A 57,671-nucleotide genomic window follows, 5' to 3' on the forward strand; every position below is an offset into this window, starting at 1 on the left:
CAACGTGTACGGCGGCCTGGCCGTCGCGATGCCGTTCATCCACACCCGCCCACGGTATTTCGCGCAGGTCATCGGCGAACTCCTGTACTGGCTCGACGAGAACCGGCTGACCTTCGCCAGTGACTACGCGATCTGGAAGCCCGCCTGGCTGATCGAGAAGTTCGTCGACTTCCAGATCCCCGAGGACCTCCAGCCGGAGTACGGCACGATCAGCACGGAGGCGAAGAAGAAGATCCTCGGCCTGAATCTGGCCCGGCTGTACGGATTCGAGGTGCCAGGCGAGGTGCAGCCGTCGCACGACGGTCAGCCCGCCGATCGGGTGCCGGCATGACCACCGTCGCGCAGACGAAGACCGTTGCCGAGCGGGTGTGGGCCGCACTCGACACGGTGCGGGACCCGGAGCTGGACGAACCGGTCACCACCTTGCGGTTCGTCACCGAGGTGCGGGTGCTGGACGGGCGGGAAGTCGTGATCCGGCTGCGGTTGCCCGCCTACTTCTGCGCGCCGAACTTCGCGTATCTGATGGTCGCGGACGCCCATGACGCGGTCGCGGCGCTGCCGGAGGTCGATGCCGTCACGGTGCTGCTGGAGGACCATTTCGCCGCAGAGCAGATCAACGCCGGTGTGGCGGACGGCGCCGGGTTCACCGGCAGCTTCCCCGGCGAGGCGACGCGTGAACTCGACGAGCTGCGAAAGACGTTCCAGCGCAAGGCCTATATCGCCGCGCTGGAACGCGTCGTGCGCAAGCTGTCGGCGGCGGACCGAATGACCGACGCGCCATTGGAACTGACGCTCGGCGATGTGCCCGACGGGCGCGAGCGGACCTCGCTGTTACGTCGGCGCGCGGCCATCGGACTCGGAAACGATCCCGGCGCAATGCTTCTCGTAGACGAGCACGGCGCCGCGTTGCAGTCCGGCGACCTGGCGATCCGGCTGCGCTATGCCCGTGCGGTGCGGGTCAGCATCGAGGGCAACGCGCACTTCTGCCGTGGCCTGCTCGCCACCCGTTACGGCGAAACCTCCAGCACCACAACGTATGAGAACGGAGCAGGGCGATGAAGGCCGTGCAACTGGCCGCCTACGACTCGAAGCCGGAACTGGTCGAGGTCGCGGACCCGGTGATCGAGTCGCCCCTGGACGTGATCGTGAAGATCGGCGGGGCCGGCGTCTGCCGCACCGATCTGCACATCATCGAGGGGCAGTGGGAGCAGAAGAGCGGCGTCACGCTCCCGTACACGATCGGGCACGAGAACGCGGGCTGGATCGAAGCGGTCGGGCCCGCGGTGACCGGGTTGCGACCCGGCGATCCGGTGATCCTGCACCCGCTGATGACCTGCGGTCTCTGCCGCGCCTGCCGGGCCGGCGACGATGTCCATTGCGCCAGTTCGCAATTCCCGGGCATCGACACCAACGGTGGTTACGCCGAGTACCTGCGCACGAACGCCCGCGCGGTCGTGAAACTGGATTCGGCACTGGTGCCCGCCGATGTCGCGGCGCTCGCCGACGCCGGACTCACGGCCTACCACGCGGTTGCCAAGGCCGCTCGGGCATTGCGTCCCGGCGACAAGGCGGTGTTGATCGGTGCGGGCGGCTTGGGGCACATCGGCATTCAGGTGTTCGCGGCGTTGTCGTCCGCGGAAATGATCGTGGTGGACCGGTCCCCGGCTGCCCTGGCCTTGGCGCAGGAGATCGGCGCACACCACACGGTGCAGGCCGACGGAAACGAGGCCGCTGCCGTGCTCGAGCTCACCGGCGGCAACGGCGCCGAAGCGGTGATCGATTTCGTCGGCGAGGGTGGGGCGATCGAGGCCGGCGTCGCGATGCTGCGCCGGGCGGGCAACTACTACGTCATCGGCTACGGCGGCGTGCTCTCGGTCCCGACCATCGACATCATCTCGACCGAGATCAACTTCATCGGCAACCTCGTCGGCTCTTACAACGACCTGGTCGAGCTGATGGTGCTCGCCGCGCAGAACCGGGTGCGGCTGCACACGACGCGGTACGCGCTGGACGACTTCGCTGCCGCGCTGCGCGATCTGGACGCGGGCCGGGTCCGCGGCCGGGCGATTCTCGTTCCGTGACACGGCATTTCGACAACTGAACTTCGACCAAAGGTGTGTGCGATATGGCCAAGGAACTGCGCTTCGGCGCGAACGCCCGCGGGCTGCTCGAACAAGGTGTGAACGCCGTCGCGGACGCGGTGAAGGTGACGCTCGGGCCGAAGGGCCGCAACGCGGTGCTGGAGAAGCTCACCGGCGCGCCGACCATCACCAACGACGGCGTGACCATCGCCAAGGAGATCCAGCTGCGCGATCCATTCGCCAATATGGGCGCGCAGCTGGTCAAAGAGGTGGCGACCAAGACCAACGGGGTGGCCGGCGACGGCACCACCACCGCGACCGTGCTGGCCCAGGCGATGGTGCGCGAAGGCCTGCGCGCCGTGGCCGAGGGCGCGAATCCGATCCAGCTCAAGCGGGGTATCGAGCACGCGACGGCAGCGGTCGTCGAGCTGCTGCGCGAGCGCAGTCGCAGCATCACCGAGGAGGCGGAGCTGCGGCACGTGGCGATGCTCTCGGCGAACAACGACAGCGAGATCGGCGACGTCATCGCGGCGGCGCTGGCCCGGGTCGGTGTGAATGGTGTTGTGAGCGTGGAGGAGTCGCCGCGGCTCGGTCTCGGGCTCGGGTACATCGACGGACTCGAATTCGACCACGGTTACCTCTCGCCGTACTTCGTGACCGACAAGGACCGGATGGAGGCGGTCCTGGACAACGCGTACGTGCTGCTGACGAACCAGAAGATCTCCACGGTTCAGACGCTGATGCCGGTGCTCGAGCAGGTGCAACGCGCCGGGCGGCCGCTGGTGATCCTCTGCGAGAACATGGACGGCCCGGCATTGAGCATGCTGGTGACCAACAATGTGCACGACACGTTCCGCTCGGTGGTCGTGCGCGCACCCGGCTTCGGACATCGGCGGGTCGCCGAATTGGAGGATCTCGCAACGGTTCTCGGCGGCACCGTGGTGAGTGCCGACTCCGGTGTCGCGCTGGAGAACATCCGGGTCGAGCACCTCGGCCAGGCGCGGAAGGTGACCGTCACCGAACGCTCGACCACGCTGGTCGACGGGGCGGGCGCGCCCGACGACGCCAAGGCGCGCATCGCTCAGCTCGAGCGTGAACTCGAACGGGCCGAGAACGAGCACGATCAGGACAACCTGAAGCTGCGCATCGCCCGGCTGTCCGGGTCGGTCGCCGTCGTGCACGTCGGCGCGGCCACCGATGTCGAGCTGAAGGAGAAGCTGCACCGGGTGGAGGACTCGCTGTCGGCGACGCGGGCGGCGATGGAGGAGGGGGTGGTCGCCGGCGGCGGCACCGCGCTGCTCCAGGCCCAACCGGCGCTGGACCTGCTCGAACTCACCGGCGATGCCGCCGAAGGGCGGGAGATCGTGCGGCGTGCGGTCGAGGAACCGTTGCGCTGGATCGCGATCAATGCCGGTTACGACGGGGACGAGGCCGTGGCGACCGTGTCGAAGCTGCCCGTCGGGCACGGATTCAACGCGATGACCGACGCCTACGTCGACATGTTCGACGCGGGGGTGATCGATCCGCTCAAGGTCACGCATTCGGCCCTGCGCAGTGCCGCGTCGATTGCCGCGCTGCTGCTGACCACCGAGACGCTGATCGTCGAGGAGATCATGGTCAACCCAGGCGCGATCATCGCGCCCGGATTCGGTGACCTGGCCGAGGGGCTCGTTCGGCCCTCCAACATCTACTGATCGTCCGACAATGGGGTGTTCGTCACGATCGCCGCCCGGCCGACCGCAGTGGGTCGGGCTGTGTCGCGGCAGCCCGACTACCGCAGGAGCGTCATGATCTTCATCGTCGTCAAGTTCAAGACCAAGCCGGAGTGGACGGACCGGTGGCTCGAGCTCGTCGGGCCGTTCACGGCGCTGACTCGTGCCGAGGCGGGGAATCTGTGGTTCGAGTGGTCCCGCAGCGTCGATGACCCGGCCGAATTCGTTCTGGTGGAGGCGTTTTTCGATCAGGCGGCCGGCGAGGCGCACGTGAACAGCGCCCATTTCAAGGCCGCGGTAGCCGAATTGCCGCAGGCGCTCGCGTCGACGCCGAAGATCATCAGCCGGACCATCGACGGGACCGATTGGTCGGCGATGGGGGAAATGACCGTGGAGTGACCGCTATTCGGGCGACTTCGCGCGCCGGGTGAGGGTGAGTGCTTGCCGTCGGTGCTCGTCGGCTTGCGGCTTGCCGAGTGCGGTGGCGAGTTCGGCGAGGTAGTGGGCGACCGGTTCCAAGGTGATCAGGCCGCTGCCTGCTCCGGCGAGTTCGGTTGCGGCGGGGAGTAATCGGTCGTAGCAGTGGCGCATGGCCGGTTCGTCGCCGAGGGTGAGGGCGGCGCGGGCGTGCAGGCACGTGCGTAGTTCGAGCAGGAGGTCGCGGGGGGAGTCGGGGACGGCTTTCAGTGCTGCGGCTGCTTCGTCGCGAAGTCCGTTGGCGGAGAGGATGATCGGGCGGACCCACGGTTCGTAAGGGCCCCATGCAGCGGTTGGGTCGTCGGGCGGCATGCCGTGCTGGAGTCGCAGGCAGAGCAGGGCGAGAGGGAGGAGACCCTGCTCGACGCCGGGCATTCCGCTGCCGGTGAGCAGCTTGGCGGCGGCGCGGTAGGCCGTCTCGGCTTTGGACTGATTGCCGGTGAGCGCGATGCGTAGGGCGGCATACCAGTGGGTGAAGACGCCGACCATCGGTAGTTCGTAGTCGGCCGCGAGGTGGTCCGCGGCCCCTGCATGGGCGTCGGCTGATTTGAGATTTGCTGTTGCGCATGCTGTTTGAATGCCGATGAGGTGGCCGAGGACCTCGAAGGTGGGCAGTCGATGCTGTCGGCCGAGTGCGATGAGTTCGTCGCCGATGCGGGCGCGTTCCGGGCTCAGGCCGGTGCGGTGGAAGGTGTGAATGAAGCGGCCGTTGAGGGCGAAGGCCAGGAGGGCGGGATCGTCGAGTTCGCGGGCGATCGTTTCCGCTTCCGCGGCGGCATGGAGTCCGCGATCGTCTGCGGCGCCGCGCAGTTCGAGGGCGATTGTTGTGCATAACCTGGCGCGCAGCTCGCGGTGTTCGGCGGGGAGGGCGGCGAGGGTGCGTTCGGCGGCGGTGACGATGTGGGCCGCAAGGTCGGGATCGTCGTTGGTGGTCCAGATGGCGGGGATGTCGAAGGAGCTGATCACGCGTGCGGCGCGGACCGGATCGGCCCATTGTTCGGCCTGCGTGACGGCCAGTTCGCGGTAGGTGCGGGCCTCGGCGAGATCGCCGGTGACCGCCGATGTTCGGGCGAGGCCGGTGATCGCGTCGAGTCGTGCGGACGGGTCCGGTTCGGGCATTCGGTCGAAGGCGTCGAGTGCTGCGCGCCATTGCCTGGCAGCCTCGCCGAGTGCGAATCCGTGTTCGGCCTCGAGTGCCGCGGCGCTGGCGTATCGGGCGGCGCTCGGTGCGGTCGCGCGGCTTTGTGCACGGATGAAGTGGTGGGCCAAGACGGAAACATCTGTGGTGCTGATCTTTTCGAGCAGACGGCCGATCTCGCCATGCCACTGTGCTCGGCGTGGTCCGCTGATGTCGCGGTAGACAGTGTCGCGAACCAAGGCGTGGGTGAAGCGCAGCGAACCATCGGACTGTTCGGTGAACAGACCTGCTGCCAAGGCGATTTCGAGGCTGTCGAGCGCGCCGGTGTTGCCCGCCAGGTCGATGAGGATCTCGCGGTCGACGTCTTCGCCGAGTACGGAAGCCTGCTGGACCAGGGTTTGCGCGGACTGCGGCAGGATGGTCAGGCGATGCCGGATGACCTCGCGGACGCCCGGCGGGACGGCGTCGAATGCGTCGGGTCCTTCGTCGCGGAGCAGACGGGCCAGCTCGCGAACGAAGAAGGGATTTCCATTGCTGCGCCGGTGAATTCGGGAGCCGTCACGTTCGGCGATATCCGGTCCGGCGATCTCGCGTACCAAGGTGGTGGTGTCGTCCTCGGACAGGCCGCTCAGATACACGCGAACGGGTTCGAAGGGTGCCATCTTGCCCAGAGTGGTGGTGAGTTCGGTGCTGATCTCGGTGCTGCGGTACGTCGCCAATACGAGTACCGGGCCTGGTATACCCCCGGTGACCAGGGCGGAGAGCAGGTCGAGGGTTTCCGCACCGGCATTGTGGATGTCGTCGAAGACCAGCAGAATCGGCGTGCGTCGCGATACCGACGCCAGGTAGTCGGCCGCTGCGCGATGAAACAGAAAGCGCGCCTCGGCCGGATCTGTGGTCGCGACCTGGTCCGGCCAGGTGCTCGCCGCATGATCCGCTGCGGTCAGGGTGGCGAGAATCCTCGTCCACGCCCAGCCGGGCGGGACACCTAGATCCGCTGGGCTCTCGCCGCGCGCGGTGAGCCACCCATTGCCGGTCAATGCAGACGAAACCTGTTCGGTGAGTGTGCTTTTGCCAGCACCGGCCTCACCGGCGAGTAATGCCAATCGCACGCGTCCGTGTCGGGCGGCATCGTCGGCGGCGTGTTGGATCGCCGTGAACTCCAGCCGACGCCCGACGAAACCCCTTCCAGGCGAGGAAGTTCGGGCGTTCGGCAGCAGACGTGGTGCTTGGGCCAGGATGTCGGCCTCGGCCCGCTGGAGTTCCGGTCCAGGGTCTGCGCCTAGTTCGGTGCGCAAGAGGTGACGGATACGGCGCAGCGCGGCCAGGGCGTCGCTCTGCCTGCCGGATCGGTAGAGCGCGACCGCGAGCAACTCCCACGCGTGTTCGCGCAAAGAATGCTCGGCGAGCAGGGAATTCAACGCGGGCACAGCTTCCGCGGGTCGTGCCAGTTCGATCAGTGCGGCAGCGCGGTGTTCGGCGGCGAGCAAGCGCAGCCCGTCGAGCCGGTCGACTTCGGCACGCGCCCAACCTTGTTCGGCGAATTCCGCGTATGGCGGACCTTGCCACAGCGCCATTGCCGCGTCGGCGGTCGACAGTGCCCGGTCGAAGTTTTCCATCGTGAGCAGTTCGGCGGCCCGGACGACGGCGGCTTCGAACTGGTCCGCGTCCACCGCGTCCGGCTCGGTGCGCAGCGCGTATCCGGGTGTGACCGTCACCAGCACCTCGGCCGGCGTGCGCGGCGCGCGGTCGGGTTCGAGCGCCCGCCGCAGATCCGCGACGAACGTTTGAATCGCCCCCACCGCACCCTGCGGCGGCCGTTCCCACAGGTCATCGATCAGCTGATCCACCGAGACCATCCGCCCCCGCGCGACCAGCAATCGCGCCAGCACCGCGCGATGCTTCGGCCCTTTCAACGGCAGTGGCCGGCCGCCGCGTTCGGCGCCGATCGGCCCGAGCACGCCGAAACGAAGATGCGTCACGACGCCGTACTCAGTCGCTGCTGACCAGTTGCTGAGTGCGGGCGAAAAGACTGTCTGGCGTCACCAGCGAACACCGGAAGGACACCTCATGACACCGAAGATTACCGGATTCGACTACCAGCGGATCGCGGTCGCCGACCAGGTCGAACTCAATGTCGCGGTGGGCGGCGCGGGCAGTCCCGTCGTGCTGCTGCACGGCTTCCCGCAGACCCATCTGATGTGGCGGCACGTCGCCGCAGACCTGGCCGCCGACCACACCGTCATCTGCCCTGACCTGCGCGGTTACGGCGACAGCGACAAGCCCGCCGAGACCGGGAGCACCTACTCGAAGCGCACCATGGCCGCCGACGTCGTCGCGGTCGCCAAGGCTCTCGGCCACGAGCGATTCGCGCTGGCCGGCCACGACCGCGGTGCCCTCGTCGCCATCCGCGCCGGCCTCGACCACCCAGACACCGTCACCCACCTGGCCTCCCTCGACGTCCTGCCCACCCTCGACATGTGGGACGTCATGCACGGCGTCACCGCCGCCGTCGGCTTCCACCTCTACCTGATGGCCCAACCCCCCGGCCTGCCCGAACAAATGATCGCCGCCACCCCCGACGCCTTCTTCGGCCACTTCCTCGACATCTGGACCCGCGACCCCGCCGCCATCCCACCCGAATTCCGCGCCGCCTACCTGCGCGCCAGCGCCGCCGCCGTCCCCAGCATCGTCGCCGACTACCGCGCCTCCGCCGGCCTCGACCTCGACCACGACCGAACCGACCGCGCCGCAGGCAACCACCTCCGCATGCCCGTCTCGGTCCTCCAACAGGATTGGGGCGCAGCGCTCGGCTTCGACGCCGAATCTCTTTGGCGCGCTTGGGCTCCCGACCTGAAGCACACCACGGTCAGCTGCGGCCATTTCATGGCCGAGGAATCCCCGGCCACCGTCACCGAGGCGCTGCGCGAGCTGCTGAACCGCTGATGCGGCTAGCGCTGATGCGCAGTCCCGTTCTGCCGGAAATCGGCGAACTCGGGGCTTCGGGTCAGGCCCAGGCGGCGGCGAGGCGTTGGGCGTGGCCGCGGAGGGCGCGCAGTGGTGGGGGAGCGTTTCCGGTGATGACGATGAGGACGACCGGGCCGCATAGTTCGGCGACGGCGAGTTGGTCGTCGGGGAGGCCGGGGAAGTGCGGGCGGATGTGGTCCAGCACGGTGCGGGCCGGTTCGGCGAGCAGGTCGGCTTCGGCGACGAGCTTGCTCACCTCGGTGTCGTGCTGGGCTTCGCCGAGCAGGGCCCGGTAGGCCGCGCCGGCCGCCGAGGTGGTCAGGAATTGGGTGAGGGCGACCAGGAAGTCGGTGATCATCCGGACCGGGTCCGTGTGCACGGGGACGGTCAGTTCGCCGCGTGCGTCGTCGGCGCACGACTCGATCAGGATGTGCGCCTTGGTCGGCCACCACCGATAGACGGTCTGCCGGCCGACACCGGCGTGTTCGGCGATGCCCTTCATGGTCATCGCCGAATAGCCGATCTCGACCAGCAGATCGTCGACCGCGTGCAGGACGGCGAGCCGAGCGGTCTCGCTGCGCGGACGCCCCGGGGTGGCAGGTTTCCTCACGCCGCCAGCATATGGGGTCATCGTGCACCGTTTATCCGACGCGGCCGAGCCCCCGCGCGGTCATTGCCGGTACGCACCGTTCTCGATGTCCTCGATCAGGGTCGGCCCGGTCGGCACCCACGGGACGGTCGCGCGGGTGAGCTCGCTCGACGCCGTCATGGACAGCCCGAAGAAGTGGCCGACGATGCCGAAGTGCGCGTCCGCGTCCTGCGGATCGATCGAGGTCACCGGGAGTTCGAGCGAACGGCCGAGCGCTTCCGCGATCGCGCGCGTGGTGATGGACTCCTCGGCGGCCGCGTGCAAACGCGTTCCGGCAGGGGCGCTTTCGATTCCGAGCCGGATCAGCCGGGCGGCGTCGGAGCGGTGCGCCGCCGACCAGGTCGTGGACCCGTCGCCGATGTAGCCCGAGACGCCCTGCTTGCGTGCGGCGGCGGCGAGGAACGTGACGAAACCCCAGTCGCCTTCCCCGTGTATGGACGGGGCGAACCGGATGATCATGGATCGCACGCCGCGCTCGACGTAATCGAGCGCGAGGTTCTCGCTGCCGCCCCGATCGGAGTCCGGGCCGACCGCCGGCGAGGGATCCGTCTCCAGCACGGACCGGCCTTCTACCAGTCCCGACAGCCCATTCGCGACCATCAGCGGCCGGTCCGTGCCGACCAGCGCCTCGGCCATCGCCTCGACCGCGGCCCGCTCGGCGCGGTCTGACTCCGCGGGGTTACCCCAGTCGTGCTTGTTCGCCAGATGCACGACGGCGTCCGCCTCGGACGCACCACGGCGCAGCGAGTCGAGCTCATCGAGGTCGCCGCGCAGAACGATCGCCCCTTTCTTCTCCAGCAGTTCGGCAGCGGCGTCCGACCGTGCCAACCCGACCACCTCGTGACCTGCGTCCAGCAGCTCATCGACGGTTGCGGAGCCGATCCAGCCGCTGGCTCCGGTGACAAATGCACGCATCAGCGTGACCTCCTCGAGTACGAGACGACCCGCTCTAGTTTCGAGTCATCGTGTACCGAAAAGATAGCAGAACAAAGACACGCTGTCTCGAAATATTTTCCGCACTACCTGCGACGTACGCCACGGTGCAGGCGCTACCTCTCGGGCTGGTCTTGACTACGAGCTCTCATATCGAGACACTGTGATCTATAACTATTGCAACCGATGACCCACTTGAGGAGCACGAAACACCATGAGCGACAACACCTTCGAACCCGGCCTGACCGCCTTCATCCTGGTCCGAACCACCCCCGAGTGGCTCGCCCTCACCATCCCCCGCCGATTCGAGGTCTTCACCAAGGAAATCCTCGACCCGGTCCGAGCCAAGGTCGCCAACGTCCGATCCCGCTTCTTCGACACCGAGTTCTACTCAGCCCGCGTAACCGACGTCTGGGTCTGGGAAGCCATCGACCACCAGTCCTTCCAACTGGTAATCGAAGCCCTCCGTGAAACCCCCTTCTGGGACCGCTACTTCGAGGTAGTCGACATCCTCGTAGGCATCGAAAACGCCTACGCCACCAACTACGGCCGAGAAGCCGTAGCCACAATCAACGCCTGATTCCCTGCCCAATCGGGTGGCGGATCCCCTTTTGCCGCCACCACGTAGCTCCCGGCAACTGCCGATACTGTCGACCGCGTTGGTCGGCGAGAGCGGGTCGGCAACTCAGTGCTTGCAAGGTCATCGCCGGCTCTCCCCTGCTGGGGATTCCGGCAGCCTAAGCGTGAGTGCTGGTCAGCAAGCAGTGCGAGTGCCGATAGGTGGTGATCCATATATCGATCTCCAGGCACTCGCTTGCCACGTGATCGATATATGAATCTTTTAGGCTGACACGTGTTATGATCGATATATGGATCACGCTAGGGCTGTCACCCCGGCCGAGTTCGGCCAAGCAGTGCGCCGTGCTCGGGAGCAGCGAGGCCTGCACCAGGCAGATCTTGCCGAGCGGCTCGGCGTCACGAGGATGACTGTCTCGCGGCTGGAAAGGGGAGGCGCGGTCAATATGGAGACCGCCATTCGCGCGCTATCCGAGTGCGGCTACGAAACCGTTGTAGTGCCGAAGTTCAGCCGGGTCACCGTCGAGGGGCGGTAACTCGATGGGCCGCAACAAGGTCCCCGGTTTGGATGTGTGGTTGTACGGACATCACGTCGCCCACCTCACTGAGCCCAGCACCTACCGATACAAGCTCGAGTTCACTGACGAAGCGCTGGACGTTTTTGGTCAGGGAGCCCGGGTGCTATCGCTTGCACTGCCTTTCGATACCAAGGCGGTCACTGATGCAAAGGGGGTGGGCAGTCGACCTGTGGCCGCCTTCCTGGAAGGACTCCTTCCCGAGGGGAATCTCCGCCGCCATCTCGCCGCGAGTCTCGGGGTTACCTCCATCGACAAGCTGGAGCTACTGCGAGCGGTAGGTGCTGAATGCGCGGGTGCGGTGCAGTTCGTCCCGGAAGGTGAAGTGCCGTCTATGGGGGCGATCAGGGAGCTCGCCGATGACGAAGTCAACCGGCTCGTTGCTGATCTCCCCACCTACCACCTCCCCGAAGGGGCCGTTCCGCAGGCGTCGCTTGCGGGAATTCAGGACAAGGTGCTGTTGGTCGCGCGACCGGACGGATCCTGGGGATGGCCCGAAGGCGGCGCGGTGTCGTCACACATCATCAAACCTGAGCCGTTGGCTGGCGCGACCGTGCCGCATCTCATTCAGGCCGAACATTGGGCGATGTCTGTAGCCGGTGCCGCGGGCCTTAGTGCCGCACAGACTACTGTCGAATCGTTCGACGGACGTAGCGCTCTCGTCGTCGCCCGCTATGACCGCACCCCGGACGGGGACAGACTGCACCAGGAGGATTTCTGTCAGTCGCTCGGTCTGGACCCCGGCGCAAAATATGAAAGTACAACCGAGTCCGAACAGCTCGGATCCAGGCTGCGCCGCCTCGCGTCCGTGGCCGCCGACCGTGCGATGGATCCTCAGGCGTTCCGCGTCGACCTACTGTCGGTGGTGACCTTCAATGTCATCATCGGCAACGGTGACGCGCATTCGAAGAACTATTCACTCCTGCTCGGCCGTCGCGGCGAGGTGTCACTGGCACCGATGTACGATTCCGCGCCGGTCAGGTACCTGGATCCTAGATTCAAAGGCACAGGCCACATCATCAACGGGCGCACCAGCATCGACTCGATCGACGAATCGGACCTTGTGGCCGAAGCCCGTTCGTGGGGGCTGGCGCCGCGAATCGCGCAAGGCACGGTGCGCTCTGTCATGGCGAACGTTTGGGACGCTGCGCACTCGGTCGCCCTCCCGCCCGGTATCGAGTCGGTCTCGGACAGGCTCGAAGCGCTCTGGGCTCGGCGCCAGTGGACCGTGCCATGACTCCGCACTATCGCGCAATCCGCTGGGAATTCGTTCCTCATGGCAGCGTCCTCCGTTTGGAGCAGGCGTGCTGTACCTCAACAGCTTTCGCATTGAGGCATGGCAATACGTAGCGACGCGCAAAATTGGCCTGACCTGAAAAGTTCGTTCCCGGCTTTGTGCCCTCGGCAGGATTCGAACCTGCGACACCCGCTTTAGGAGAGCGGTGCTCTATCCCCTGAGCTACGAGGGCTGGCCCGGTGGTGGGACCGGGACGTTGGGGAGTCTACCGGGTCGGGGGGCTGGGGCCGAAACGGATTCGGGGGTCAGGGTTTCTTGGTGCCTACGGCGATGATGTAGTCGGCCCAGGGGCCCCAGAGGGTGAGGCCGGGGCGGCTGAAGGCGAGGCGGAGGGCGGGGTTGACGCGACGCATGTCGTGGTCGCGGAGGCGTTTGCTGAGGTAGGTGGCGAGGGGTGCGTAGACCTCGTGGCGGATGGAGTAGGTGATGACGTCGCTGAAGCCGGCGTCGGTGAGCGCCTGGCGGTAGTGGTGGATGTCGAAGAAGTCGCGTTCGTGCAGGGTGCCGGGGAGGCGGCGGACGCCGGGGCGGTCGGACAGGTTGACGAGGGCCTTCGAGGCGCGGTTGGTGCGGGGCACGATGTCGGCGGTGACGAGCTTGCCGCCGGGCTGCAAGACGCGGTGTGCCTCGGCGAAAAATTTTGTGTACGAGGGGAAATGGAAGGCGGACTCGAGGGCGGTCACCTTGGTGCACGATTCGTTGTCGCGCGGTAGGTCGATCGCGGAGCCGTACACGTAGCTGATCCGGTGGTCGAGGCCGAGTTCGGCGGCGCGCCGGCTGGCGATCTCGATCTGTTCGACGGCGATGTTCACGCCGACGATCTGCTTCGGCTTGAACTCCTCGGCCCAGAGGAAGTCCTGGTCGCCGTAGCCGAAGCCGACGTCGAGCTGGATGTCGTCGGAGCCGAGGCTCGCCTCGCGGGCGACCAGCCGGGCCAGGTCCTTGCTCGCCTCGTCGAGGGTGGCCGGATTGTCGCGCCAGTAGCCGAGATTGATGAACAGCGAGTCCTCGCCGAACAGGTTCTGCGGGCCGACTACGTCGTAGACCCGGCCGACCCGCTGGCTCGACGGCAGGAACGGCACCTTCGACCACTCGTAACATTCCCTGGCCCAGCGGCGCGATCGCGTGCCGAAATCCTCGACCGGAATACCGGCTGTGGTCAGCGTCATGAGCCCTCCCAGCATGTGCTCCCGACCGGTTGCCGCCAGCCAATCCGAATTCGAGATGCTGACAGTCTCAGACAGTTTGCCGCCGGCGTCAAGCGCCGCTGGTCAGCCACTGCATCGCGCGATCGAAAGCGGAGTCGCGTTGCTGGGCGAATTCCTCGTCGGTGAAGACGGGCTCGGTCAGTTCGGGTGGGATGCCGGTGCCGTCGAAGGTCCGGCCGTTCGAGGTCAGGAACTCCTCGTTGGGTACGCCGAACCACCAGTCCGCGTGCCGGGCGCCGGGCAGTTTGCGTTCCATCACATCGGAGAAAACACCTTGCGTGGGTTCGCCGATTCTTGTTGTACGCGAGGGGCGTTCCAACATTGCCTGGGTGAAGGTCTCGCCGGCGCTGACCGTGGATCCGCCGGTCAGGATCGCGATGGGTCCGGCGAAGCCGATGCGGGCCGGTTCGACGCGTTGCGGCTGAGGCTCGGTGCCGCGGGTCTTCTTGGCGTAGGCGAAATAGGGTCGGTCGGTGAGCCGGGCGGCCAGTTGGAGGCCGAGGCTGTCTGAGCCACCACCGTTGACGCGCAGATCCAAGACCAGTCCGCGCAGCCGGCCCAGCCGGTCCGCGGTGAAGATCGCGTCGAGCGCGCGATCGAGTTCGGCGCTGTCGGCGGCGAAGGTCCGGTCCGCGGTGTAGCCGCTGAACGAGGAAACCCGCAGGTAGCCGTAGTCCCGCCCGGGGATGTCCGCGTAGCCGATGCGTCCGTTGGCGAATTCGGTGAGCGAGTGCTGGAGGTCGCGACGCTGGACGAACTCTTTGACCTGTTGATCGAGTTGCGGGCCGGGGATGGTCGTACCGGGCCGGCCGGTGCCGAAGAATCCGCTGTCGCCCGCCGACACGACCACGTGTGCGTCGTTGAGCGGCGCGACCATATCCCGCAGCGTCGCGAAGAGTTCGGCATCGTCACCGCGCTGCTCGGCCAGATCGGCGCGGTCGCGGAATCGGTCCCGAACCTGTTGCCAGTCAATATCTTTCGCGGCAAAGAACGGATAGTTCTCCTGAAACGTCTGCCAGAAGACATCGAAGGCGGCGGGCTCGGTACCGCATGTTGTCGGCAGCCCGGCGAGACGCCGCAGCGTGCGGTCGCCCGGCGACCCATCGATGTGCAGCAAGGCCCGATCCGGATGATCGCCGGGCCGCACAGTGAGCACGTCCTTGCCTTCGGTGACGTACCTGCCCGGATTCCCGGAACGAGTGGCCGTCTCGTCCTTCATGCAGCTCAGAGCCGTCACCTGGTAAGTCTCCAGTGCGTCGGCAGCTACGGCGAGCACACTCCCGTAGTCGTCCACCTGCCAGAAACCGGTCGGAAATTCAGGTGCTCCCACAGAATTCCCGCACGCCGTGCCGACTGCTGCCAATGCCACCGCGATCATCGCGGTTCGCTTGCGCTGCATGATCATTCATCAACAGTCCAGCACGGCGCGATACGAAAACAACCGTGCAGGCAGGCGGCCAGAGGGTGGTGCTAGCCGTAGTGGACCAGCTCAGAAACTCCCACCATCGAACCCGCCGCCACCATCGAAACCACCGCTGTCGAACCCACCACCATCCCAGCCGCCACCGTCGAATCCGCCTGCGTCACTACCGGAGTCGTACCCGCCGGTGTCGCCCGCACCCGGGTCGTACCCACCGTCATTCCCCGCGGCCGCAAACCCGTCCTGGTACCCGTCGCCGTACCCGCTCTCGAACCCTTGCGCGTCATACCCGACCCCGGACATCCCGGAGAACAGCGACGAGAACAGCAGCGCCGACCCGAGCCCCCAGGCCCCGCCGATCAGCGCGGGCTTCCACCACGGCTCGGAGTACCACCCCGCAGGAACCGGACGTCCCGCGACTCGGCCACCCGGGTAGTAGTTCGGCGTCGCCGACGAGGGCTCCGGCGAGGCCGCGATCTCCCGCCCGTCATGCTCGACGACCCGCTGCTCGGTGACCTTGCCTGCGGAGTCCTGCCCGTCCAGCGCCGGAACGTCGGGCCCAGGGTCCATGCCCATCGCAGTGCGCGCCGCGCGAATGTAATAGAGCCCTTCCAGCGCAGTCTGTTTCGCCAGTCGCGCCTGCGCGGGCGTGCGCGCCTGATCGAGTTGCGACCCGGCGGCGAGCTGCCGCTCGGACGCGTCGACCAACGCCTGCTTGGCCGCCTCGTTCGAGCCGGTGAGGTTGTAGATCTGGCCGCCGAGCCGCTCGTTGACCTGGCGCGCGTCGGCCAGCGCGTCGGCGAGCTCGGTGGCCGTGCGCTGCTTGCTCTGCCGGGATTGCACCACGATGAGGGCGCCCACCGCCACGATCACCACGACGATCAGTAGCCACAACACCGCGCGTACCTCTTCCATAGCCGGGTCCGGAAACAATGCCCAGTTTACTGGGCACTTGCTGAGACCCGGCTGAAAACAGACGGCGCGGTCTGGGAGTTAGCGCACGTCGGCCAGCGGCCGGTCGGCCTGCGCCTCGTCGTAGTCGGCCAGCTCGAAAGTCTTTGTCTTCCAGCGGTAGAGCACGGTGGCGCCCGGCCAGTTGTTGGTGATGCGGCCCGCCGCGTTGCGATACCAGCTGGAACAGAAATTCCACGGCGTATCTTTCAGCCGCCGCTGCAGCCAGTCGTCCCAGTGCTGTTCGGCGCTCGCCCTGGCGGCCAGATAGCGGCCGGGCCGGTCGGTGAGGTACTGCGCGACCTGCCGGATGTAGCGCGCCTGCGATTCCAGCATGTAGATGATCGAACCGGAGCCCACATTGGTGTTCGGGCCGTACATCATGAACAGGTTCGGGAAGTTCGGCACGGACAACCCGAGGAAGGCGCGCGCCCCCTCCTCGCCCCAGACGTCGGCCAGCTTGCGCCCGCCTACGCCGTAGATGTTCATCGGCGCGAGGAATTCGGTGCCCTTGAACCCGGTGCCGTAGACGATCACATCGACCTCGTGCTCGACGCCGTCGGCGGTGCGGATGCCGGTCGGCGTGATCGCCTCGATCGCCGTGGTCTCCACCGTGACGTTCGGCTGGGCCAGCGCGGGAAAGTACTCGTTGGAGAACAGGCCGCGCTTGCAACCCGCCGCGTAGTCGGGGGTCAGCTTTTCGCGCAGTTCCGCGTCGGGCACCTGCTTTTCCCGGTGCCGATCGGCCAGCGCGATCACGGGGGCCTTCATCGCCGGGATGTCGGTCAGCGCCAGCGCGAGCACCTCGAACAGCGACCAGATCGCGAACCGTTCGGCGAGCCGGGTCGGCGGCAGGTATTTGAACACCGCCTTGTGCGTCGTGCTGTATTCGGTGTCGAACTTCGGCAGCACCCACGCCGCCGACCGCTGGAACAGCGTGAGGTGCGCGGCCGCGGGCTGAATGCGCGGAATGTATTGGATCGCACTGGCTCCGGTGCCGATGCAGGCGACGCGCTTGCCGGCCAGGTCGACGCGGTGATCCCACTCGGCGGAGTGGAAGGCAGGTCCGGCGAAGGTGTCGATGCCCGGAATGTTCGGCATGGCCGGCCGCGAGAGCTGGCCGACCGCGGGTACGAGAATATCGGCGCTGAGCTGCGTGCCGTCCGCGGTGGTGACGGTCCAGCGTCCGGTCCGCTCGTCGAACTCCGCGTCGGTCACCTCGGTGCCGAACTTGATGAACCGGGTCAGGTCGTGCTTCCCGGCGACCCCGCGCATGTACTCATGGATGTCGCGCTGCTCCGAAAACCGCCGGGGCCAATCGGATTTGGGCGCATACGACCATGAGTACAGCGGCGAGGGCACGTCGCACGCGGCGCCCGGATAGGTGTTCTCCCGCCATACGCCGCCCAGATCCGCGGCGCGTTCCAGGATGGTGAACGAATCCAGCCCGGCCCGCCGCAGCTCGAGCGCCACCCCGAGTCCGGCGAACCCCGCTCCGATAATGATGATGGACGGCGTTGTCATGATCCGAGCCTAAGCGCCGAATCCGCAGGTCCGAAGAGATCCGCGGTCAGTGAATCGGCATTTTCGGCCAGATCGGCGGTCAGTTCCCGGCGAGCTGACGGGCGATGACCAGGCGCTGGATCTGGTTGGTCCCCTCGAAGATCTGCATGACCTTGGCCTCGCGCATGTAGCGCTCGACTGGGAAGTCCTGGGTGTAGCCGTACCCGCCGAGCACCTGGACGGCGTCGGTGGTGACCTTCATGGCGGCGTCGGTGGCGATGAGTTTCGCGACGCTGGCCTGGCGCGAGTAGGGGAGTCCGGCGTCGCGGCGGCGGGCGGCGTCGAGATAGGTGGCACGGGCCGAATCGACGGCGGCCGCCATGTCGGCGAGCACGAAGCCGAGGCCCTGGTGATCGATGATGTGACGGCCGAACGCTTCGCGCTCCTTGGCGTAGGCGACCGCGTCGTCGAGTGCGCGCTGGGCCAAGCCGGTCGCCACGGCGGCGATGCCGAGCCGGCCGGAGTCCAGGGCGCTGAACGCGATCGAAAGCCCTTGTCCCGCTTCGCCGATCAGTCGTTCGTCAGGCAGGAACGCGTCGTCGTAGGCGGCGGTGGTGGTGGGCACGGCGCGCAGGCCCATCTTCTCCTCGGGCTTGCCGAAGCTCAGGCCCTCGGTGTCGCGCGGCACCAGGAAGCACGAAATACCGCGGGAGCCTTCGCCGGTCCGGGCGAACAGGGTGTAGAAATCGGCGCGGCCGCCGTTGGTGATCCACGCCTTCGCGCCGGTGATCCGGTATCCGCCTTCGACTTTCGCCGCCCGGCAGCGCAGCGCGGCCGCGTCCGAACCGGCGTGCGGCTCGGAAAGGCTGTAGGCGCCGATGGTTTCGCCGCCGAGCAGGTCGCCGAGCCAGCGCTGCTGCTGCTCATCGGTGCCGAAGGTGAACAGCGGATGGCAGGACAGGCTGTGCACGCTGACCGCCACCGCGACCGCCGCCCAGCGCGCCGCCAGTTCCTCGAGCACCTGGAGGTACACCTCGTAGGGCTGGGCGCCGCCGCCGAATTCCTCGGGATACGGCAGGCTCAGCAGGCCGGCCGCGCCGAGCGCGGGGAAGACGCCGTCGGGGAACGTCCCGGTCTTCTCGCACTCGACCACCCGCGGCTCGAGCACCTTGTCGGCGATATCGCGGGTCAGCTCGAGCAGGTCCCGAGCCTCGGACGTCGGCAGCATTCGATCCACTGGCATACCCCTACGCTAGCGAGCGGAGCGCCGTTGCGGGCGTCAGGTCGTCGCTACTTCGCGCGCGACCGGCGGGCCGGGTGGCGCGGTGGTTGTGATCGATCGCTCAGTACGTGCGGAACCCTTTGCGCCCGTTCGTCATCCGGCGGCGGTACATTCGACAACGACCTTGCTGGAAGGAATCTCGATGGTGCGTAGTAGGCCGCGTGGCCGAATGACGACTGTCGTGCTCGCCCTCATGGCGCTGAGCATGCCCTTCCTGCTCGCCGGCCCGGCCTCGGCGCAGGCGCCGGTGGTCGGACGCAGCTTCGCCAATGCGGCGGGCGCGCGGGACTACTACCTGCATGTTCCGCCCGGAGATCCGACCGGCAAGCCGCTCATGGTCTACCTGCACGGCTGCACCGATCCGCAGAGCCAGCTCGCCGACACCGGATTCTCGCTGACCAAGGTGGCCGACGAACTCGGGTTCGTGCTCGCCTATCCGATCCAGACCGCGGCGGCCAACGAGCGATACTGCTGGAACTGGTTCGATCCGGCGAATCAGGCACGCGGACAAGGGGAGTCGTCGATCATCGCCGACCTCACCAAGTCCTTGATCGGCGAGTTCGGGCTGGATCGTTCGCGCGTGTACGTCGGCGGATATTCCGCGGGCGGCGCGATGTCCACGGTCATGGCCGCGGGCTATCCGGATCTGTACGCGGCCATCGCGCCCATGGCGGGCGGGCCGTACGGCCTGAACCCGCAGACGTTCAGCGCGGACCTGTCCGGCGCATCGATCGTCGCCGCGATGGGCGAACGAGCCCGGCCGGTGCCCGGATTCTTCTTGCAGGACTTGGCCGATCAGACCAGCCTGTATCCGATCGGCCGGGCGAACCTGACCCAGTGGCTCGGCGCTTACCGGGTCGCGGGCGAGCCCGCGGTGCCCAGTGTGCCGACCACGGTCACGGCCACCACGGACCCGGTGCCGACCACGGTCGAGCGATACGCCGCGGGCAGTTGCGTCCTCGCCGAGTTCCGGACGCCGATCGGTCCCGACCACATCGGCGGCGGGTTGCTGATGCAGTCCGGCCGCGGCGTCGAGTTGCAACACGACTTGATGAATTTCCTGTTGGCACACCGGCTCGGCGCGTCGTGGCAGGCGTGTGGCTGAGTACGCTGAATCGAGAAAAACGGACAAAGCCTACTGGTCGGCCTGCTATGGGCGTGCAGATGTAATCGCACATCGACATCGCGAGCGACGCTGCGGCGCGGGCGAATTCGCGCTGGTCACGGCGGTAACTGCCGGTTGTCCAGCGGTGACCGACCGGCGGGTTTTGTCTCATTCGGATGTTGTTCCGGCAGGTTGGCTGGCGCACTCGCGCCATAGCGACTAAGACAGTGAACGGTTCGATGGGGACGGACCGGCATGTCGGCGGCCACGCAGGGGGTGTCGCCGCCATTCCGGTCCGGTGGGGATGAACTCGGGGAATTCGCCGTAGCCATGGGGCATTTGCCTGGTCTATTATCTGCTTATGAATGCAGATAGCCAGGAAGGTCGGCCGCAACTGGCGGAGGATCAGGTCGGTCTGGTTGTCGAGGTTTTCCGGATGTTGGCCGACGCCACCCGGGTTCGGGTGCTGTGGGCATTGGTCGATCGCGAACTGTCGGTGAACGACCTGGCCGGCTCCGTCGGCAAACCCGCGCCCTCGGTGTCCCAGCATCTGGCCAAGCTGCGGATGGCGCGACTGGTCAGCACTCGCCGCTCCGGCACCACGATCTACTACAGCCTGGAGAACGAACATGTCCGGCAGCTCGTTGTGGATGCCGTCCACAACGCCGAGCACGCGGGTCCCGGCATTCCGCCGCATCACCGCGGCGAGGTTGTTCGAGAGCTGCCCGGACGGACTGGAACCGCGCAATGACGCACCACGAAAGTAACGGAGAGCCAGGAAGTTTCGGGCACCGGCACGCACATGGCGAACACACCCACGAGCATCCGAAGGGGTTGCGCGGGGTGCTGCGGGAGATCTTCGTGCCGCACGGCCACGACGCGGCCGACAGCGTCGACGACGCGCTGGAGGCCAGTGCCGTCGGCATCCGCGCGGTGAAGATCAGCCTGGTGGTGCTCGGCGTGACCGCGGTGTTGCAGGTCCTGGTCGTGCTGGCATCCAGCTCAGTTGCGTTGGCGGCGGACACAATTCACAACTTCTCCGACGCGTTGACCGCGGTGCCGCTGTGGATCGCGTTCGCGCTGGGCCGCCGCGCGGCCACCCGCCGCTATACCTACGGTTTCGGTCGCGCAGAGGATCTCGCCGGCTTGTTCGTCGTCGCGATGATCGCGCTGTCGGCCTTGATCGCCGGATACGAAGCGGTCCGCAGGCTGCTGGCGCCGGTGCCGATCGAGCACCTCGGCTGGGTCGCCCTCGCGGGGGTGATCGGTTTCCTCGGCAACGAGACCGTCGCGCTGTATCGGATCCGGGTCGGCCGGCGCATCGGCTCGGCCGCGTTGATCGCCGACGGCCTGCACGCCCGCACCGACGGGTTCACCTCGCTGGCGGTGCTGCTCGGCGCGGCCGGCGTCGCACTCGGCTTCCCGCTCGCCGACCCGATCATCGGCTTGCTGATCACCGTCGCCATCCTCGCGGTCCTGCGCACCGCGGCCAGGGACGTGCTGCGCCGGCTGATGGACGCGGTCGAGCCGGGCCTGGTGACCGCCGCCGAGCGGGCCCTGGCCGCAGAGCCGGGCGTGCAGGGGGTCCGCAGCCTGCGCATGCGCTGGATCGGCCACCGGCTGCACGCGGACGTCGAATTGGACGTCGCCCCGACCATCACCCTCGCCGACGCCCACCGCGTCGCGCACGAGGCCGAGCACACCCTCACCCACGTCGTGCCCAAACTGAACACCGCTGTCGTGCACGCCTACCCGGCGCACGCGGGCTGAATCGGCCTGACCTGCCGAAAGTGAGGGCGCATGCCGTCGCATTAGTCTTCGGAGAACATTCCTGTTCAGCACTCCCCGGCCGCCTTTACTGTTCGGTAGCATTCGCCCTGTGATGTGGCTCATGGTCGGTGCGTGCTGAACCATGTTGACGCGCGTCCATACCCTCTCGAAGCTGCCTGACCTGCTCCATCGGAGCCGGATTCGTCCCGCGCTGTCGTGCGCCGAAACAGACTTGGCTTTCTGAGTGGAAGTCACTGAAGAAAAAGGAGTTCCGATGTTGAGCACCATGCAGGACGAGCCGTTGTCGTTGGCGACGTTGCTGCGCTACGCATCGACGTTTGTCGGCGATTCGACCGTGTCCACCTGGACCGGTACGGGCGTGCGCACCATGACCTATCGCGAAGTCGGCGCGGACGCGGCGCGGCTGGCCAACGCGTTGCGGGAGTTGGGCGTCGGCATCGGCGATCGAGTCGGCACCTTCATGTGGAACAACAACGAGCACCTGGTGGCCTACATCGCGGCCCCGGCGATGGGGGCGGTGCTGCACGCGCTCAACATCCGGCTGTTCCCCGATCAGCTGGTCTACGTGGCCAACCACGCCGAGGACCAGGTGGTGCTGGTCGACGGCACGCTGCTGCCGATGTTCGCCCAGTACCTGCCGAACCTGAAGACGGTCCGGCACGTCATCGTGGTCAACGGCGACGCCTCGACGCTGTCCGCACCCGAGGGCGTACAGGTGCACTCCTACACCGAACTGCTTGCCGCGCAACCGGATACCTACGACTTCCCGGTGATCGACGAACGTTCCGCCGCGGCAATGTGTTACACCTCCGGCACCACCGGCGACCCGAAGGGCGTGGTGTATTCGCACCGCTCGAACTGGCTGCACGCCATGCAGGTGTGCTCGCCGAGCGGCATGGCCTTCACCGGCCGCGACACCATCCTGGCCATCGTCCCGCTGTTCCACGCCAACGCGTGGGGCATCCCGTACGCGGCGCTGATGTCGGGCGCGAATGTGCTGATGCCGGACCGGTTCCTGCAGCCGGGCCCGCTGCTGGAGATGATGGCGGCGGAGAAGCCGACCTTCGCCGCGGCGGTGCCGACCATCTGGGGTGGCGTGCTGGCCGGTCTGGCCGCGCACCCGCAGGACATCACCCATCTGCGCACCGCGGTGGTCGGTGGCTCCGCGGTCCCGCCCTCGATGATGCGGGCCTTCCAGGAGAAGCACGGCGTGCGCATCCTGCACGCGTGGGGCATGACCGAGACCTCGCCGCTCGGCAGCGTCGCGCATCCGCCGACCGGCGCGACTGGTGAAGACGAGTGGGAGTACCGCTACACCCAGGGCCGGTTTCCGGCCAGCGTGCAGGCCAGGCTGGTCGGCGACGACGGCAGCGTGGTGCCGAACGACGGGGAAGCGCTGGGCGAGTTGGAGGTTCGCGGTCCGTGGATCACCGGCTCCTATTACTCACCGGACGGCGCCGAGGTCGACCCGGACAAGTTCGACGACGGCTGGCTGCGCACCGGTGACGTCGGCAAGATCAGCCGGGACGGCTACCTCACCCTGGTCGACCGGTCCAAGGACGTGATCAAGTCCGGCGGCGAATGGATTTCGTCGGTGGACCTGGAGAACGCCGTGATGGGCCACCCGGCGGTGGCCGAGGCGGCCGTGATCGGCGTGCCGGACGAGAAGTGGGACGAGCGGCCGCTGGTCGCCATCGTGCTGACCGAGGGCGCCGAGGCGAAGGCCGACGAGCTGCGCGACTTCCTCGCCGACAAGTTCGCGAAATGGCAACTGCCGGAACGTTGGACGTTCATCGCCGAGGTGCCGAAGACCAGCGTCGGCAAGTTCGACAAGAAGCGGCTGCGCGCCCAGTACGCGGACGGCGACCTGACGGTCACCACGCTGTCCTGATCCGAGCGCGGTCTGCCCGGCGCGGGAAGTCTTGCCGCGCCGGGCTTTCCGGGTGGGCGATCAGCAGTTACGCAGTTCCGGGCTCTGATTCAGCAGCTGGGCCCGGGTGCCGATGAACGTGCTGTAGGTCTCGCCGCCGACCGCGGACAGCGGGAACGCGGCCACCCGATGGCAGTTCTGGAAGGCGAGCTTCACGCCGAAGTGCCGCTCCAGTCCGGCGCGGATCGCGTCCGAGGCCATCGCGCGCAGCAGCTGCCCGCGCGCTACCTCGTCCGGCGGTGCGACCAGGTTGTCGGCGTATTCCTCGCTGCCGGAACGCAGTTCGCCGGCGACCCGGCTGACGACTTCGTAGGCGTAGGGCAGCGACTGGCGGACGACCTCGACGAAATCGGCGTCGTCGACTTCGCCGCGTTCGGCACGTTCGAGCAGTGGGGCGGGGACATCGAGGGACATAGCGCTCTCCTCCAAGGGTGGATGGCCGATGCGATGCGTCTCGATTCTAATCGAAAGTCGTTGTCAACAAACCTGGATTCGCCGCGAAAGTGCCGCGTTCAGTGCGGTTTTCGTTTCGGCCGCCAGGGTGCGGACCAGTTCGCCGGCTGGTAACTCCGGTGCCAGGGTGTGCGTCTGTCCCGCCCACAGGTTCACGTTGTCCGGGTTGCCCGCGGACCTCGCTGCCGCCCGCAAAGGCGCGGTGGCGTAATGGATCTCCGGGTACGCGGCGGGTGCGGTCGCACTGTGCTCGACCATGAATTGATTGCGCAGGCCACGGGCCCGGCGGCCGGTGAATGCCCGGGTGAGCATGGTCGGGGTGTCGGCGGTCAGCGCGGCGCGGTGCACCGGATTGGTGCCTGCCTCGGGACAGCGCAGGAACACCGTGCCGAGTTGCACGGCCGCCGCGCCCGCGGCGAGTGCTGCCGCGATGCCCGCGCCGGTGCTGATGCCGCCGGTGGCCACCACCGGCTGGTCCGTCGCGGCGATCAGCAGTTGCAGCAGGGCGAGCACACTGAGCGGATCGGTGTCGTCGTCCGCGGGCCGATCGACGAAGGTGGCGCGATGCCCGCCCGCCTCCGCGCCCTGCGCGATGAGCACGTCGGCGCCGCGCTCGATCGCGATCCGCGCTTCGGCCGGGGAGGTGACGGTCACCCAGCTCTCCGTGCCGACGGCCCGCAGCCGGTCGATCTCCGCCGCGGTCGGGCAGCCGAAGGTGAAGGAGACGACCGCGACCGGGTCGGCGACGAGCAGATCGAGCTTGGCGTCCCAGTCGTCGGTGTCGTATTTCGCGTCGCCGACCGGGTACTCGCTCGCGAGCTCGGCGAGATAGCCGGCGAACTCGGTAGGGGAGGCGGCGGGGCCGGGCACGAAGAGATTGACGCCGAAGGGGGAGCCGGTCGCGGCGCGGGTAGCGGCGATCCGGGCGGCGGTGTCGGCCGCACTCAGGTAACCCGCGGCCAGCAGGCCGAATCCGCCGGCCTCGGTGACCGCGACGGTCAATTCGGGCGTTGAGGGCCCACCGGCCATCGGAGCGAGGACAATCGGGACGGTCAGGTCATCGATGATCACGGCTCCAGTCTGTCCTACTGGACGTGTGACCCGGTATTTACCTGCGACTTTGCGCAGAAGGTTGCGGAATGGTCACGACGGGGTAGAGTTCCCGTCACAACGGATGCCAAACCGTTACATCGCAAGCTTCACCGGATCGTTACCGAACCGGTCCGCGACCGGCCCGGCTCCGCTGAACCACCTGTTCTTCGGACGCAAGGACGCAGCTGTGTCGCACCATCGGGTAGGCCCCAGTTCCATTACCGTCATGAGCCTCATCGGCGATGAAATCTCGGGTCGGCCGACGCGGCATCGCGTCGAGTCCACCGCGACCGACCGGGTGAAGGTCGCCGCCGGCGTCGCGGTCGCCGCGGGCGCCCTGATCGGCACCGTCTCCCAGATCGCCCCCGCGGTCGCCAGTCCGCTGCTGCCCGGTGCGCACGACGGCGACGAAGCTGACGCTCCGATGACCTTCCGCGGCACCGGCATTCTGCCGGTCGCCCAGGTCAAGGCGGCCCCCGCGCCGGAGGCCCCGGCTCCCGAGGTGCCGGTCGCCAGTCAGATCGCCGCGCCCGCCCCCGCACCGTTCGGCCTGCAGAACCTGCCGCCGGAGATCGCCGGCCCGCTGGCTCAGGCCGAGCAGATCCTCAAGGGCGTGCAGCAGCAGACCGCGCCCGCCCCGATGGGCGCCGTGCGCCCGGTCGGCGGCGAGATCAGCTCCGGCTTCGGCAGCCGCTGGGGCGAAATGCATTACGGCCTCGACTTCGCCGATCAGATCGGCGCCCCCATCCACTCGGTGAGCAACGGCACGGTGATCGAAGCGGGCCCCGCGTCCGGCTTCGGCCTGTGGATGCGGGTGCAGCAGGACGACGGCACCATCGCCGTCTACGGCCACGTCAACGAGATGCTCGCGCACGTCGGCCAGCGGGTCAACGCGGGCGATGTGATCGCCACCGTCGGCAACCGCGGCAACTCCACCGGCCCCCACCTGCACCTGGAGATCTGGGACCAGGGCGGCACCAAGATCGACCCGCTGCCGTACCTGGCGGCCAAGGGTGTGCCGCTGCAGTGGGGACCGTCGGCCCACTGATTCCGCTGCCCGGCTTGATATTCCGTCGATCCCTGCCCCCATTCCCGGGCAGGGAGCCCCGCCAGGACCGATCGGTCGATAGGCTCGGATCGTGACAGAGCTGGGCGACATCTTCGAGCCTGGATCACCGCACGGCCGCACCTACGCCGTGCTGGTGCATCATCCGCGATCGAGTCTCCCCGATATCGCGCAGTACCTGGGCGTTTCGGAGGAGACCGCCGCGGCGTCGTTGAACGTGCTCGCGGACCTGCGCGCCGCCGTGCGAGTGCCGGGCGGCGACGACGGTCCCGCGGTGTGGGACGCGCACGCCCCGGAGTCGTTGTCCGAGGCCGAGGCCCGGCGCAGGCAACAGCAGATCAACCAGATGCACACGGCCGCAGCGCGGCTCAGCGAGACGTTCCGTTCGGTGCGCCGCTCGCCGCGCAGCAACGGCGCCGTGGTGCCGGTCTTCGAACGCCTGGAAATGCTCGCCGATTTCGAGGAGATGCAGACCAGCGCGCGCAGCTGCGTCAAGGTGATCGAACGCGGGCCCTACCTCAGCGATCTCGAGCGTGAGCGACAGTTGTTCCAGCTCAAGCGGAATCGGCTCGGCGAAGGCATCCGCTACCAGACGCTCTATCAGGACACCATCTATCAGGATCCGGAGCGGCTGCGCCACGCTCTGTCCACCAATGCCAGTGGGGCACAGGCGCGCACGCTGCCGGAGCCGCCGTTCAAAATGATCGTCAGCGACGACGAACGCGCTAGCCTGGTGCTGCACGTCGACGAACGCCGCCCCGACCCCATGGGCTTGCGGATCACCGGCTCACCCGCGCTGGACCTGTTGATCAAGACGTTCGACGTGCTGTGGTCGCTGGCCGCGCCCATCTCGGTGAACCCGACCGCGGAGGCCCTCGACGAACGTGACCGCGCGATCCTGACGCTGATGGGTCTCGGCGCCACCGACGACACCATCGCGCGACGGCTCGGGATGTCTCGGCGTACTGTGGTCCGCCGGACCGCGCGACTGCTGGAGCGGCTCGGCGCGAGCACCCGATTCCAGGCCGGGGTGCAGGCAACCCGGCGAGGTTGGTTGTGAACTAGTTCACCGATCCGGGTACTCCTGCAACACGACCGGTCTGTTACCGATATAGACCGTGGCATCTGGCAAGACACCGCTTCCATGGGGGTAGCGGCGGATGTGGGAAAGACAGGAGCCCGAACAAAGGGGGCGGACCGCTGTCAGCGGTCCGTATCAATCCAAGACAGCAAGGCGTGGGCACCGAGCAGTCCCTTATATGATTGCTCGGACCGCGCTGGCCCCGGACGATACGCCCTCGATATGGGTAGGGCCGGGTCCTAGCTCGATGCGAGAGGTGAATGCACTCGAATGGAAACTGCCCGTCGTTCCGCTCGTGGTAGCCGTCGCCGCAGGTCGGGCAGCCCGCTGTTCGGGCAGTTGCTGACCGCCGCCGTCGAATCCGAGGCCAATGAGGTCGCCGTTCGCTTCAATCCGTCGGGTCAGCTCGACGACGAACGCCAGCTGACCTACGCCCAACTGGACGCGACCTCCTCGCGGCTGGCCAGGGAACTGATCGAGCGCGGTGTCGGACCCGGTGACGTGGTCGCCATCGGCATCGCCCGCAGCCTCCAGTCGGTCATCGCCGTGTGGGCCATCGCCAAGACCGGCGCCGCGTACGTGCCGGTGGATCCCGCCTACCCGACCGACCGCATCAATCACATCCTGTCCGACTCCGGCGCGACCGTCGGGCTCACCACCTCGGCGCACCGCCCGGTGCTCGGCACCGGCGTGTATTGGATCGAGCTGGACGACCCGGTGCAGGCCGCGCGGATCGCCGCGCGCCCCGAGCACCCGATCTCCTACACCGACCGGGTGCGTCCGCTGGACGAGCGGCACCCGGCCTACGTCATCTACACCTCCGGTTCGACCGGGCGGCCCAAGGGCGTCGTGGTCACCCACACCGGCCTGGCCGGGTTGGTCGCCGCCGAGCGTGAGCACTACGGCGTGACCGCCGATTCGCGGGTGCTGCATGTGTGCTCGCCGAACTTCGACGTGTCGATCCTGGAGTTGCTGCTCGCCTTCTCCTCCGGCGCGACGCTGGTGATCGCGCCGCCGTCGGTGTTCGGCGGCTACGAGCTGGCCGATCTGCTGCGCCGCGAACGCGTCACGCACATGCTGATCACCCCGGGCGCGCTGGAATCGGTCGACCCGACCGACCTCGAGGACCTGCGGGTCGTGGTCGTGGCCGGGGACAAGTTCGGTCCGGAACTGGTCGGCCGCTGGGCCACCGCGGATCGTGAGTTCTACAACGGTTACGGACCGACCGAGGCCTCTATTCTCGCGACCAGTTCGGCGCCGATGGTGGCCGACGACGTCATCACGATCGGCTCGGCGATCCCGGGAGTCGGTGCGTTCGTGCTGGATTCGCGGCTGCGGCCGGTGCCAGCGGGCGTGGTCGGCGAGCTGTATCTGTCGGGTCCCGCACTCGCGCAGGGTTATCTGGGCAAGCCGGGGCTCACCGCGGAGCGCTTCGTGGCCAGCCCGTTCGGCGCGGATACCGATACTCCGGGCGCGCGGCTGTATCGCACCGGAGACCTGGTGCGGCGCAGTGAATCTGAGGACGGCGGCACGATCGAGTACCTGGGTCGCTCCGATTTCCAGGTCAAGATCCGTGGTTTCCGCATCGAACTGGGCGAGATCGACAACGCGCTGACCGCGCACCCGGACATCGACTACGCGGCCACCCTCGGCAAGACGCTGCCGTCCGGCGCGACCGCGCTGGTGTCCTACGTGCTGCCGCGCGCCGGAACCGTCGTCGACACCGGCGAACTCGCCGAGTTCATCGGAGAGTCGCTGGCCGGATACATGATTCCGGCCGCCATCATGGTGCTCGACGAGATCCCGCTGACTCCGGTCGGCAAGCTGGACCGCGCGGCGCTGCCCGCACCGGTGTTCGCCGCCAAGGCTTTCCGCGCCCCGTCGACGCCGGTCGAGGAGATCGTCGCCGACGTGTTCGCCGCACTGCTGGTGGCCGGCGACGAGGGCCGGGTCGGCGTGGACGACGACTTCTTCGAACTCGGCGGCAACTCGCTGCTCGCCGCGCAGGCCGCCGCCCGGATCGGGTCGGCGTTGCAGGTGCGGGTGCCGGTGCAGCTGCTGTTCGAGGCGACCACCGTGGCCGCGCTGGCGGAACGGGTCGAGCAGCACGCGGGTTCGGCCGCCGGGCAGGCGTTGCACGCCCGCCCGCGTCCGTCGCGGGTGCCGCTGTCCTATGCGCAGCAACGGATGTGGTTCCTGAACCGATTCGATCCGAGCAGCGCGGTCAACAACATTCCGGCCGCGGTGCGCCTGTCCGGGCACCTCGACATCGACGCGATGCGCGCCGCCGTGCGCGACCTCACCGAGCGGCACGAGGTGCTGCGCACGCTGTACCCCGAGGTGGACGGCGAGGGCTACCAGCGGGTGCTCTCGATCGGCGATCCGCGCGCGGTAGCCGAATTCGTGGTCGAGCCGGCCACCGAGGCCGAGCTGGCCGGGCTGGTCGCCGCCGTGGTGACCGAGGGCTTCGACGTGACTTCGGCGCCGCCCGTTCGGGTTCGGCTGCTCGAGCTGAGCGAGACCGAGCATGTACTGGTCTGCGTGGTGCACCACATCGCCGGTGACGGCTTCTCGATGGGCCCGCTGACCCGCGACCTGATGGCCGCCTACCTGGACCGGATGCGCGGTGGCGCACCGGAATGGCCACCGCTCGAGGTGCAGTACGCCGACTACGCGATCTGGCAGCGGGAGATCCTGGGCGCCGAGGACGACCCGGAATCGGTGCTGGCCAAGCAGATCGACTACTGGCGCGCCGAATTGGCCGCGCTGCCCGAGCAATTGGAGCTGCCCGCCGACCGGCCGCGGCCCGCGGTCGCGTCCAACCACGGCGCCACCCTCGCCTTCGAGATCGGCCCGGACGTGCACGGCGCGCTGAGCCGCCTTGCGCACAACCACAATTCGACGCTGTTCATGGTCGTGCACGCCGCGCTCGCGGTGCTGCTGGCCCGGCTGTCCGGCACCAGGGACATCGCCGTCGGCACCCCGGTCGCCGGGCGCGGCGAGGCCGCGCTGGACGACCTGATCGGCATGTTCGTCAACACCCTGGTGCTGCGCACGGATATCGACTCCGGCGCGACGTTCGACGAACTGCTGCGCGAGGTCCGCCGGGTCGACGTGGAGGCCTTCGGCCACGCCGACGTGCCGTTCGAGCGCCTGGTGGAACTGCTGGATCCGGCCCGCTCGGCGGCCAGGCACCCGCTGTTCCAGGTGATGCTGACCTTCCAGAACCTGGCCCGCACCGAACTGGAACTGCCCGGCCTGTCCGCCTCGGCGGTGGATCTGGCGATGCCGCTGGCGAAGTTCGATCTGCAACTGGCGCTGGTCGAGCGGATCGACCGGCAGGGTGCCGCGGAAGGCATTTCGGCCGCCTTCACCTACGCCACCGACCTCTTCGACGAGGCCACCGTGCAGGACTTCGCCGACCGCTTCGGCCGGATCCTGGCCGCGGTGGCCGCCGATTCCGACATCCCGGTCGGCGATATCGACGTGCTCGCCCGGGGCGAGCGCGATCTGGTGCTGCACGAGTGGAACAGCCCGGGCGCCTCGGTGCCCGAGGTGACCCTGGTGGATCTGATCGGCGCGCAGGCGCGCAGGCGTCCGGACGCCGGGGCGATCCGCTTCGGCGACACCACGCTCACCTTCGGCGAGTTGCAGCGTCGCGCCAACAAGGTGGCCCGGGCGCTGATCGCGCAGGGCGTCGGCCCGGAAGCGCTGGTGGCCGTTGCGGTTCCGCGTACCGAGGAGCTGCCGGTCGCGCTGCTCGCGGTGCTCACCGCCGGTGCCGGGTACCTGCCGATCGACACGACCTACCCCGCGCAGCGGCTGGAGTTCATGCTCGCCGATGCCGCTCCGGCGTGCATCCTTACCACCGCGAGCGAGCTGGAATCCATTCCCGCGGGCGATATTCCGGTCATTCTGCTGGAGGACACCGCCGGCTTCGCCGACGCCGCGGTGCGCGCGGCAGAGCGGACCGCGCCGCTGCGGCCGGACAACCTGGCCTACGTCATCTACACCTCCGGTTCCACCGGTGTGCCGAAGGGCGTCGGCGTCACACACCGCAATGTGGTGCAGTTGTTCGCCAACACCCAGTCGATGTTCGAGTTCGACGAGACCGACGTGTGGACGCTGTTCCACTCGTTCGCCTTCGACTTCTCGGTCTGGGAACTGTGGTTCGCGCTGGCCAACGGCGGCACCGTCGTCGTGGTCGACTACCTGACCTCCCGGTCGCCGGAGCTGTTCCGCGAGTTGCTGATTCGCGAACAGGTCACCGTGCTCAACCAGACCCCTTCGGCGTTCTATCAGCTCGCCGAGGCGGACCGGGCCGCGCAGAACGCCGATCAGGCCAAGTTCGCGCTGCGCTATGTGGTGTTCGGCGGCGAAGCCCTGGACCTGCGCCAGTTGCAGCGCTGGTACGAGCGGCACGCGGTGGACGCGCCCTGGCTGGTCAACATGTACGGCATCACCGAGACCACGGTGCACGTGTCGTTCCTGTCGCTGGACGAGCAGATGGTCGACAACGCGGCCAGCGTCATCGGCCGCGCGTTGCCCGGCCTGGACGCCTACGTGCTCGAGGACCGGCTGCACCCGTCGCCGGTCGGCGTGGCCGGCGAGATCTACGTGGCCGGCGCTCAGCTGTCCCGCGGCTACCTCGGCCGTCCCGGGCTGGCCGCGAGCCGGTTCATCGCGAATCCGTTCGGCGCGCCGGGATCTCGGATGTACCGCACCGGCGACATCGGCCGCTGGGTCGGCTTCGGCGGGCAGGCGACGCTGGAGTACGCCGGTCGCGGCGATCAGCAGGTGCAGTTGCGCGGCTTCCGGATCGAGCTCGGCGAGATCGAGTCGGCGCTGGTGCGCTGCCCCGGGGTGAGCCAAGCGGTGGTCCTGGTCATCGCGGACGAGAACGCGGGCGATCGGCTCATCGGATATGTCGTGCCGGACACCGGAATTCAGCTCGACGCGGCCGAATTGCGTACGCAGGTGGGCGAATTCCTCACCGGGTACATGGTGCCGGACGCGATCGTGGTGCTGGATGTGCTCCCGCTGACGCCGAACGGCAAGCTGGACCGAAAGGCCCTGCCCGCACCGGAATTCCTCAGCACCGCCACCTTCCGCGCGCCCGGCTCGCCGGTCGAGCAGGCGGTCGCCGAGGTGTTCGCCGGACTGCTCGGGGCCAACGAGATCGGCCTGGACGACGACTTCTTCGGCCTCGGCGGCAACTCGCTGCTGGCCACCCGGGTGGTCGCCCGGATCAACGAGGCGCTCGACGCGAACCTCGTCGTGCGCGAGCTGTTCGAGTCGCCCACCGTCGCCGCGCTGGCCGCCCGGGTCGTGCCCGGCGCGGCCAAGGCGTCCGGCGCCCGGCCGCCGCTGGCCCGGATGCCGCGCACCGACCGGGTGCCGTTGTCGCTTGCGCAGCAACGGATGTGGGTGCTCAACCAGTTCGATCCGGACTCGCCCGCCTACAACATCCCGCTGGCCATCCGGCTCTCCGGCGTGCTCGACGTGCCCGCGCTGCGCAACGCCGTGGCCGACGTGCTGGAGCGGCACGAGACCCTGCGCACCCGCTACCCGTCGGACCCGGCCGGGGTGGCCTACCAGGAGATCCTCTCGGTCAGCGAGTCGCTGCCCGGTGGCCTGGAGACCGTCTCCACCGCCGATCCGATCGGCCGTATCACCGAGCTGCTGTCCACCGGATTCGATGTGACCCAGCAGGTTCCGGTGCGCGCGCTGCTGCTCGCGGTCGGCCCGGACGAGCACCTGCTCGCGCTGGTCGTGCACCACATCTCCGCCGACGGCGCCTCGATGGCCCCGCTGGCCCGCGACCTGGTGACCGCGTATCTCGCCCGGATCGGCGGCAATTCGCCGCGCTGGTCGCGGTTGGAGGTGCAGTACGCCGACTTCGCCGCCTGGCAGCGTGCGGTCATCGGCACCGACGACGACGAGAACTCCATCGCGGCAAAGCAGTTGGCGTTCTGGCGGCACCAGCTCGACGGACTGACCGGCGAGCTGAACCTGCCGCTGGACCGCCCGCGTCCCGCGGTGCCGTCGATGCGCGGCGCTTCCACCGGCTTCGCCGTCTCGCCGGACGTGCACGCGGCACTGGTCCGGCTTGCGCGCGAACACAATTCGACGCTGTTCATGGTCGTGCACGCGGCGCTGGCGGTGCTGCTGGCCCGGCAGTCGGGCAGCAGCGACATCGCCATCGGCACGCCGATCGCGGGTCGCGGCGAACGCGCGCTGGACGAGCTGGTCGGCATGTTCGTCAACACGCTCACCCTGCGTACCGCCGTCGAGCCCGGCGTCACCTTCGCCGAACTCGTCGACCGGGCCCGGGAGACGGACCTGGCCGCGTTCGCCAACGCGGACATCCCGTTCGAACGGGTCGCCGAGGTGGTCGCGGTCGGCCACGCGACGGTCTACAACCCGCTGTTCGGCGTCGTGCTGTCGTTCCAGAACAACGAGCAGCCCAAGCTGGAACTGCCCGGCCTGACCATCACCGGACTGGACGGCGGCGAGATCGCGGCCAAGTTCGACCTCCAGGTGAACGTCGATCCGCGGCATCACGCCGACGGCACCCCGGACGAGCTGATCACCGCGATCACCTACGCGACAGACCTTTTCGACGAGTCCACGGTGCAGGCGCTGTGCCGCAGGCTGGAACGGGTGCTGTCCGCGGTGGTCGCCGATCCGGCCGTGCGGGTGGGCGACATCGACCTGCTCGACGCCCAGGAGCGCGAGCGGGTGCAGTCCGCCGCGGAATCCGCGCAGGAGCCCAGCGCCACCGGCGCGACGGCCACCACCGGAACCGCACTGACCCAGGCGCTGACCGCGGTGGTCGAGGACGACCCGGACGGCCCCGCACTGGTCGCCGGCGAGGACGCGGTGTCCTACCAGGAACTCGACGCGCGCTCGTCCCGGCTGGCCCGCGTGCTGGCCGCTCGGGGCTGCGGTCCCGGCGACGGTGTCGCGGTCCGGTTCGACCGCGGGGTCGACGCCGTCGTCGCGACCTGGGCCGTGCTCAAGGCCGGCGCCGCGGTCGTTCCGCTGGCCTCGGCCGACGCGCCGATCCCCGCGGGCCCGGTGGTCAAGGTCGGACTGACCGGCGCCGCCGTGCCCACCACAAGCGAGGTCGACTGGCTCGTGCTCGACGATCCCGCGGTGGCCGCGCAGATAGCGGCGGAATCGCCACGACCGGTCACCTACGCGCACCGCACCCGGGTGCTGCGTGGCACCGATCCGGCCTACGTCGGGACGCGCACCCTCACCTACGACCAGTTGGCCGGTGCCGCGGACCAGTTGCGCACGGGCACCGAGCTGACCTTCGAGTCCCGCACCTTCCAGTTCGGCGGCCCGGCGGAGCTGGCGCTGATCGAGGTGGTGGCGGCGGGCTCGTGCGGCGCCTCCATGGTGCTCGTCCCCGGCGACGCCGACCTGACCGAGGCGCTGGCCGACGAATGGGTCAGCCACCTGCTGACCGATCGCGCCGCAGCCAGTACCCTCGATCCGGCGGCACTGGAGGACCTCCGAGCCGTGGTGCTCGCCGACGGCGGGGATGTCGGCGGCGCATGGACGCAGGTGGCGACGGTCGTCGGACTGGCCGATCTGCTGCGTGCGGGGTAAATCCCGCCGAGTATCGGGTGCAAGCCCCTAAAAACATGACTAGGGTCACTCGGGACCGGTTCGCCGAATCGAGGCGCCCCGCGCCAAGTATGGCTTCAACATGTTCGACAGGCAGGATGAGCAGAGTTTCATGGTTCGTGTAGTTGGGGACGTGCGTGCTGATGGCCGGCGGGGAAGCAAGATCCTGGCACTGGTGAACGCATGACGCGTTCGGCTCGTGTCCGGCCGGCGCGGACCCGGCGACCCCGGGTCATCACGCTGCCGCAGCTGATGGCGACCGCCGTCGAAGCGAACCCGGACGGCATCGCCCTCACCTATGCCGACGCCACAGCGACACTGGCGCAACTGAGCTATGCCGAGCTCGACGAGCGGTCGACCCGCCTGGCGCGGCTGCTGATCGAGCGCGGCGTCGGCCCGGAAGATCTTGTCGCGATCGGTGTTCCGCGCTCGATCGACTCCGTGGTCGCGGTCTGGGCCGTGGCCAAGTCCGGGGCCGGTTTCGTGCCGGTGGACCCGAACTATCCGGCCGACCGGATCGAACACATGGTGAAGGACTCCGGCGCGGTCTTCGGGCTGACCATCGGCCGGTCCGCCGCCCAGCTGCCCGGCCAGGTCGAATGGCTGGTCATCGACAGCGAGACCACCCTGCGCTCGCTGGAGCGGCACTCGACCGAGCCGATCACCAACGCCGATCGGGTGCGTCAGCTGCGCGCCGAGCATCCGGCGTGGGTCATCTACACCTCCGGTTCGACGGGTGCGCCCAAGGGCGTGGTCGCCACCCAGGCCGGTCTGGCCGGGTTCTGCGAGGAGCAGCGCACCCACTACGGAGTCACGAGTACCGCACGGACACTGCACTTTTCCTCGCCCTCGTTCGACGCCTCGATGCTGGAGCTGCTGCTCGCCCTCGGCGGCGCGGCGACCATGGTCGTGGTGGCGCCGACGGTGTTCGGCGGCGACGATCTCGCCGAACTGCTGCGCCGCGAGCGGGTCACCCACGCGTTCATCACCCCCGCCGCGCTGGCCTCGATCGATCCGGCCGGGCTGGACGACCTCGGCGTCGTCGCGGTCGGCGGCGAGGCCTGGCCGCCGGATCTGGTGCGGCGCTGGATACTTCCGGTCACCGGCGGCGTCCGCGCCCTGTTCAACGTCTACGGGCCGACCGAGACCACGATCGTGGTGAACATCGGTGCGCCGCTGGTGCTCGATGCCCCGCTGACCATCGGCGGTCCGATCCGCGGCGTCACCGAATACGTGCTGGACGAGCGGCTTTCGCCGGTGCCGGACGGCGTGGTCGGCGAGCTGTACATCGCGGGCGCGCAGGTGGCGCGCGGTTACCACGATCGCCCGGCACTCACCGCCGCGCGATTCGTAGCGAATCCGTTCGACCCCAACGGTTCTCGGCTGTACCGCTCCGGCGACCTGGTTCGCTGGACCGCCGAGGGCAGGCTGGAGTATGCGGGGCGCAACGACTTCCAGGTGAAGGTGCGTGGTTTCCGCATCGAGCTCGGTGAGATCGACGCGGTGCTGGCGACCCACGAGAGTGTCGACTTCGCGGTCACCATGGGGCACGAGCTCGACAGCGGGACAACGATTCTGGTCTCCTACGTGCTGGCCGCGCCGGGCGCGACGGTGGACACCGACGAGCTGATCGCGACCGCCGAGCAGCGGCTGCCAGCGCACATGGTGCCGACCACCATTACGGTGCTCGACGAGATCCCGCTGTCGCCGACCGGCAAGCTGGACCGCCGCGCACTGCCCGCGCCGCAGTTGCAGACCAAGGAATTCCGCGCGCCCAGTGGCGAACTGGAGCAGCTGGTCGCGCAGGTCTTCGCGGAGCTGCTCGACACCGGCGCCGAGATCGGCGCCGACGACGACTTCTTCGAGCTCGGCGGCAACTCGCTGGTCGCCACCAAGGTGGTGGCCAGGCTCGGCGCGCAGATCGGCGCCAGGGTGCCCGCGCGCACCGTCTTCGAGGCGCCGACGGTCGCCGCTCTGGCGGCGCGGCTCGCCCCGTTCACCGGCTCGGGCGGCAGGCAGGCGCTGGCGCCGATGCCGCGCCCCGAGCACATTCCGCTGTCGCTGGCCCAGCAGCGGATGTGGTTCCTGAATCAGTTCGACACCGCCTCGGCGGCGAACAACATTCCGTTCGCGATCCGGTTGTCCGGGGCGCTGGACGTGCCCGCGCTGCAAGCGGCGGTCGCCGATCTGGTCGAGCGGCACGAGACGCTGCGCACGGTCTACCCGGCGGTGGACGGCACCGGCTATCAGGTGGTTCTGCCTGCGGCGCAGGCGATTCCGGAGCTGGTGGTGACCGAGGTCGCCGAGTCCGAGCTGCCGAGCAGGCTGTCCGAGTTCATGCTCGCCGGATTCGATGTGGCGGCCGAAGTGCCGCTGCGGATGGCGTTGTTCCGGTTGGGCGACGGCGACCACGTGCTCGCGGTCGTGGTGCATCACATCGCTGCCGACGGCACATCGATGGCGCCGATGGTGCAGGACCTGACCGTTGCCTACTTCGCTCGCAGCGCGGAATCCGCGCCGGGTTGGGCTCCGTTGCCGGTGCAGTACGCCGACTATGCCCTGTGGCAGCGCGCGATGCTCGGCGACGAGAACGACCCGAAGTCGGTCGCCGCGGAGCAGATCGGTTACTGGCGAACGGCTTTGGCGGGTCTGCCCGGTCGGCTGGAACTGCCGGCGGATCGGCCGCGGCCCGCACAGCCCTCCGGTCGCGGCGGCGTGCACACGTTCGAGGTCGACGCACAGACGAGGGCCAAGCTCGACGCGCTCGCGCTCGACACGGGCGCCTCACTGTTCATGGTGGTGCATGCGGCGTTCGCGGCCCTGCTCGCCCGGCTCTCGGGCACGCCCGACATCGCCATCGGCACGCCGGTGGCCGGTCGCGGCGAGGCGGAGCTGGACGGGCTGATCGGCATGTTCGTCAACATGCTGGTGCTGCGCACCGACAGCGCGCCGGGTGCGTCGTTCCGCGAGCTGGTCGAGTCGGCCAAAAAGGTTGATCTCGCGGCCTTCTCGCACGTGGAGTTGCCGTTCGAGCGGCTCGTCGAGGTGCTCGATCCCGCGCGCTCGCAGGCGCATCACCCGCTGTTCCAGGTGGCGCTGTTCTTCCAGAACATGGACAAGCCCGCGTTGGAACTACCGGGGCTGTCGGCGTCCGCCCTGGATCTGGACGGCGCGGCAGCCAAGTTCGACCTGCAGCTGACGGTGACCCCGCACGAGGGCGAGAACGCCGGCCTGTCGGCCATGTTCACCTATGCCACGGATCTGTTCGACGCGGCGACGGTGGCCCGGTTCGCCGCTCGATTCCGCCGGCTGCTGCGCGCGGTCACCGCCGCCCCGGACCGGGCGATGGGCGATGCCGACCTGTTGTCGCTGGTCGAACGGGATCGGATTCTGTTCGAGTGGAACGACACTCGGCAGCGCGTCGCCCCGCATCTGCTGCTCGACGGCTATCGGCAGGCGGTGGCGACCACCCCGGATGCCGTCGCGGTGGTCTACGAGGGCACTGAGCTCACCTATCGCGAGTTCGATGAGCGGGTCAACCGGCTTGCCCGGTTGTTGATTTCGCAGGGTGTCGGTGCGGAGTCGCTGGTGGGTCTGGCGATTCGGCGTTCGCTTGATCTGGTTGTCGGTATGTATGCGATCGTCACCGCGGGTGGCGCGTATGTGCCGTTGGATCCGGATCATCCGGCTGAGCGGATCGCGCACATCCTCGATACCGCCCAACCTGCCTGCGTCGTCACGACTTCCGCCGACGCGGCCGCCTTGCCGACCAGCGCTGTTGCGGTGTCGATCGATACCGCCGACCTGGCACGGTTCGACGGCGCGCCGGTGCGCAAAGACGAGTTGCTCCGTCCGGTGTCACCGCAGAACCCGGCGTACGTCATCTTCACCTCCGGCTCCACCGGTCGTCCCAAGGGCGTCGCGGTGTCGCACGCGGCGATCAACAATCAGATCGAGTGGATGCTCGCCGAGTACCCGCTGCACGCGGACGACGTCTACCTGCAGAAGACCGCGACCACGTTCGACGTGTCGCTGTGGGGTTTCTTCATGCCGCTGCGGGTCGGCGCGAGGCTGGTCGTGGCGACCCCGGACGGGCATCGCGACCCGGCCTACGTCGCGGAAACCATTGCCGCGCAGTCGGTGACGGTCACCGACTTCGTGCCGTCGATGCTGACCATCTTCGCGGCGCACACCGCCAAAGGCACCGTCCCGACGCTGGAGCAGATCTTCGTGATCGGCGAGGCGCTGCCGCCCGAGACGGTCACCGCCGTGCACGCGGTGATCGACGCGGACGTGCACAACCTCTACGGCCCGACCGAGGCCGCGGTGTCGGTGACCTACTGGCCCGCCGACGGCTCGGATACCCGCTCGGTGCCGATCGGGTTGCCGCAGTGGAACACCCGCGTCTACGTGCTCGACGCGCGCCTGCGCCCGGTCCCGGACGGCGTGGCCGGTGAGCTGTATCTGGCCGGTGACCAGCTGGCGCGCGGATACGTCGGCAGGCCGGATCTGACCGCCGATCGGTTCGTGGCGAATCCGTTCGGCAGCGGTCAGCGCATGTACCGCACCGGCGATCTCGTGGTGTGGCGCAAGGCTTCCGGCGCGGACGCCGACGAGGACATGGTGCTCGACTACATCGGGCGCACCGACTTCCAGGTGAAGTTCCGTGGTCAGCGCATCGAGCTCGGCGAGATCGAAACCGCGCTGCTGGCGCAGGATTCGGTGAGCCAGGCGGTGGCGCTGGTCAGTCAGTCGACGCTCGGTGACCAGCTGGTCGCCTACGCGGTCGCCGCGCCCGGCGCGCGGATCGACCCGCAGGAGCTGCGCGGCGCGATCGCGGAAACGTTGCCCACCTACATGGTTCCGGCCGCCATTGTCGCGCTCGATGAGCTCCCGCTGAATGCCAGCGGCAAGCTGGATCGTAAGGCGCTACCGGAGCCGATGTTCACCGCGCGCGAATTCCGCGCGCCCGCAACGGCGGTCGAGGAGATCATCGCGGGCGTCTTCGGCGAGGTGCTCGGGCTGACCCGGGTCGGCGCCGACGACGACTTCTTCGCCCTCGGCGGCAACTCGCTGATCGCCACCCAGGTGGTCGCGCGGCTCGGTGCGGCCGTCGGCGGCCGGGTGCCGGTGCGGACGCTGTTCGAGGCACCGACCGTGGCCGGCCTGGCCTCCGTGATCGATTCGCAGGTGCACAGCCGGCCCGGGGTCGAGCTGGGCAGCATCGAACGGCCGGAAGAATTGCCGCTGTCGCTGGCGCAGCGGCGGATGTGGTTCCTCAACCGATTCGACCAGGACGACGACGCGGCCGGTTCGGCCGCCTACAACCTGCCGTTCGCGCTGCGGCTGACCGGCACGCTGGACGTGGCCGCGCTCGGCGCGGCGCTGCACGATGTGGTGGCGCGGCACGAGGTGCTGCGCACCGTGTACCCGGAGACGGCCACCGGCCCGATCCAGGTTGTGCTGCCGCCCAACGGGATCGCGCTGGATGTCGCGCCGCGGCTGCTGAGCGAGGCCGACGTGGCGAGCGCGGTGTACGCGCTGGCGTCGAGCTCGTTCGACGTGACCACCGAGGTCCCGGTGCGGGTGGCGCTGCTCCAGGTCGACGGCGTCGCGGACACGTATGTGCTGGCTGTCGTGGTGCATCACATCGCCGCGGACGGGTCCTCGATGGGCCCGCTGGTGCGCGACGTGATGATCGCCTACGCCGCACGGACCGCGGGCGAGGCGCCGAACTGGGCGCCGCTGCGGGTGCAGTACGCCGATTACGCGCTGTGGCAGCGGGCGGTGCTCGGCGACGAGACCGACGCCGAATCCATTGCCGCGCAGCAGATCGGCTTCTGGCGCTCGCACCTGGCCGACCTGCCGGATCTGCTGGAGTTGCCGACGGACCGGCCGCGTCCGGCGATCGCGTCCATGGCCGGTGCCCGGGTAGATGTGCAGATCGACGCGGCTACCCACGCCGGTCTCGTGGAACTTGCTCGCGCGCAAGGCGCGACGCTGTTCATGGTTGTGCACACCGCGCTGGCGGTGCTGCTGGCCCGGCTCTCCGGTTCGGTGGACGTGGCCATCGGCACGCCGCTGGCCGGTCGGGGCGAGCGTGAGCTGGACGACCTGATCGGCATGTTCGTGAACACCGTGGTGTTCCGGACCCAGTTCGAGTCGGGTGAGTCGTTCGTCGACCTGCTGGGCAGGCAGCGCGAATCCGACCTGCACGCGTTCGCGCACGCGGACATTCCGTTCGAGCGCCTGGTCGAGGTGCTCAACCCGCCGCGCTCGACGGCGCATCACCCGCTGTTCCAGGTGGGGTTGTCGTTCCAGAACATCGCGCGGGCCGCGCTCGAACTGCCCGGTCTCGCGGTGTCGGGGCTGGACGCGGATCTGGCGGTGTCGCAGTTCGATCTGCATCTGATCGTGGGCGACGGCTACGACGAATCCGGCGTGCCGACCGGCATGGGCGGGTTCTTCACCTATGCGACAGACCTTTTCGATGCCGCGACCGTGCAGGGCTTCGCCGAGCGGTTCGCACGAATCCTCGCCGCCGTGGTGGCAGACGCGACCACGCCGGTCGGGGATATCGAGGTGCTCGACGCGGTCGAGCGCGACGACGTGCTGGCCGGGTGGAACGCCACCGAGCAGCAGGTCGACGAGTCGGCGACACTGGTCTCGCTGCTGGACGCGGCCGTGGCCGCCGATCCGCGATCCGTGGCGCTCGTGGTCGATCTGCCGACCGGTCGCGAGAAGGTGACCTACGCGGAGCTGGATGCCCAGGTCAATCGCCTTGCCCGGCAGCTGATCTCCGTCGGCGTCGGACCGGAGTCGCGGGTCGCCTTGGCATTCCGCCGTTCGGCCGACCTGGTCGTGGCGATGTACGCGGTGGCGAAGACCGGCGGCGCGTATGTGCCGGTGGATCCGGCGCAGGCCGCGGAGCGCACCAGTTACATCCTCGAGACGGCCGCACCGGTGTGCGTGCTGACCAATGCCGACGCCGAGTTCGCTACCGACGTCGCGCCTTTGGTGCGGATCGATGAACTCGATCTCGACGGACTGGATGCCTCCCCGGTTACCGATGCCGATCGCGTTGCGCCGTTGCGTCCGGAGAACACGGCGTATGTGATTTTCACGTCGGGTTCGACGGGTCGTCCTAAGGGTGTTGCGGTTTCGCATGCGGCTATTGCGAATCAGTTGCAGTGGAAGGTGACCGAGTTCGGTCTCGATGCTGCTGATGCGATTCTGCTGAAGACCGCTGCCACGTTCGACCTTTCGGTGTGGGAGTTCTGGTCTGCGGCGGTGTGTGGTGGCCGTTTGGTCATCGCCGCCCCCGACGGTCATCAGGATCCCGCGTACCTGAATGAGCTGATGGCTCGCGAGTGGGTGACCACTTTGCATGTGGTGCCGTCGATGCTCGACGCGCTCACCGCCGGCGATTTCCCGAACTCGCTGTGGCGAGTACTCGCGATCGGTGAGGCACTGCCGGCCGGACTGGCGCAACGTTTCCTGCGCGACTACCCGCGCGTCGAACTGTTCAACCTGTACGGCCCGACCGAGGCCGCGGTGTCCATCACCAGCCATCGGGTCGGTCGCAACGATCAGGCCTCGGTGCCCGTCGGCGCACCGGAGTGGAACAGCCAGGTCTTCGTGCTGGATTCGCGACTGCGGCCCGTGCCGGTGGGCGTCTCCGGTGAGCTGTACCTGGCCGGAGCACAACTCGCACGTGGTTACTTCGGTCGGGCGGATCTGACCTCGGATCGGTTCGTGGCCAACCCGTTCCAGACCGGCGTCCGGATGTACCGCACCGGTGACCTCGTGGCCTGGAAGCCCTCCGGTGAGCTGGAGTACCGGGGCCGCACCGACTTCCAGGTGAAGATCCGTGGCTTCCGCATCGAACTCGCCGAGATCGACGCGGCGCTGCTCGCGCTGCCGTCGGTCGCCCAGGCCGCCGTCATCGCCAAGTCGGACCCGCGCACCGGTGATCGCCTGATCGGCTACCTGGTTCCGGCCGGGACCGAGGTCGATGTGGCGCAGGTGAAGTCGGCGCTGACTGCCACTCTGCCGTCGTACATGGTGCCGTCCGCATTCGTCGTGCTGGATGCGCTGCCGCTCAATGCGAACGGCAAGCTGGATCGAAAGGCGTTGCCGGAGCCGGAGTTCGAGGCGCAGGTGTTCCGTGCGCCGTCGACGCCGATCGAGGAGATCGTGGCCTCGGTGTTTGCCGAGGTGCTCGGTGTCGATCAGGTCGGCGTCGACGACGATTTCTTCGGTCTCGGCGGTAACTCGCTGCTGGCCACGCAGGTCGCCGCGCGCATCGGCGCCGCACTGGATTCGCGTGTTCCCGTTCGCGCGCTGTTCGAGGCCTCGACCGTCGCCGGTCTGGCCGCCAAGGTCGAGCAGCACGTCGGCTCCGGCCGCAAGGCGCTGGTCGCGGGCTCACGCCCGGAACAGATTCCGCTCTCGCTGGCCCAGCAGCGGATGTGGTTCCTGAACCAGTTCGACACCGGCTCCGCCGTCTACAACATCCCGGCCGCCATCCGCCTCTCCGGCCAACTCGATGTCGCCGCACTGCAATCGGCGGTCCGGGATCTGGTGGCCCGCCACGAGATCCTGCGCACCACCTACCCGCAGACGCAGCACGGCCCGGTGCAGTCCATCGCCGAGCAGATTCCGGTCGATCTCACGCTGGCGCAGATCGACGCGGCGGATGTGGCGGATTCGGTATACCGAGTCGTGGCGGCGGGTTTCGACGTCACCGCCGAGGTTCCGTTCCGCGCCAACCTGTTCCAGATCACCGGCACCACCGACTACGTCCTGGTGTTCGTCGCGCACCACATCAGCGCCGACGGCTGGTCGATGGGCCCGCTGACCCGGGACCTGATGCTGGCCTATGCCGCCCGCACCGGCGGCGCGGCCCCGGACTGGGCCCCCCTCCCGGTTCAATACGCGGACTACAGCATCTGGCAGCGCGACGTGCTCGGCGCGGAGGACGACCCGCAGAGCCTGATCGCTCAGCAGGCCGACTACTGGCGCACCGCGCTGGCCGCCCTGCCGGACGAACTGGCCTTGCCCGCCGACCGCCCGCGCCCCGCGGCCGCCTCCTACCGAGGCGCGACGCTGGACTTCGAGCTGGACGCGGACCTGCACGCCGCGCTCGAACGGGTTGCCCAGCAGCACAATGCGACGCTGTTCATGGTCGTGCACGCCGCGCTCGCGGTGCTGCTCGCCCGCCTGTCCGGCAGCTCCGACATCGCCATCGGCACCCCGGTCGCCGGTCGCGGCGAGGCCGAACTCGACGACCTGATCGGCATGTTCGTCAACACCCTGGTGCTGCGCAACGAGATCGAGCCCGGCGCGACGTTCGACTCGTTGCTCGCCGCCGTGCGCGACACCGACGTCGCCGCGTTCGGCCATGCCGACCTGCCGTTCGAGCGACTGGTCGAACTGCTCGACCCGGTCCGCTCGGCGGCCCGGCATCCGCTGTTCCAGGTGATGCTGGTCTTCCAGAACCTGGCCCAGACCTCGCTCGAGCTGCCCGGCCTCACCGTGGCCGGTCTCGACCCGCAGGTGCAGACGGCCAAGTTCGACCTGCAACTCACCATCGCGGAACAGCCGGACCGCCAAGGCCTCTCGGCGATCTTCGGCTACGCGACGGACCTGTTCGACGCCGCGACCGTGCAGAACTTCGCCGACCGCTTCCGCCGCATCCTCGCGGCGATCGCGGCCGACGCCGCGGTGGTGGTCGGCGATATCGACGTGCTCGCCGCCGGTGAACGCGAACTCGTGCTGCGCGAATGGAATTCGCTCGGCGCCTGGGTGCCCGGCGCGACCCTGCCCGGCCTCATCGCCGATCAGGTGTGGCGTCGTCCGGACGCGGTCGCGATTCGTTTCGGCGACCGCACGCTGGCCCACCCGTCGCCCGACCACCGCCCCTCATCGGGTCGCTCCGCGACGCTGACTTATCGTGAATTGCAACGTCGCGCCAACCAGGTCGCCCGAGCCCTGATCGCCCAGGGCGCGGGCCCGGAATCGCTGGTGGCCGTTGCGGTGCCGCGCACCGAGGACCTGCCGGTCGCCCTGCTCGGCGTGCTCGCGACCGGCGCCGCCTACCTGCCCATCGACTCCACCTACCCGGCGCAGCGGCTGGAATACATGCTCGCCGATGCCGCCCCGGTCTGCGTGCTGACCACGGCGGACGAGCGGGCCGCGGTGCCCACCGGTGACCTGCCCGTCGTCTTGTTCGAGGAGACAACGGCATTCGCCGACGCGCCGATCCACGACGCCGACCGGCGTGCGCCGCTGCACCCGGACAACCTGGCCTACGTCATCTACACGTCCGGCTCGACCGGCGTGCCGAAGGGCGTCGGCGTCGCGCACCGCAATGTCGTCGAGCTGTTCGCGAACACCCAAACCCTGTTCCGCTTCGACGAACACGACGTCTGGACGCTGTTCCACTCGTTCGCGTTCGACTTCTCGGTGTGGGAACTGTGGTGCGGTCTGGCGCACGGCGGCTCGGTCGTGGTGGTCGACTACGGCACGTCGCGGTCGCCGGAACAGTTCCGCGAGTTGCTGATTCGCGAGCGGGTGACGGTGCTGAACCAGACCCCGTCCGCCTTCTACCAATTGGCGGAGGCCGACCGGGCCGCCGAGCCCGGCGCGCTGGCGCTGCGCTACGTCGTGTTCGGCGGCGAGGCCCTGGATCTGCGCAAGCTCGAGCGCTGGTACGAACGACACGGTGCGGCAACCCGTTTGGTGAACATGTACGGCATCACCGAGACCACGGTGCACGTGTCGTTCCTGCCGCTGGACGAGCGCGACCGCGGCAATCCGGCCAGCGTCATCGGCCGCGCCATCCCCGGCCTGGACGCCTACGTGCTCGACCCGCGCCTGCACCCGACCCCGCTCGACGTGCCCGGTGAGCTGCACGTGGTCGGCGCGCAGCTGTCCCGCGGCTACCTGGGTAAGCCGGGCCTGACCGCGACCAGGTTCGTGGCGAATCCGTTCGGCGCGCCCGGTTCGCGCATGTACCGCACCGGCGACGTCGGTCGCTGGCGGGACTGCGGCGACAAGGCCCTGCTCGAATACGCCGGTCGCAGTGACCAGCAGGTGCAGCTGCGCGGTTTCCGCATCGAACTCGGTGAGATCGAGGCGGCGCTGGTGCGCTGCGCGGGTGTGAATCAGGCCGTCGCCCTGGTCCGTTCGGACGTGCAGGGCGACCGCCTCGTCGGTTACGTTGTGGCAGAAGTCGACTCGGCGGCCGTGCGGGCCGAGGTCGCCGAGTTCCTGACCGGCTACATGGTGCCGGACGCGATCGTGGTCCTGGACGCGCTCCCGCTGACCCCGAACGGCAAGCTCGACCGCAAGGCCCTGCCCGCACCGGAATTCGTCAGCGCGATCGCCTTCCGAGCGCCGGGTACGGCGCTGGAGCAGACCATCGCCGGGGTCTTCGCCGACCTGCTCGGCGTGCAGACGGTCGGTCTCGACGACGACTTCTTCGGCCTCGGCGGCAACTCGCTGCTCGCCGCACAGGCCGTCGGCCGGCTGCGCGAGGCCACCGGCACGACGATCAGCGTGCAGTGGTTCTTCACCGACGCCACGGTCGCCGGGCTCGCCGCCCGGATCGACGCGCAGGCGCCGGGAGAGCGCGACCTCGACGCCGGAATGGGCATCCTGCTGCCGATCCGCACCACGGGCAGCGCGGCGCCGCTGTTCTGCCTGCACCCGATGTACGGCCTGGCCTGGAGCTACGCCGGCCTCGCCCAGCACCTGCCCGCCGACCAGCCGATCTACGGCGTGCAGTCGCCTGCCCTGTCCGAGGACGGCGACCTGCCCGGCTCGATCGCCGAGCTGGCGCACCGCTACGTCACCGAGATCCGGACCGTGCAGCCGCACGGCCCATACCGGCTGCTCGGCTGGTCGCTCGGCGGCGTGCTCGCGCACGCCATCGCCACCGAGCTGCAGGGCGACGGCGAGCAGGTCGAACTGCTGGCCATGATGGACAGCCACCCGAACCCCGACGTCGCGGGCTTCCGCGCGGCGGTGCGCGGCGCGCTGGCCGAACTCGGGCTCGGCGGCGACCTGATCGGGGCCGAGGACGACATCTACGACCTCAGCGACCAGGCCCTGGCCGCGTTGCACGCGATGATCCCGCCGGAACTGGTCGCCCTGACCCCCGAACGGTTGCGGCGCATCTACCGCAGCGCGGTCCGCTCGGCCGAACTGATCGCCCAGCATCGTCCAGGGGTGTTCCACGGCTCGGTGGCGTACTTCAGCGCGGCCGTCGCCGATCCGGCGGATGTGCTTCGCGCCACTGCGACCGACTGGTCGCCGCACGTCACCGGTGCGGTGCTGGACCAGCCGGTCGGGGTGACGCACGCGCAGATGACCGCGCCGGAGGCGCTCGCCGAGATCGGCGCCGAGCTGGCGATTCAGCTCGGCCGGCTGGACTGAGCAGGTCCTGCCGCCGTGGGGTCACCAATCGCGCGCCGGCAGGGAATAATCGTTCCCGGCGCGCGTTTCGCGCGGCCGGGTCGCGGTCCGCTGCCCGGATCGCACGGGCTGTGTTCGGCGTGCGCCGGTGGGGTCGGTAACGATGGGCATGCGCGCGGTCGATGATCATGGGGGCGGGGAGCATCGAGGCGGGTTTGCGGCGACAACAGGCAGGGTGAGGCTTCTCCATGGTTCGGTCGGTCGGGCAGCGGTATGACGACGCGCGCGCTGTGGTGTGCGCATGACTCGACCGGCACGCGTTCGGCCCACCCGAACCAGGCGATCCCGCGTCACCACCCTGCCGCAGCTGCTGGCCACCGCGGCCGAGGCGAACCCGAGCGGTATCGGGGTCGCGTTCGCCGACGCCACGGGCACGCTGGCCGAGCTGAGCTACGCCGAGCTGGATGACCGCTCGACCAGGCTGGCCCGACTACTCATCGGCCGCGGTATCGGGCCGGAGGATCTGGTGGCCATCGGCATCCCGCGGTCGATCGACTCCGTGGTCGCGGTCTGGGCGGTGGCCAAGGCCGGCGCCGGCTTCGTACCGGTGGACCCGAACTATCCCGCCGACCGGGTCGAGCACATGGTCGTCGACTCCGGCGCGGTCTTCGGCCTGACCGTCGCCGCGGTCCGCGACGAGCTACCGGACCGGGTGGACTGGCTGCCGATCGACACCGCCGACTGCGCCCGGCTGCTCGAGGAGTTCCCCGCCGACCCGGTGACCTACATCGACCGGGTGCGGCCGCTGCGGGCCGAACATCCCGCCTACGTGATCTATACGTCGGGTTCGACCGGCAAGCCGAAGGGCGTCGTCGTCACCCAGGCCGGTCTGTCGAGCTTCTGCGACGAGCAGCGCGAGCGGTATCGGGTCACGAGCGATTCGCGGACTTTGCATTTCGCGTCGCCGTCGTTCGACGCGTCGGTGCTGGAACTGCTGCTCGCGGTCGGCGGCGCGGCCACCATGGTCGTCGTCGCGCCGACGGTGTTCGGCGGCGAGGAGCTCGCGGCGCTGATCCGCCGGGAGGGCGTGACGCACGCGTTCATCACCCCGGCCGCGCTGGCGTCGGTGGATCCGTCCGGGCTCGACGAGTTGCGCGTGGTGGTCGCCGGCGGCGAGGCGTGCCCGCCGGAGTTGGTGCGGCGCTGGGCCGCACCGGTTTCCGGCAACCGGATCCGGGAGTTCTTCAACGGGTACGGGCCCACCGAGACCACCATCATGACGAATATCAGTGCGCCGCTTGCCGCGGACGCACCGGTGACCATCGGCGGACCGATCCGCGCGATCACCGAGTACGTGCTGGACGAGCAGATGGTGCCGGTCGCCGCCGGAGGTGTCGGCGAGTTGTACATCACCGGTGCGCAGCTGGCCCGGGGCTACCACGACCGAGCCGGGCTGACGGCCTTGCGGTTCGTCGCGAATCCGTTCGAGGCCAACGGGTCCCGGTTGTATCGGACCGGTGACCTTGTTCGACTGGCATCAGCATCGCGTAGCGATTCGGTGGGGGGCGGTGGTCGGGCGACGGGTGGGCCTGACTCGGGCGAGTTGGAGTACCTGGGCCGCAACGACTTCCAGGTGAAGATCCGCGGGTTCCGGATCGAGCTGGGCGAGATCGACGCGGTACTCGCCGCGCACGAGACCGTCGACTTCGCGGTGACCGTCGGGCACGACCTCGACAGCGGCGCAACGATCCTCGTCTCCTACGTGCACTCCGCGCCGGGCATGGACGCGGACGCCGCCGAACTGGCCGCCGTAGCCGAGCAGAGCCTGCCCGCGCACATGGTGCCGACGGTGGTCATGGTGCTGGCCACGATCCCGCTGACGCCGGTCGGCAAGCTGGACCGGGCCGCGCTGCCCTCGCCGCGCTTGCAGACCAAGGTGTTTCGCGCGCCGGTCGGCCCGCTGGAGGAACTGGTCGCGGACGTCTTCGCCGAGTTACTCGGGCCCGGCGCCCCGGTCGGCGCGGACGACAACTTCTTCGAACTCGGCGGCAACTCGCTCATCGCCACCCAGGCCGCCGCCCGGCTCGGTGCGGCGCTCACGGCGCGGGTGCCCGCGCGACTGATCTTCGAAACCCCCACCGTCGCCGGGCTTGCCGAGCGGATGGAGACGTTGAAGGGCGCGGGTGATAGGCGTGCGCTCGCGCCGACCGAACGCCCGGAACACATTCCGCTGTCGCTGGCCCAGCAGCGGATGTGGTTCCTCAATCAGTTCGATACCGCCTCGGCGGCGAACAACATCCCGTTCGCCATCCGGTTGTCCGGGCTGCTGGACGTGTCGGCGTTGCAGGCCGCGATCACCGATGTGATCGAGCGGCACGAGACGCTGCGCACCGTGTACCCGGCCATCGACGGCACCGGCTACCAGGTGATTCTGCCTGCGGCCCAAGCCGTTCCGGACCTGGCCCCGAAGCCGCTGGCCGAGCACGAGGTGGCGGACTGGCTGCGCGGGTTCGCACTGGCCGGCTTCGACGTGGCCGCCGAGGTGCCGCTGCGCATCGCGTTGGCCGAGCTGTCGCCGAGCGAGCACGTGGTCGTGGTGGTCGTGCACCACATCGCCGCCGACGGCGCGTCGGTGGCCCCGTTCCTGCGAGATCTGCTCGGCGCCTTCCTGTCCCGGCGCAACGGCGCGCCGCCCGCGGTACCGCCGCTGCCGGTGCAGTACGCCGACTACACGCTGTGGCAGCGCGAGGTGCTCGGCGCCGAGTCCGATCCGACCTCGGTGGCCGCCGCGCAGATCGCCTACTGGCGGCATGTGCTGGCGGGCATTCCGGATCGGCTGGAGCTGCCCGCGGACCGGCCCCGCCCGCCCATTGCTTCCGGCGGCGGCGCGGAGTACACGTTCGAGGTGAGCGCCGAGGTGCATCGCGGACTCATCGAGCTCGCGCAGCGCTCGGGCGCTTCGGAATTCATGGTGGTGCACGCCGCGTTCGCGGCCCTGCTCGCCCGGCTCACCGGCACCGACGACATCACCATCGGCACACCCGTCGCCGGTCGTGGCGAACGTGAGCTCGACGGGCTCATCGGCATGTTCGTCAACACCCTGGTGCTGCGCACCCCGATCGACCTCGGCGCCTCCTTCCTCGATCTGCTCGACGCCACCAAAGAGACCGACCTGGCCGCGTTCTCGCACGCCGAGCTGCCGTTCGAGCGACTGGTCGAGGTGCTCGACCCGGTTCGCTCGCAGGCGCATCACCCGCTGTTCCAGGTGGCGCTGTTCTTCCAGAACCTGACCAGGGCGCAGGTCGAGCTGCCCGGATTGTCCGCGCAGGCGGTCGATTTCGACGGCGCGGTGGCGAAGTTCGATTTGCAGCTGACGGTGGTGCCGAAGCCGGAGAGCGGGTTCTCCGCGCAGTTCCTCTATGCCACGGATCTGTTCGACGAGGCCACCATCGCGGAATTCGCGCGGCGGTTCGAGCGGCTGCTGGTCGCGGTCGGCGCCGATCCGGAACGCGCGGTCGAGGAGATCGACCTGCTCGCTCCGGCGGAGCTGGCGCGGATTCTGGTCGGCTGGAACGAGACTCGGCACGCGGTCGCGCCCGAGTTGCTCCTCGATGGATATCGGCGGGCGGCCGCGGCGCATCCGGACGCCATCGCGCTGGTGCACGAAGGCGCGACGCTTGCCTATCGCGAGTTCGATGAGCGGGTCAATCGGCTTGCTCGGTTGTTGATTTCGCAGGGTGTGGGCGCGGAGTCGTTGGTGGGTCTGGCGATTCGGCGTTCGCTTGATCTGGTTGTCGGTATGTACGCGATCGTCACCGCGGGTGGCGCGTATGTGCCGTTGGATCCCGATCATCCGGCCGAGCGGATCGCGCACATCCTCGACACGGCACAGCCCGCCTGCGTGGTCACCACGTCGGCGGACGCGATCGAGGTGCCGGCCGGTATCGAGGTGCTGACCCTGGATACGGTCGATACCAACGCTTTCGACGGTGCCCCGGTCCGTCCGGAGGAACTGCTCCGGGCGGTGCTGCCGCAGCACCCGGCCTATGTCATCTTCACCTCGGGCTCCACCGGTCGTCCCAAGGGCGTCGCGGTGTCGCACGCGGCGATCAACAATCAGATCGAGTGGATGCTGGCGGAGTACCCGCTCGGCACCGACGATGTGTACCTGCAGAAGACCGCGACCACGTTCGACGTGTCGCTGTGGGGTTTCTTCATGCCGCTGCGGGCCGGCGCGACCCTCGTTGTCGCCACCCACGACGGGCACCGCGATCCCGTTTATGTCGCGGAAACCATTGCCGCACAGCGGGTCACCGTCACCGACTTCGTGCCGTCCATGCTGACCGTGTTCGCCGCGCACACCGCGGCGGATGCCTGCCCGACCCTGCGGGACGTCTTCGTGATCGGCGAGGCGCTGCCGCCGGAGACGGTCGGCGCGTTCCGCGCGGTGTCGGCGGCGCGCGTGCACAACCTCTACGGCCCGACCGAGGCCGCGGTGTCGGTGACTTACTGGCCCGCCGACGGCTCGGATACCCGTTCGGTGCCGATCGGGTTGCCGCAGTGGAACACCCAGGTCTACGTGCTCGACGCCCGGTTGCGCCCGGTACCCACCGGGGTGCCCGGCGAGCTCTACCTCGCCGGTGATCAGCTGGCGCGCGGCTACGTCCGCCGACCGGATCTGACCGCCGATCGATTCGTGGCCGATCCGTTCGGCTTCGGCGAGCGCATGTACCGCACCGGCGACCTGGTGGTGTGGCGTGACGCCACCGCCGGTCGCGCGCATCGGCTGGAGTACATCGGCCGCACCGACTTCCAGGTGAAGTTCCGCGGTCAGCGCATCGAACTCGGCGAGATCGAGACCGCGCTGCTGGCCCAGCCCGCGGTGAACCAGGCGGTCGCGCTGGTCAGCCAGTCCACGCTGGGCGATCAGCTGGTCGCCTATGTCGTTGCCGCGCCCGGACATTCGATCGAGCAGCCGGAACTGCTCGCGGCCATCGCGGAAACGCTGCCCGCCTACATGATTCCGACGGCGCTCGTGCCGCTGGACGCCTTCCCGCTGAACCCGAGCGGAAAGCTGGATCGCAAGGCGCTGCCCGAACCGACCTTCAGCGCGCGCGAATTCCGCGCGCCCGCAACACCGGTCGAAGAGATCGTCGCCGGGGTGTTCGGCGAGGTGCTCGGCCTGGACCGGGTCGGCGCCGACGACGACTTCTTCGCCCTGGGCGGCAACTCGCTGATCGCCACCCAGCTGGTGGCCCGGCTCGGCGCCGCGATGGACGCGAAGGTGCCGGTGCGCACGCTGTTCGAGACGCCGACCGTGCAGTCGCTGGCCGCCGCGATCGAATCCAGGACGCACGCCGAGCGGGGCGTGCAGCTCGGCAGCATCGCCCGGCCCGAGCAGCTGCCGTTGTCGCTGGCACAGCGGCGGATGTGGTTCCTCAACCGGTTCGACCAAGCCGACGGCGACGACGCGGCCGTCGGTTCGGCCGCCTATAACCTCCCGTTCGCGCTACGGCTGACCGGCACGCTGGACGTCGCCGCGCTCGGCGCGGCCCTGGACGACGTGGTGAGCAGGCACGAGGTGCTGCGCACCGTGTACCCGGAGAACGCCGACGGTCCGGTGCAGGTCGTGCTGCCCGCGAGCCTGGTGGCCCTGGACGTCACCGCCCGGCCGGTGGCCGCGGCCGACGTGCCCGGCGAGGTGTACGCGCTGGCGTCGACGCCGTTCGACGTGACCGGCGAGGTGCCGGTGCGCGTGCGGCTGCTCGAAATCACCGATGGCACAGCGGGTTCGGACTATGTGCTCGCGGTGGTGGTGCACCACATCGCGGCGGACGCGTCCTCGATGGGCCCGCTGGTGCGCGACGTGATGATCGCCTACGCCGCACGGACCGCAGGCGAGGCGCCCGGCTGGAATCCGTTGCGGGTGCAGTACGCCGATTACGCGCTGTGGCAGCGGGCGGTGCTCGGCGACGAGACCGACCCGGAGTCGATTGCCGCGCAACAGATCCTGTTCTGGCGCAAGCAGCTGGCCGGCCTGCCGGATCTGCTGGAGTTGCCGACGGATCGGCCGCGTCCGGCGATCGCGTCTATGGCCGGTGCCCGGGTGGACGTGCGGATCGATGCCGCGACCCACGCCGGTCTCGTGGAACTCGGCCGCGCGCAGGGCGCGACGCTGTTCATGGTCGTGCACACCGCGCTGGCGGTGCTGCTCGCCCGGCTGTCGGGTTCCGGCGATATCGCCATCGGCACCCCGGTGGCCGGTCGCGGCGAGCGTGAGCTGGACGACCTGATCGGCATGTTCGTCAACACCGTGGTCTTCCGGACCGGCTTCGACGGCGGCGAATCGTTCACCGATGTGCTTGCGCGGCAGCGCGATACCGATTTGCAAGCGTTCGCGAACGCGGACATCCCGTTCGAGCGCCTGGTCGAGGTGCTCAACCCGCCGCGTTCCACCGCGCACCACCCGCTGTTCCAGGTCGGGTTGTCCTTCCAGAACATCGCGCGCACCGCGCTCGAACTACCCGGGCTCACGGTGGCCGGGGTAGACGCGGATCTCGATGTGTCGCAGTTCGATCTGCACCTCATCGTCGGCGACGGCTACGACGAATCCGGCGCGCCCACCGGCATCGGCGGGTTCTTCACCTACGCCACCGATCTTTTCGACGCCGCGACCGTGCAGGGCTTCGCCGATCGGTTGTCGCGGATCCTCGCCGCCGTGGTCGCCGACGCGTCGACACCGGTCGGCGATATCGACCTGCTCGCGGGCGGCGAACGCGACTCGGTCCTGGTGCGCTGGAACGAAACCGCGCACCCGGTCGACGCGACGACGCTGCCGTCGTTCCTGCAACGCGCGGTGCTGGCCGCGGCCCCCGAGGCGGTCGCCGTGGTGGCCGACCTGCCCGACGGCGCCCGGCACGAGCTGAACTACGTCGAGCTGGACACCCGGGTGAATCGTCTGGCCCGGTACCTGATCTCGATCGGGGTCGGGCCGGAAGCGCGGGTGGCGCTCGCCTTCCGCCGCTCGGTGGACCTGGTCGTGGCGATGTACGCGGTGGCGAAAGCCGGTGGCGTGTATGTGCCGGTCGACCCGGACCAGGCCGCTGAACGCACCGATTACATCCTCGCGACCGCCGCACCGGTGTGCGTGCTGACCAACGCGGACGCCGAATTCGACACCGAGGCAGCGCCTCTGGTGCCCATCGACGAGCTGGTCCTCGGCTCCTTCGCCAGCGGACCGCTCGCGGACTCCGAGCGTGTCGCGCCGTTGCGGCCGGAGAACACCGCGTACGTGATCTTCACCTCCGGCTCGACCGGCCGCCCGAAGGGCGTCGCCGTCTCGCACGCCGCGATCGCGAACCAGTTGCACTGGAAGACCGCCGAATTCGACCTGTCCGACGACGACGCCGTGCTGCTCAAGACCGCCGCGACCTTCGATCTCTCGGTCTGGGAGTTCTGGTCGGCGGTGGCCTGCGCGGGCAAGCTGGTGATCGCCGCACCGGACGGGCATCGCGACCCGGCCTACCTCAACGACCTGATCATCCGGGAATCGGTGACGACGCTGCACGCCGTCCCGTCCATGCTGGATGCCCTGCTGGTGCACACCGGCACCGCGGCCGACCCGGAACCGTCACCGCTGCGGCGCGTGCTCGCCATCGGCGAGGCGTTGCCCGCTGCCCTGGCGCAGCGATTCCTGCTGGCGCACCCCGGCGTTCGCCTCGACAACCTGTACGGCCCGACGGAGGCCGCGGTCTCGGTGACCCGGCATCGGGTGACTGAGGCGGACCAGGGTTCCGTGCCGATCGGCACGCCCGAGTGGAACAGCCAGACCTACGTGCTCGACGGCCGCCTGCGCCCGGTGCCGGTCGGCATCTCCGGCGAGCTGTATCTGTCGGGCAGTCAGCTGGCGCGCGGCTACTTCGGCCGCGCCGACCTGACCGCTGATCGGTTCGTGGCCAACCCGTTCCAGTCCGGCGCGCGCATGTACCGCACCGGCGACCTGGTCGCCTGGAACCGCGACGGCGAGCTGGAGTACCAGGGCCGCACCGACTTCCAGGTGAAGATCCGCGGCTTCCGCATCGAGCTCGGCGAGATCGAGGCCGCGCTGCTTGCGCTGCCGGAGATCGCGCAGACCGCGGTGGTCGCCAAGTCCGATCCCAAGACCGGTGATCGCCTGGTGGCCTATCTGGTTCCCACCGCGGAAGCTGTCGCCCCCGCCGGGCCGGCCGGTTCCTTTGCCGTCCAGGCCGCAGCCTTCGCCGCGCAAGCCGCCGCCGAGGCGGGCGGACCCGAAGAGCCCGCCGGTCTCGATGTGGCACAGGTGAAGTCGGCCCTGAGCGAGGCGTTGCCGTCGTACATGGTGCCGTCGGCGTTCGTGGTGCTGGAGGAGCTGCCGCTCAATGTGAACGGCAAGCTGGATCGAAAGGCGTTGCCGGAGCCGGAGTTCGAGGCGCTGGTGTTCCGGGCGCCGTCGACGCCGATCGAGGAGATCGTCGCGTCGGTGTATGCCGAGGTGCTCGGCGTCGAACGGGTCGGCGCCGACGACGACTTCTTCGCCCTCGGCGGTAACTCGTTGCTGGCCACCCAGGTTGCCGCGCGGATCGGCGCGGCGCTCGATTCGCGGGTGCCGGTGCGCGCGCTGTTCGAGGCGTCCACCGTCGCCGGGCTCGCGGTCAAGGTCGAGCACACCACGACCGAGCACACGCGCAATCCGCTGGTCGCGCAGCCTCGCCCCGACCACATCCCGTTGTCGTCGGCGCAGCAGCGGATGTGGTTCCTCAACCAGTTCGACACCTCGGCCGCCGTCTACAACATCCCCGCCGCGATCCGCCTGTCCGGCGACCTGGATGTCGACGCGTTGCAGCAGGCCGTCGCCGATCTCGTCGCCCGGCACGAGATCATGCGCACCGTCTACCCGGAGACCATGGCCGGTCCGGCGCAGCGCATCGTTGCGCCGCACGAGGTTTCGGTGGATCTGGCGCCCGCGCAGATCGGCGAGGAACGGGTCGCGCACGAGGTGCAGCGCATCGTCTCCGCCGGTTTCGACGTCACCATGGAGGTGCCGTTCCGGGCCCGGCTGTTCCAGCTCGCGGCCAGCGAGTATGTGCTGGTGTTCGTCGCGCATCACATCAGCGCCGACGGCTGGTCGATGGGCCCGCTGACCCGGGACCTGATGCTGGCCTACGCCGCCCGCAGCGGCGGCGAGGCGCCGTCCTGGGCGCCGCTGCCCATCCAGTACGCCGACTACGCGCTCTGGCAGCGCAGCGTGCTCGGCAGCGACGACGATCCCGAATCGCTCGCGGGCGCCCAACTCGCCTACTGGACAACCGAACTCGCCGACCTGCCAGACGAGCTGAACCTGCCGGCCGACCGGCCGCGCCCCGCCGCGCAGAGTTTCGCCGGCGGCAAAACTGATTTCGTCATCGACGCCGACGTGCACGCCGCGCTGGTCGGACTGGCCAAGCAGCACAACGCGACGCTGTTCATGGTCGTGCACACCGCGCTCGCGGTGTTCCTGGCGCGCATGTCCGGCACCGAGGACGTGGCCATCGGCACCCCGATCGCGGGCCGCGGCGAAGCCGAACTCGACGATCTGATCGGCATGTTCGTCAACACCCTGGTCCTGCGCACCCGGGTCGCGGCCGATCTCGGCTTCACCGACCTGCTCGCCGCCAACCGGGAGACCGACCTGCGGGCCTTCGCCAACGCGGACACCCCGTTCGAGCGGCTGGTCGAGGTGCTCGATCCGGAGCGGTCCGCGGGCAGGCACCCGCTGTTCCAGGTGGCGCTGTCCTTCGAGAACCTGGCCGCGACCAGCTTCGAGCTGCCCGGCCTGAACTTCGCCGCGCTCGACCCGGCGGCCGACACCGCCAAGTTCGATCTGCTGCTGACCATGCGCGAGCAGCGCACCGAGGCGGGCGCCGAGGCCGGGCTCGCCGCCGAATTCACCTATGCCCGTGACCTGTTCGACGAGCAGACGGTCAGCGAGTTCGGCCGTCGCTTCCGCGGCATCCTCGCCGCCGTCGCGCAGGACCCGGCCACCGCGGTCGGCGACCTGGAGATCCTGGACGAGTCCGAGCGGGCCGACCTGGTCTCCCGGGCCGGCGCCGAAGCCGCCGCGCCGCGCAGCCTGCCGGAGCTGATGGCGTCGGCGGTCACCCGCAATCCCACCGGCGCCGCGCTCGTCGTCGGCGGACGGTCCTTCAGCTACGTCGAACTCGACGCAGCCTCTTCGCAATTGGCCCGCACGCTGATCGATCGCGGTGCGGGCCCGGATGTGCTGATCGCCCTGGCCATCCGGCGTTCGGTGGAGTCGCTGCTCGCGCT

The 57,671-nt window shown here is 68.9% G+C and carries 27 protein-coding genes, 1 tRNA gene and 1 pseudogene (1 of these 29 running past the window's edge); 18 read left to right on the plus strand and 11 right to left on the minus strand.

The window, feature by feature from the left end; translation table 11 throughout:
* The 5 genes from F3087_RS22515 to F3087_RS22535 all read left to right on the plus strand — a co-directional run.
* A partial coding sequence (locus F3087_RS22515) for an amidohydrolase family protein (RefSeq protein ID WP_150404020.1) occupies positions 1-331 on the plus strand: 331 nt, incomplete at its 5' end.
* Positions 328-1,059, plus strand: a complete 732-nt coding sequence (locus F3087_RS22520; RefSeq protein WP_150404021.1) for an iron-sulfur cluster assembly protein — start codon at positions 328-330, stop codon at positions 1,057-1,059. The genes F3087_RS22515 and F3087_RS22520, both read left to right, overlap by 4 nt.
* Positions 1,056-2,081, plus strand: coding sequence for an NAD(P)-dependent alcohol dehydrogenase (locus tag F3087_RS22525; RefSeq protein ID WP_150404022.1), 1,026 nt, complete (start codon positions 1,056-1,058; stop codon positions 2,079-2,081). The genes F3087_RS22520 and F3087_RS22525 overlap by 4 nt, the downstream gene beginning before the upstream one ends.
* 44 nt (positions 2,082-2,125) lie before the next feature.
* A complete protein-coding gene (gene groL / locus F3087_RS22530) occupies positions 2,126-3,775 on the plus strand; it encodes a chaperonin GroEL (RefSeq protein ID WP_150404023.1) in 1,650 nt (549 codons plus the stop codon).
* Positions 3,776-3,868: 93 nt separating this feature from the next.
* Entirely contained in the window at positions 3,869-4,192 is a 324-nt protein-coding gene (locus F3087_RS22535) for a putative quinol monooxygenase (protein WP_150404024.1), read from the plus strand.
* 3 nt (positions 4,193-4,195) lie between these two features.
* Here F3087_RS22535 and F3087_RS22540 read toward each other — a convergent pair whose 3' ends face one another.
* Positions 4,196-7,390 carry an AfsR/SARP family transcriptional regulator gene (locus F3087_RS22540; protein WP_150404025.1) on the minus strand — a complete coding sequence of 1,065 codons (3,195 nt, stop codon included), beginning with the start codon at positions 7,388-7,390 and terminating at the stop codon, positions 4,196-4,198.
* 88 nt (positions 7,391-7,478) lie between these two features.
* Between F3087_RS22540 and F3087_RS22545 the strand changes: the two genes are divergently transcribed.
* Complete coding sequence (locus F3087_RS22545; protein ID WP_150404026.1) at positions 7,479-8,354, plus strand: alpha/beta fold hydrolase; 876 nt, start codon at positions 7,479-7,481, stop codon at positions 8,352-8,354.
* Between the two features lie 61 nt (positions 8,355-8,415).
* On the opposite strand, the gene F3087_RS22550 is transcribed toward F3087_RS22545, so the two are convergent.
* Positions 8,416-8,985: a TetR/AcrR family transcriptional regulator gene (locus F3087_RS22550; protein ID WP_223885268.1), complete on the minus strand. Its 570-nt coding sequence runs from the start codon at positions 8,983-8,985 to the stop codon at positions 8,416-8,418.
* Positions 8,986-9,045: 60 nt separating this feature from the next.
* Positions 9,046-9,939, minus strand: coding sequence for an SDR family oxidoreductase (locus F3087_RS22555; protein ID WP_150404028.1), 894 nt, complete (start codon positions 9,937-9,939; stop codon positions 9,046-9,048).
* A gap of 232 nt (positions 9,940-10,171) precedes the next feature.
* On the opposite strand from F3087_RS22555, the gene F3087_RS22560 reads away from it, so the two are divergent.
* The 3 genes from F3087_RS22560 to F3087_RS22570 all read left to right on the plus strand — a co-directional run bounded on the left by F3087_RS22560 (position 10,172) and on the right by F3087_RS22570 (position 12,345).
* Complete coding sequence (locus F3087_RS22560) at positions 10,172-10,537, plus strand: darcynin family protein (RefSeq protein WP_150404029.1); 366 nt, start codon at positions 10,172-10,174, stop codon at positions 10,535-10,537.
* Between the two features lie 289 nt (positions 10,538-10,826).
* The gene (locus F3087_RS22565; protein ID WP_150404030.1) at positions 10,827-11,069 is read left to right on the plus strand and encodes a helix-turn-helix domain-containing protein; all 243 of its coding nucleotides are present in this window, start codon (positions 10,827-10,829) and stop codon (positions 11,067-11,069) included.
* 4 nt (positions 11,070-11,073) lie between these two features.
* The gene (locus F3087_RS22570) at positions 11,074-12,345 is read left to right on the plus strand and encodes a type II toxin-antitoxin system HipA family toxin (RefSeq protein WP_150404031.1); all 1,272 of its coding nucleotides are present in this window, start codon (positions 11,074-11,076) and stop codon (positions 12,343-12,345) included.
* A gap of 159 nt (positions 12,346-12,504) precedes the next feature.
* Here F3087_RS22570 and F3087_RS22575 read toward each other — a convergent pair.
* The 6 genes from F3087_RS22575 to F3087_RS22600 all read right to left on the minus strand — a co-directional run bounded on the left by F3087_RS22575 (position 12,505) and on the right by F3087_RS22600 (position 18,730).
* A tRNA-Arg gene (locus tag F3087_RS22575) sits at positions 12,505-12,577 on the minus strand.
* Positions 12,578-12,650: 73 nt separating this feature from the next.
* Positions 12,651-13,574, minus strand: coding sequence for a class I SAM-dependent methyltransferase (locus F3087_RS22580; protein WP_150404032.1), 924 nt, complete (start codon positions 13,572-13,574; stop codon positions 12,651-12,653).
* A gap of 88 nt (positions 13,575-13,662) precedes the next feature.
* Entirely contained in the window at positions 13,663-14,943 is a 1,281-nt protein-coding gene (locus tag F3087_RS22585) for a S41 family peptidase (RefSeq protein ID WP_223885269.1), read from the minus strand.
* A gap of 159 nt (positions 14,944-15,102) precedes the next feature.
* Positions 15,103-15,948 (minus strand): glycosyltransferase family protein, encoded by an 846-nt coding sequence (locus F3087_RS22590; protein ID WP_223885270.1) that lies wholly within the window; start codon positions 15,946-15,948, stop codon positions 15,103-15,105.
* Positions 15,949-16,026: 78 nt separating this feature from the next.
* Positions 16,027-17,508, minus strand: coding sequence for a flavin-containing monooxygenase (locus tag F3087_RS22595; RefSeq protein ID WP_150404034.1), 1,482 nt, complete (start codon positions 17,506-17,508; stop codon positions 16,027-16,029).
* Between the two features lie 79 nt (positions 17,509-17,587).
* Positions 17,588-18,730, minus strand: coding sequence for an acyl-CoA dehydrogenase family protein (locus F3087_RS22600; RefSeq protein ID WP_150404035.1), 1,143 nt, complete (start codon positions 18,728-18,730; stop codon positions 17,588-17,590).
* A gap of 181 nt (positions 18,731-18,911) precedes the next feature.
* Between F3087_RS22600 and F3087_RS22605 the strand changes: the two genes are divergently transcribed.
* From F3087_RS22605 to F3087_RS22620, 4 genes are all read left to right on the plus strand, one after another.
* Complete coding sequence (locus F3087_RS22605) at positions 18,912-19,874, plus strand: extracellular catalytic domain type 1 short-chain-length polyhydroxyalkanoate depolymerase (RefSeq protein WP_150404036.1); 963 nt, start codon at positions 18,912-18,914, stop codon at positions 19,872-19,874.
* Positions 19,875-20,235: 361 nt separating this feature from the next.
* A complete protein-coding gene (locus tag F3087_RS22610) occupies positions 20,236-20,625 on the plus strand; it encodes an ArsR/SmtB family transcription factor (protein WP_150404037.1) in 390 nt (129 codons plus the stop codon).
* The gene (locus tag F3087_RS22615; protein WP_150404038.1) at positions 20,622-21,644 is read left to right on the plus strand and encodes a cation diffusion facilitator family transporter; all 1,023 of its coding nucleotides are present in this window, start codon (positions 20,622-20,624) and stop codon (positions 21,642-21,644) included. Before F3087_RS22610 ends, F3087_RS22615 begins: the two co-directional genes overlap by 4 nt.
* A 274-nt stretch (positions 21,645-21,918) precedes the next feature.
* Complete coding sequence (locus tag F3087_RS22620; protein WP_150404039.1) at positions 21,919-23,556, plus strand: long-chain fatty acid--CoA ligase; 1,638 nt, start codon at positions 21,919-21,921, stop codon at positions 23,554-23,556.
* Positions 23,557-23,616: 60 nt separating this feature from the next.
* Here the strand turns inward: F3087_RS22620 and F3087_RS22625 are convergent, their stop codons facing one another.
* Positions 23,617-24,009: an SCO5389 family protein gene (locus F3087_RS22625; protein ID WP_150404040.1), complete on the minus strand. Its 393-nt coding sequence runs from the start codon at positions 24,007-24,009 to the stop codon at positions 23,617-23,619.
* Positions 24,010-24,072: 63 nt separating this feature from the next.
* Entirely contained in the window at positions 24,073-25,119 is a 1,047-nt protein-coding gene (locus F3087_RS22630) for a nitronate monooxygenase (RefSeq protein WP_191094097.1), read from the minus strand.
* Between the two features lie 247 nt (positions 25,120-25,366).
* Between F3087_RS22630 and F3087_RS22635 the strand changes: the two genes are divergently transcribed.
* From F3087_RS22635 to F3087_RS22655, 5 genes and pseudogenes are all read left to right on the plus strand, one after another.
* The gene (locus F3087_RS22635) at positions 25,367-26,188 is read left to right on the plus strand and encodes a M23 family metallopeptidase (RefSeq protein WP_150404041.1); all 822 of its coding nucleotides are present in this window, start codon (positions 25,367-25,369) and stop codon (positions 26,186-26,188) included.
* Positions 26,189-26,279: 91 nt separating this feature from the next.
* On the plus strand, positions 26,280-27,266 hold the full coding sequence (locus F3087_RS22640) for a helix-turn-helix domain-containing protein (RefSeq protein WP_150404042.1): 987 nt from the start codon (positions 26,280-26,282) through the stop codon (positions 27,264-27,266).
* Between the two features lie 291 nt (positions 27,267-27,557).
* Positions 27,558-34,907, plus strand: a complete 7,350-nt coding sequence (locus F3087_RS22645; protein WP_150404043.1) for a non-ribosomal peptide synthetase — start codon at positions 27,558-27,560, stop codon at positions 34,905-34,907.
* A 201-nt stretch (positions 34,908-35,108) separates the two neighbouring features.
* A pseudogene (locus tag F3087_RS22650) lies at positions 35,109-47,366 on the plus strand (amino acid adenylation domain-containing protein); the annotation flags it as partial.
* A 274-nt stretch (positions 47,367-47,640) separates the two neighbouring features.
* Positions 47,641-57,671, plus strand: partial view of an amino acid adenylation domain-containing protein gene (locus F3087_RS22655; protein WP_396897576.1) — the 5' portion only. Its footprint extends 6,646 nt past the window's final position; the window shows 10,031 of its 16,677 coding nt (coding positions 1-10,031); the start codon lies at positions 47,641-47,643; its stop codon lies off the right edge, out of view.

The organism is Nocardia colli, from assembly GCF_008704205.1.
GTDB lineage: Bacteria > Actinomycetota > Actinomycetes > Mycobacteriales > Mycobacteriaceae > Nocardia > Nocardia colli.

Bases quoted from the DNA above. Each gene is read 5' to 3' on its own strand.
- F3087_RS22535 (WP_150404024.1), top strand. From the start codon at position 3,869: ATGATCTTCATCGTCGTCAAGTTCAAGACCAAGCCGGAGTGGACGGAC.
- F3087_RS22590 (WP_223885270.1), bottom strand. From the start codon at position 15,948: ATGGAAGAGGTACGCGCGGTGTTGTGGCTACTGATCGTCGTGGTGATC.
- F3087_RS22520 (WP_150404021.1), top strand. From the start codon at position 328: ATGACCACCGTCGCGCAGACGAAGACCGTTGCCGAGCGGGTGTGGGCC.
- F3087_RS22605 (WP_150404036.1), top strand. From the start codon at position 18,912: ATGGTGCGTAGTAGGCCGCGTGGCCGAATGACGACTGTCGTGCTCGCC.
- F3087_RS22620 (WP_150404039.1), top strand. From the start codon at position 21,919: ATGTTGAGCACCATGCAGGACGAGCCGTTGTCGTTGGCGACGTTGCTG.
- F3087_RS22600 (WP_150404035.1), bottom strand. From the start codon at position 18,730: ATGCCAGTGGATCGAATGCTGCCGACGTCCGAGGCTCGGGACCTGCTC.
- F3087_RS22545 (WP_150404026.1), top strand. From the start codon at position 7,479: ATGACACCGAAGATTACCGGATTCGACTACCAGCGGATCGCGGTCGCC.
- F3087_RS22635 (WP_150404041.1), top strand. From the start codon at position 25,367: ATGAGCCTCATCGGCGATGAAATCTCGGGTCGGCCGACGCGGCATCGC.
- groL (WP_150404023.1), top strand. From the start codon at position 2,126: ATGGCCAAGGAACTGCGCTTCGGCGCGAACGCCCGCGGGCTGCTCGAA.
- F3087_RS22565 (WP_150404030.1), top strand. From the start codon at position 10,827: ATGGATCACGCTAGGGCTGTCACCCCGGCCGAGTTCGGCCAAGCAGTG.
- F3087_RS22625 (WP_150404040.1), bottom strand. From the start codon at position 24,009: ATGTCCCTCGATGTCCCCGCCCCACTGCTCGAACGTGCCGAACGCGGC.
- F3087_RS22525 (WP_150404022.1), top strand. From the start codon at position 1,056: ATGAAGGCCGTGCAACTGGCCGCCTACGACTCGAAGCCGGAACTGGTC.
- F3087_RS22610 (WP_150404037.1), top strand. From the start codon at position 20,236: ATGAATGCAGATAGCCAGGAAGGTCGGCCGCAACTGGCGGAGGATCAG.
- F3087_RS22580 (WP_150404032.1), bottom strand. From the start codon at position 13,574: ATGACGCTGACCACAGCCGGTATTCCGGTCGAGGATTTCGGCACGCGA.
- F3087_RS22645 (WP_150404043.1), top strand. From the start codon at position 27,558: ATGGAAACTGCCCGTCGTTCCGCTCGTGGTAGCCGTCGCCGCAGGTCG.
- F3087_RS22560 (WP_150404029.1), top strand. From the start codon at position 10,172: ATGAGCGACAACACCTTCGAACCCGGCCTGACCGCCTTCATCCTGGTC.
- F3087_RS22615 (WP_150404038.1), top strand. From the start codon at position 20,622: ATGACGCACCACGAAAGTAACGGAGAGCCAGGAAGTTTCGGGCACCGG.
- F3087_RS22595 (WP_150404034.1), bottom strand. From the start codon at position 17,508: ATGACAACGCCGTCCATCATCATTATCGGAGCGGGGTTCGCCGGACTC.
- F3087_RS22555 (WP_150404028.1), bottom strand. From the start codon at position 9,939: ATGCGTGCATTTGTCACCGGAGCCAGCGGCTGGATCGGCTCCGCAACC.
- F3087_RS22570 (WP_150404031.1), top strand. From the start codon at position 11,074: ATGGGCCGCAACAAGGTCCCCGGTTTGGATGTGTGGTTGTACGGACAT.